General features: G+C 37.0%; 79 protein-coding genes. 9 read left to right on the top strand and 70 right to left on the bottom strand.

Annotated elements, in window-relative coordinates:
* Positions 1–121: 121 nt before the first annotated feature.
* The 37 genes from MKY00_RS29680 to MKY00_RS29500 form a co-directional block, all read right to left on the bottom strand.
* Positions 122–523 (bottom strand): hypothetical protein, encoded by a 402-nt coding sequence (locus tag MKY00_RS29680; RefSeq protein WP_153474204.1) that lies wholly within the window; start codon positions 521–523, stop codon positions 122–124.
* Between the two features lie 12 nt (positions 524–535).
* On the bottom strand, positions 536–1909 hold the full coding sequence (locus MKY00_RS29675; RefSeq protein WP_074585798.1) for an outer membrane protein assembly factor BamB family protein: 1374 nt from the start codon (positions 1907–1909) through the stop codon (positions 536–538).
* Positions 1906–3417 (bottom strand): hypothetical protein, encoded by a 1512-nt coding sequence (locus MKY00_RS29670; RefSeq protein WP_074585799.1) that lies wholly within the window; start codon positions 3415–3417, stop codon positions 1906–1908. Before MKY00_RS29670 ends, MKY00_RS29675 begins: the two co-directional genes overlap by 4 nt.
* 4 nt (positions 3418–3421) lie before the next feature.
* Complete coding sequence (locus MKY00_RS29665; RefSeq protein WP_074585800.1) at positions 3422–3994, bottom strand: putative phage tail protein; 573 nt, start codon at positions 3992–3994, stop codon at positions 3422–3424.
* Positions 3981–5126 carry a baseplate J/gp47 family protein gene (locus tag MKY00_RS29660; RefSeq protein ID WP_153474233.1) on the bottom strand — a complete coding sequence of 382 codons (1146 nt, stop codon included), beginning with the start codon at positions 5124–5126 and terminating at the stop codon, positions 3981–3983. The genes MKY00_RS29665 and MKY00_RS29660 overlap by 14 nt, the downstream gene beginning before the upstream one ends.
* Complete coding sequence (locus MKY00_RS29655; RefSeq protein WP_153474234.1) at positions 5123–5578, bottom strand: DUF2634 domain-containing protein; 456 nt, start codon at positions 5576–5578, stop codon at positions 5123–5125. The genes MKY00_RS29660 and MKY00_RS29655 overlap by 4 nt, the downstream gene beginning before the upstream one ends.
* Positions 5565–6011, bottom strand: coding sequence for a hypothetical protein (locus tag MKY00_RS29650; protein ID WP_153474235.1), 447 nt, complete (start codon positions 6009–6011; stop codon positions 5565–5567). Before MKY00_RS29650 ends, MKY00_RS29655 begins: the two co-directional genes overlap by 14 nt.
* An 8-nt stretch (positions 6012–6019) precedes the next feature.
* Positions 6020–7009 (bottom strand): XkdQ/YqbQ family protein, encoded by a 990-nt coding sequence (locus MKY00_RS29645; RefSeq protein ID WP_262726457.1) that lies wholly within the window; start codon positions 7007–7009, stop codon positions 6020–6022.
* Positions 7010–7020: 11 nt separating this feature from the next.
* Positions 7021–7668, bottom strand: a complete 648-nt coding sequence (locus MKY00_RS29640; protein ID WP_153474199.1) for an SH3 domain-containing protein — start codon at positions 7666–7668, stop codon at positions 7021–7023.
* Positions 7665–11375, bottom strand: coding sequence for a phage tail tape measure protein (locus tag MKY00_RS29635; protein ID WP_074585892.1), 3711 nt, complete (start codon positions 11373–11375; stop codon positions 7665–7667). Before MKY00_RS29635 ends, MKY00_RS29640 begins: the two co-directional genes overlap by 4 nt.
* Positions 11376–11390: 15 nt before the next feature.
* On the bottom strand, positions 11391–11555 hold the full coding sequence (locus tag MKY00_RS29630; protein WP_153474111.1) for a hypothetical protein: 165 nt from the start codon (positions 11553–11555) through the stop codon (positions 11391–11393).
* Between the two features lie 14 nt (positions 11556–11569).
* Positions 11570–12046, bottom strand: coding sequence for a phage tail assembly chaperone (locus tag MKY00_RS29625; protein WP_074585893.1), 477 nt, complete (start codon positions 12044–12046; stop codon positions 11570–11572).
* A 62-nt stretch (positions 12047–12108) separates the two neighbouring features.
* A complete protein-coding gene (locus MKY00_RS29620; RefSeq protein WP_074544195.1) occupies positions 12109–12555 on the bottom strand; it encodes a phage tail tube protein in 447 nt (148 codons plus the stop codon).
* A 15-nt stretch (positions 12556–12570) separates the two neighbouring features.
* Positions 12571–13962, bottom strand: a complete 1392-nt coding sequence (locus tag MKY00_RS29615) for a phage tail sheath subtilisin-like domain-containing protein (RefSeq protein ID WP_074585894.1) — start codon at positions 13960–13962, stop codon at positions 12571–12573.
* Positions 13963–13966: 4 nt separating this feature from the next.
* Positions 13967–14161: a hypothetical protein gene (locus MKY00_RS29610; protein ID WP_074544193.1), complete on the bottom strand. Its 195-nt coding sequence runs from the start codon at positions 14159–14161 to the stop codon at positions 13967–13969.
* Between the two features lie 5 nt (positions 14162–14166).
* Positions 14167–14625, bottom strand: coding sequence for a hypothetical protein (locus MKY00_RS29605; protein WP_074585895.1), 459 nt, complete (start codon positions 14623–14625; stop codon positions 14167–14169).
* Positions 14606–15082: an HK97 gp10 family phage protein gene (locus tag MKY00_RS29600; protein WP_074544191.1), complete on the bottom strand. Its 477-nt coding sequence runs from the start codon at positions 15080–15082 to the stop codon at positions 14606–14608. The genes MKY00_RS29605 and MKY00_RS29600 overlap by 20 nt, the downstream gene beginning before the upstream one ends.
* The gene (locus tag MKY00_RS29595) at positions 15079–15435 is read right to left on the bottom strand and encodes a hypothetical protein (RefSeq protein WP_074544190.1); all 357 of its coding nucleotides are present in this window, start codon (positions 15433–15435) and stop codon (positions 15079–15081) included. The genes MKY00_RS29600 and MKY00_RS29595 overlap by 4 nt, the downstream gene beginning before the upstream one ends.
* Positions 15432–15758: a hypothetical protein gene (locus MKY00_RS29590; protein ID WP_074585896.1), complete on the bottom strand. Its 327-nt coding sequence runs from the start codon at positions 15756–15758 to the stop codon at positions 15432–15434. Before MKY00_RS29590 ends, MKY00_RS29595 begins: the two co-directional genes overlap by 4 nt.
* Positions 15758–16753 carry a major capsid protein gene (locus tag MKY00_RS29585; protein WP_074544188.1) on the bottom strand — a complete coding sequence of 332 codons (996 nt, stop codon included), beginning with the start codon at positions 16751–16753 and terminating at the stop codon, positions 15758–15760. The genes MKY00_RS29590 and MKY00_RS29585 overlap by 1 nt, the downstream gene beginning before the upstream one ends.
* Before the next feature lie 15 nt (positions 16754–16768).
* Entirely contained in the window at positions 16769–17119 is a 351-nt protein-coding gene (locus MKY00_RS29580) for a hypothetical protein (RefSeq protein WP_074544187.1), read from the bottom strand.
* A gap of 13 nt (positions 17120–17132) precedes the next feature.
* Complete coding sequence (locus MKY00_RS29575) at positions 17133–17804, bottom strand: phage scaffolding protein (RefSeq protein WP_074585897.1); 672 nt, start codon at positions 17802–17804, stop codon at positions 17133–17135.
* Complete coding sequence (locus MKY00_RS29570; RefSeq protein WP_074544185.1) at positions 17804–18808, bottom strand: minor capsid protein; 1005 nt, start codon at positions 18806–18808, stop codon at positions 17804–17806. Before MKY00_RS29570 ends, MKY00_RS29575 begins: the two co-directional genes overlap by 1 nt.
* A complete protein-coding gene (locus MKY00_RS29565) occupies positions 18805–20385 on the bottom strand; it encodes a phage portal protein (protein WP_074585898.1) in 1581 nt (526 codons plus the stop codon). Before MKY00_RS29565 ends, MKY00_RS29570 begins: the two co-directional genes overlap by 4 nt.
* A gap of 10 nt (positions 20386–20395) precedes the next feature.
* Complete coding sequence (locus tag MKY00_RS29560) at positions 20396–21808, bottom strand: DEAD/DEAH box helicase family protein (protein ID WP_074585899.1); 1413 nt, start codon at positions 21806–21808, stop codon at positions 20396–20398.
* The gene (gene terS, locus MKY00_RS29555) at positions 21801–22664 is read right to left on the bottom strand and encodes a phage terminase small subunit (protein ID WP_341035570.1); all 864 of its coding nucleotides are present in this window, start codon (positions 22662–22664) and stop codon (positions 21801–21803) included. The genes MKY00_RS29560 and terS overlap by 8 nt, the downstream gene beginning before the upstream one ends.
* A 285-nt stretch (positions 22665–22949) precedes the next feature.
* The gene (locus MKY00_RS29550) at positions 22950–23222 is read right to left on the bottom strand and encodes a Thoeris anti-defense Tad2 family protein (RefSeq protein ID WP_000990090.1); all 273 of its coding nucleotides are present in this window, start codon (positions 23220–23222) and stop codon (positions 22950–22952) included.
* Between the two features lie 14 nt (positions 23223–23236).
* Positions 23237–23476: a hypothetical protein gene (locus tag MKY00_RS29545; protein ID WP_000525645.1), complete on the bottom strand. Its 240-nt coding sequence runs from the start codon at positions 23474–23476 to the stop codon at positions 23237–23239.
* 206 nt (positions 23477–23682) lie between these two features.
* Positions 23683–23874, bottom strand: a complete 192-nt coding sequence (locus tag MKY00_RS29540) for a hypothetical protein (protein ID WP_341035569.1) — start codon at positions 23872–23874, stop codon at positions 23683–23685.
* A 398-nt stretch (positions 23875–24272) separates the two neighbouring features.
* Positions 24273–24512, bottom strand: a complete 240-nt coding sequence (locus MKY00_RS29535) for a hypothetical protein (protein WP_074585885.1) — start codon at positions 24510–24512, stop codon at positions 24273–24275.
* A 933-nt stretch (positions 24513–25445) separates the two neighbouring features.
* Positions 25446–25817 (bottom strand): ArpU family phage packaging/lysis transcriptional regulator, encoded by a 372-nt coding sequence (locus MKY00_RS29530; protein ID WP_074585887.1) that lies wholly within the window; start codon positions 25815–25817, stop codon positions 25446–25448.
* 138 nt (positions 25818–25955) lie between these two features.
* The gene (locus tag MKY00_RS29525) at positions 25956–26585 is read right to left on the bottom strand and encodes a Holliday junction resolvase RecU (protein WP_074585888.1); all 630 of its coding nucleotides are present in this window, start codon (positions 26583–26585) and stop codon (positions 25956–25958) included.
* A gap of 38 nt (positions 26586–26623) precedes the next feature.
* Positions 26624–26842 (bottom strand): hypothetical protein, encoded by a 219-nt coding sequence (locus tag MKY00_RS29520; RefSeq protein ID WP_016718361.1) that lies wholly within the window; start codon positions 26840–26842, stop codon positions 26624–26626.
* 17 nt (positions 26843–26859) lie between these two features.
* Positions 26860–27108, bottom strand: coding sequence for a helix-turn-helix transcriptional regulator (locus MKY00_RS29515; protein WP_016718362.1), 249 nt, complete (start codon positions 27106–27108; stop codon positions 26860–26862).
* Positions 27109–27318: 210 nt separating this feature from the next.
* Complete coding sequence (locus MKY00_RS29510) at positions 27319–27630, bottom strand: hypothetical protein (RefSeq protein WP_061182770.1); 312 nt, start codon at positions 27628–27630, stop codon at positions 27319–27321.
* Between the two features lie 97 nt (positions 27631–27727).
* On the bottom strand, positions 27728–27991 hold the full coding sequence (locus MKY00_RS29505) for a hypothetical protein (RefSeq protein ID WP_016718364.1): 264 nt from the start codon (positions 27989–27991) through the stop codon (positions 27728–27730).
* A 33-nt stretch (positions 27992–28024) separates the two neighbouring features.
* Positions 28025–28780, bottom strand: a complete 756-nt coding sequence (locus MKY00_RS29500; RefSeq protein WP_016718365.1) for a DNA cytosine methyltransferase — start codon at positions 28778–28780, stop codon at positions 28025–28027.
* Positions 28781–28908: 128 nt separating this feature from the next.
* On the opposite strand from MKY00_RS29500, the gene MKY00_RS29495 reads away from it, so the two are divergent.
* Positions 28909–29376, top strand: a complete 468-nt coding sequence (locus MKY00_RS29495) for a hypothetical protein (RefSeq protein WP_060630990.1) — start codon at positions 28909–28911, stop codon at positions 29374–29376.
* Positions 29377–29448: 72 nt separating this feature from the next.
* On the opposite strand, the gene MKY00_RS29490 is transcribed toward MKY00_RS29495, so the two are convergent.
* The 23 genes from MKY00_RS29490 to MKY00_RS29380 form a co-directional block, all read right to left on the bottom strand.
* The gene (locus tag MKY00_RS29490; protein WP_001216585.1) at positions 29449–29670 is read right to left on the bottom strand and encodes a hypothetical protein; all 222 of its coding nucleotides are present in this window, start codon (positions 29668–29670) and stop codon (positions 29449–29451) included.
* Positions 29671–30178: 508 nt separating this feature from the next.
* A complete protein-coding gene (locus MKY00_RS29485) occupies positions 30179–30745 on the bottom strand; it encodes a hypothetical protein (protein WP_074585850.1) in 567 nt (188 codons plus the stop codon).
* Between the two features lie 37 nt (positions 30746–30782).
* Positions 30783–31025, bottom strand: coding sequence for a hypothetical protein (locus MKY00_RS29480; protein WP_229137026.1), 243 nt, complete (start codon positions 31023–31025; stop codon positions 30783–30785).
* 203 nt (positions 31026–31228) lie between these two features.
* Complete coding sequence (locus MKY00_RS29475) at positions 31229–31735, bottom strand: dUTP diphosphatase (protein WP_074585946.1); 507 nt, start codon at positions 31733–31735, stop codon at positions 31229–31231.
* 13 nt (positions 31736–31748) lie between these two features.
* Positions 31749–31916, bottom strand: coding sequence for a hypothetical protein (locus MKY00_RS29470; protein ID WP_167738248.1), 168 nt, complete (start codon positions 31914–31916; stop codon positions 31749–31751).
* Positions 31917–31926: 10 nt separating this feature from the next.
* Positions 31927–32166, bottom strand: coding sequence for a glutaredoxin family protein (locus MKY00_RS29465; RefSeq protein WP_074585945.1), 240 nt, complete (start codon positions 32164–32166; stop codon positions 31927–31929).
* Between the two features lie 66 nt (positions 32167–32232).
* Positions 32233–32427 carry a glyoxalase gene (locus tag MKY00_RS29460; protein ID WP_080495939.1) on the bottom strand — a complete coding sequence of 65 codons (195 nt, stop codon included), beginning with the start codon at positions 32425–32427 and terminating at the stop codon, positions 32233–32235.
* Positions 32411–32554, bottom strand: coding sequence for a Fur-regulated basic protein FbpA (locus tag MKY00_RS29455; protein ID WP_074585943.1), 144 nt, complete (start codon positions 32552–32554; stop codon positions 32411–32413). The genes MKY00_RS29460 and MKY00_RS29455 overlap by 17 nt, the downstream gene beginning before the upstream one ends.
* Positions 32555–32562: 8 nt before the next feature.
* Positions 32563–33276 carry a hypothetical protein gene (locus MKY00_RS29450; RefSeq protein WP_074585942.1) on the bottom strand — a complete coding sequence of 238 codons (714 nt, stop codon included), beginning with the start codon at positions 33274–33276 and terminating at the stop codon, positions 32563–32565.
* 11 nt (positions 33277–33287) lie between these two features.
* The gene (locus tag MKY00_RS29445) at positions 33288–33560 is read right to left on the bottom strand and encodes a hypothetical protein (protein WP_074585941.1); all 273 of its coding nucleotides are present in this window, start codon (positions 33558–33560) and stop codon (positions 33288–33290) included.
* Positions 33557–33802 carry a helix-turn-helix domain containing protein gene (locus MKY00_RS29440; protein ID WP_141114941.1) on the bottom strand — a complete coding sequence of 82 codons (246 nt, stop codon included), beginning with the start codon at positions 33800–33802 and terminating at the stop codon, positions 33557–33559. Before MKY00_RS29440 ends, MKY00_RS29445 begins: the two co-directional genes overlap by 4 nt.
* On the bottom strand, positions 33759–34022 hold the full coding sequence (locus MKY00_RS29435) for a hypothetical protein (protein ID WP_074585939.1): 264 nt from the start codon (positions 34020–34022) through the stop codon (positions 33759–33761). Before MKY00_RS29435 ends, MKY00_RS29440 begins: the two co-directional genes overlap by 44 nt.
* Before the next feature lie 15 nt (positions 34023–34037).
* Entirely contained in the window at positions 34038–34796 is a 759-nt protein-coding gene (locus MKY00_RS29430) for an ATP-binding protein (protein ID WP_080495938.1), read from the bottom strand.
* A complete protein-coding gene (locus MKY00_RS29425; protein WP_074585937.1) occupies positions 34780–35655 on the bottom strand; it encodes a phage replisome organizer N-terminal domain-containing protein in 876 nt (291 codons plus the stop codon). Before MKY00_RS29425 ends, MKY00_RS29430 begins: the two co-directional genes overlap by 17 nt.
* Positions 35656–35916, bottom strand: a complete 261-nt coding sequence (locus tag MKY00_RS29420; RefSeq protein ID WP_074585936.1) for a hypothetical protein — start codon at positions 35914–35916, stop codon at positions 35656–35658.
* A complete protein-coding gene (locus tag MKY00_RS29415) occupies positions 35916–36092 on the bottom strand; it encodes a hypothetical protein (protein WP_000884829.1) in 177 nt (58 codons plus the stop codon). Before MKY00_RS29415 ends, MKY00_RS29420 begins: the two co-directional genes overlap by 1 nt.
* 13 nt (positions 36093–36105) lie before the next feature.
* Positions 36106–36774, bottom strand: coding sequence for an ERF family protein (locus tag MKY00_RS29410; RefSeq protein ID WP_074585935.1), 669 nt, complete (start codon positions 36772–36774; stop codon positions 36106–36108).
* A gap of 15 nt (positions 36775–36789) precedes the next feature.
* Entirely contained in the window at positions 36790–37314 is a 525-nt protein-coding gene (locus MKY00_RS29405; protein WP_074585934.1) for an HNH endonuclease, read from the bottom strand.
* A 2-nt stretch (positions 37315–37316) separates the two neighbouring features.
* On the bottom strand, positions 37317–37799 hold the full coding sequence (locus tag MKY00_RS29400; protein ID WP_341035563.1) for a siphovirus Gp157 family protein: 483 nt from the start codon (positions 37797–37799) through the stop codon (positions 37317–37319).
* 2 nt (positions 37800–37801) lie between these two features.
* On the bottom strand, positions 37802–37966 hold the full coding sequence (locus tag MKY00_RS29395) for a hypothetical protein (protein ID WP_262731621.1): 165 nt from the start codon (positions 37964–37966) through the stop codon (positions 37802–37804).
* 12 nt (positions 37967–37978) lie between these two features.
* A complete protein-coding gene (locus MKY00_RS29390) occupies positions 37979–38128 on the bottom strand; it encodes a hypothetical protein (protein WP_262731623.1) in 150 nt (49 codons plus the stop codon).
* Between the two features lie 459 nt (positions 38129–38587).
* Complete coding sequence (locus MKY00_RS29385) at positions 38588–39361, bottom strand: phage antirepressor (RefSeq protein ID WP_153474126.1); 774 nt, start codon at positions 39359–39361, stop codon at positions 38588–38590.
* Positions 39336–39602: a helix-turn-helix domain-containing protein gene (locus MKY00_RS29380; protein WP_262731588.1), complete on the bottom strand. Its 267-nt coding sequence runs from the start codon at positions 39600–39602 to the stop codon at positions 39336–39338. Before MKY00_RS29380 ends, MKY00_RS29385 begins: the two co-directional genes overlap by 26 nt.
* Positions 39603–39829: 227 nt before the next feature.
* On the opposite strand from MKY00_RS29380, the gene MKY00_RS29375 reads away from it, so the two are divergent.
* Positions 39830–40174 carry a helix-turn-helix domain-containing protein gene (locus tag MKY00_RS29375; RefSeq protein ID WP_001052324.1) on the top strand — a complete coding sequence of 115 codons (345 nt, stop codon included), beginning with the start codon at positions 39830–39832 and terminating at the stop codon, positions 40172–40174.
* 309 nt (positions 40175–40483) lie between these two features.
* Here MKY00_RS29375 and MKY00_RS29370 read toward each other — a convergent pair whose 3' ends face one another.
* Both MKY00_RS29370 and MKY00_RS29365 read right to left on the bottom strand, forming a co-directional pair.
* Positions 40484–40636 carry a hypothetical protein gene (locus MKY00_RS29370; RefSeq protein WP_000770087.1) on the bottom strand — a complete coding sequence of 51 codons (153 nt, stop codon included), beginning with the start codon at positions 40634–40636 and terminating at the stop codon, positions 40484–40486.
* A 34-nt stretch (positions 40637–40670) separates the two neighbouring features.
* The gene (locus tag MKY00_RS29365; RefSeq protein ID WP_001191118.1) at positions 40671–41810 is read right to left on the bottom strand and encodes an AimR family lysis-lysogeny pheromone receptor; all 1140 of its coding nucleotides are present in this window, start codon (positions 41808–41810) and stop codon (positions 40671–40673) included.
* 505 nt (positions 41811–42315) lie between these two features.
* Here MKY00_RS29365 and MKY00_RS29360 point away from each other — a divergent pair.
* Entirely contained in the window at positions 42316–42660 is a 345-nt protein-coding gene (locus tag MKY00_RS29360) for a helix-turn-helix domain-containing protein (RefSeq protein WP_227572146.1), read from the top strand.
* 192 nt (positions 42661–42852) lie between these two features.
* The gene (locus MKY00_RS29355) at positions 42853–43443 is read left to right on the top strand and encodes a DUF4352 domain-containing protein (RefSeq protein WP_258109473.1); all 591 of its coding nucleotides are present in this window, start codon (positions 42853–42855) and stop codon (positions 43441–43443) included.
* Between the two features lie 171 nt (positions 43444–43614).
* Here the strand turns inward: MKY00_RS29355 and MKY00_RS29350 are convergent, their stop codons facing one another.
* Positions 43615–44286 carry a hypothetical protein gene (locus MKY00_RS29350; RefSeq protein WP_258109472.1) on the bottom strand — a complete coding sequence of 224 codons (672 nt, stop codon included), beginning with the start codon at positions 44284–44286 and terminating at the stop codon, positions 43615–43617.
* A 1707-nt stretch (positions 44287–45993) separates the two neighbouring features.
* On the opposite strand from MKY00_RS29350, the gene MKY00_RS29345 reads away from it, so the two are divergent.
* The 3 genes from MKY00_RS29345 to MKY00_RS29335 all read left to right on the top strand — a co-directional run bounded on the left by MKY00_RS29345 (position 45994) and on the right by MKY00_RS29335 (position 48279).
* Positions 45994–46824 (top strand): ParA family protein, encoded by an 831-nt coding sequence (locus MKY00_RS29345; protein ID WP_071726358.1) that lies wholly within the window; start codon positions 45994–45996, stop codon positions 46822–46824.
* Positions 46825–46838: 14 nt separating this feature from the next.
* The gene (locus MKY00_RS29340) at positions 46839–47240 is read left to right on the top strand and encodes a hypothetical protein (RefSeq protein WP_109631619.1); all 402 of its coding nucleotides are present in this window, start codon (positions 46839–46841) and stop codon (positions 47238–47240) included.
* Between the two features lie 76 nt (positions 47241–47316).
* Positions 47317–48279 (top strand): endonuclease NucS domain-containing protein, encoded by a 963-nt coding sequence (locus tag MKY00_RS29335; protein WP_163258443.1) that lies wholly within the window; start codon positions 47317–47319, stop codon positions 48277–48279.
* A gap of 101 nt (positions 48280–48380) precedes the next feature.
* Here MKY00_RS29335 and MKY00_RS29330 read toward each other — a convergent pair whose 3' ends face one another.
* From MKY00_RS29330 to MKY00_RS29315, 4 genes are all read right to left on the bottom strand, one after another.
* Positions 48381–48971 carry a DUF3967 domain-containing protein gene (locus MKY00_RS29330; RefSeq protein WP_341035556.1) on the bottom strand — a complete coding sequence of 197 codons (591 nt, stop codon included), beginning with the start codon at positions 48969–48971 and terminating at the stop codon, positions 48381–48383.
* A 462-nt stretch (positions 48972–49433) separates the two neighbouring features.
* Positions 49434–49922, bottom strand: a complete 489-nt coding sequence (locus tag MKY00_RS29325) for a hypothetical protein (RefSeq protein ID WP_074585953.1) — start codon at positions 49920–49922, stop codon at positions 49434–49436.
* Between the two features lie 19 nt (positions 49923–49941).
* Positions 49942–50487, bottom strand: a complete 546-nt coding sequence (locus MKY00_RS29320) for a replication-relaxation family protein (protein ID WP_239693948.1) — start codon at positions 50485–50487, stop codon at positions 49942–49944.
* A complete protein-coding gene (locus MKY00_RS29315; RefSeq protein WP_074585951.1) occupies positions 50459–51754 on the bottom strand; it encodes an FtsK/SpoIIIE domain-containing protein in 1296 nt (431 codons plus the stop codon). The genes MKY00_RS29320 and MKY00_RS29315 overlap by 29 nt, the downstream gene beginning before the upstream one ends.
* A 301-nt stretch (positions 51755–52055) precedes the next feature.
* On the opposite strand from MKY00_RS29315, the gene MKY00_RS29310 reads away from it, so the two are divergent.
* Both MKY00_RS29310 and MKY00_RS29305 read left to right on the top strand, forming a co-directional pair.
* Positions 52056–52289 carry a helix-turn-helix domain-containing protein gene (locus MKY00_RS29310; RefSeq protein WP_074585950.1) on the top strand — a complete coding sequence of 78 codons (234 nt, stop codon included), beginning with the start codon at positions 52056–52058 and terminating at the stop codon, positions 52287–52289.
* 268 nt (positions 52290–52557) lie between these two features.
* Positions 52558–52839 carry a YolD-like family protein gene (locus MKY00_RS29305; protein ID WP_258109491.1) on the top strand — a complete coding sequence of 94 codons (282 nt, stop codon included), beginning with the start codon at positions 52558–52560 and terminating at the stop codon, positions 52837–52839.
* A 42-nt stretch (positions 52840–52881) separates the two neighbouring features.
* Here the strand turns inward: MKY00_RS29305 and MKY00_RS29300 are convergent, their stop codons facing one another.
* Genes MKY00_RS29300 through MKY00_RS29290 form a run of 3 tightly spaced genes read right to left on the bottom strand, consistent with a single transcriptional unit; the run spans position 52882 to position 54381 of the window.
* Positions 52882–53946, bottom strand: a complete 1065-nt coding sequence (locus tag MKY00_RS29300) for an N-acetylmuramoyl-L-alanine amidase (protein ID WP_229147471.1) — start codon at positions 53944–53946, stop codon at positions 52882–52884.
* Positions 53946–54146 carry a hypothetical protein gene (locus MKY00_RS29295; RefSeq protein ID WP_080495928.1) on the bottom strand — a complete coding sequence of 67 codons (201 nt, stop codon included), beginning with the start codon at positions 54144–54146 and terminating at the stop codon, positions 53946–53948. The genes MKY00_RS29300 and MKY00_RS29295 overlap by 1 nt, the downstream gene beginning before the upstream one ends.
* A gap of 1 nt (position 54147) precedes the next feature.
* Positions 54148–54381, bottom strand: coding sequence for a hemolysin XhlA family protein (locus MKY00_RS29290; protein ID WP_071742253.1), 234 nt, complete (start codon positions 54379–54381; stop codon positions 54148–54150).
* Positions 54382–54463 lie beyond the last annotated feature (82 nt).

The raw sequence follows: 54463 nt of genomic DNA, 5'->3' as shown, positions 1-54463 counted from the left end.
AGGTATTTATCAATTCTTTCTTTGTAAGTCTTCATTTTTACGATAATAAATGTATACGTAAACACTTCATCAATCACTCGCTGTGCCATGTACTCAGCCATTCTACATCCGCTCCTTTTTATTAAATGCTTGCAATGATTAATTCATCCAAAGCCTTTTGCATCAACGCTTGTTGCTCATTTAACGCCTTCAATTCTTCCTTATCTGGGCTGTTAATAATAATTTCATCTAATGCTTGTTGCATTAATTCCTGTTGTTTTTTAAGTACTATTAATGCGTCTGCGTTGGAATCATCCGCTTGGATAACTTCCCACTCGTAATAAAAAGAATTCTCCTGCTTATTGTAGTAAACACGGCCAATTCGATTTCCTTCGATTTTATCGCTTGGTATTTCGCCATTATATAAAATCCAGCCTTGTTTTATAGCATCTTGTGCGTTTTTTGCGAATCCGTTTAATTCATCTAACGGCATTAGATGTCTACTTACAACTAGCCCTTTTTCGTTTGCAATAAATGCTTGCATCCATTTCACTCCTTACTCCCATAAAAACGGGAATGCTCCATACGGACTTTGATCTACAACTAATGTTTTTACAGAATCGACTGTAATTGGGTAAGTCCATACTACTTGTCCAGCTGATGAAATTTTCTTAACTGAATCCTTGAAAGCCGCAAATACATTTCCTGTTTTATCAACAGTAATATCTTTTATATCACCTGGTACAGACCAAGTAACTTTTAAATCTGGTCCCATCTTAACAAGCTGACTAGATAAACCCGCTCCATCGGTGTGAAGTGCATATAAATTTTTATATTGATCAAGAGTAGTGCGTAAAATCGCTACTACGTTGGTAGCGGCAGTAGCTACCTCTTTACCATTTGGATCTACTTTTTTATACGTAGCTTTATCATTACCAGCTGTATTCATAAATGTGTAAATATAGCCTTGGCTATCTATAGATAGATTGGGGGCTTTGTTTGACGCAAAAGAGTAATTCCAAATATCTTTTCCGCCAGGAGAAACCTTTTTAATTTGACTGTTGCCAGATGAATAACTAATATATACATTTCCGGTTACGTCTACAATGATATCCTCCAAGAAATCTGTTTGGTTAATTTCCCAAATTCTTTCACCATCAGGATTAAACCTCAGTAGTTGCCTAATATCGTTAAATGCATAAATGTATCCATCTTTATCTACTGCTAGCTTCTGAATACTTCTACTATAACTTTTAGACCATATTACTTGTCCTGTAGGGGATATCTTTTTAATTTCACCTATAGTGGCCGCTGCGTTCGGTGCTCCAGAAGCACTGTAAATATACCCATTTTTATCAACAACCACATCGTTAACAGCGCCGATATGGTTATTTACTGACCAAACCTCTTTCCCTGTATCGGGTGCAATCTTTTTAACCATTTTATCGGTTGTTCCAATATATACACTGAGCTCTAAATTGCTAAAGCTTCGCCAACTTGCGCCATCCCAATATTGACCGATTAACCATTCCCATTTTCCGTTTTTGTAAATACGAGAGGTACCAAGCAACGAGTAGACTTGCATAAATTTATTTTTTAAGACATTAATTTTGCTAGAATCCATTGAACTAATGAAATTCTCTCTTGAATACTCGATGTTAATTTCTTTTTTGTTAGAGAACACTTTAAGCGCTCGTTCTAACATGAATTTAATATCAATATCGTAAAGACTGATCCACAGCGTTCCTTCCACTTTCGGTGGCTCTAATCCATACTCTCGGAATACAGTTTTGGTTGCTGGCGTAGCAGACTTGATCCATACTGTACCTTTATCTTTTGTTGTTGGCTCGGTGTTTTGGACAAATACTTTTACTGCTCGTACCAATCCAAGGTTCGCCCCACCTATACCATGTTCCTCTAAAAAACTCATCGCGGCACCTCCTTTACAAAATCACCGTCTTCATCATATTTCAAATCGAATATTTTTGTTTTGTATGATACCCCATCTTTGTAATACGTAACGGTACGGACAAGGTAATTACCATCTGCATCAGGACTGGAAAGAACTGATCGTTTCCAAAGCTTTCCGTCCTCTTGTGTTTCCTCGTAGGTTGTAAAAATACCATTATCATCTTTACCGCTTCTAGATGGAATCTTTTCTTCTGCATCACTTGTTGTTAGGACTCGTTCACCTTTTACTTTTACCCCTTGCGTGTTTACTTCACCATCAGGATTTATCCATATAGCCTTTGCCCATTGCCAGTCATCTTTATTTGTAGTTCCTGATGGAATGAATTTCAATCCCTCTTGGTTCGTATTTATTAACCACCACTTTTTATCTTGTGGCCGGAACTGCATAGGATTAGGGTTATAGTAAGCGAAGTCTCCTGTTAGATTGTCCCCACCTTTAGCCACTAGATTATTTGCATTGACGATAAATTCCCCAGTTTTACGATTGAGAAACCACAGATATTTATCGCCTGGGGAGTTCCAAGCAAAAAAGTTCCCGTCACCATCTACAGCTAAAGCTGCCTGTGAAACACCTTCTTTTGTCTGGAACTGTAACTCTTGATTATTAAGGAATCTTAGCCAGCCATCCATCGTATCCCCTGATTTCTTCAAGAGATTGGTATTCTGCAGGATGTTAAACGATTTAGTAGTTGGATCGTAAATAGCGTAATCTATCCCATTCACTCCATCTGTAAAGTACGTCTTATTGTCCCCACCAGTAGTAATTGAATGGATATCTTTTACACCATCATTCCAAGCAATACCTCGGTCACGGTTGAACTTAAGAGGACCTGTCATGGTGTCGCCTGTTTTCTTTACAAGGTTAGTTTTAGAAGCTTTTAAATCAAAACCTCCATCTTTTGAGTAATGGAATATAAACTCTTTATTTGTACTGTCATATAAATTAACTGAAGGATTAGTTCCTGCATCAGAGTTAGTTAATGATACTGATAAGTTTGGACTTTTTAGGAATACACCTCTTTCTCCCTTAGCAGGTGCTACGATGTCTAAATTACCTGTCATGACATCTCCAGTTTTCTTCAGAAGATTAGTGCTAGAAAGTACATTGAAGGACTTTGAGACTGTATCGTATTCGAATGCTGTCAAGGCGTTTACATTATCATATAACCTTAGTTTATTCGCACTATTCATACCTAAATTAGTTTGAACAACATTATCTTTAGACCATTGGATGTCCCTTGCTGCTGTACCTGTTCTTTCAAGTTTTAAATCACCTGTCATGGTGTCACCTGATTTAGAAAGCTTTTTTGCTAAATTCTCATCGATTTCTTTTTTAGCTACATCAAAATCGCCCTGCAGCATTACTAATCTATCAATGTCTTCAAATATTTTATTCAACGCTACTCTATTTACATATTCATTACCATTCGGCAATGCGAATTTTAATCGATTTGTTAAGCTAGGCACATTCTCACACCTTTCTATACGTTTCTAATTGATCCCAAGTTAGTTTAAGAGCATCGAGTTGATCCCACGTATATTTATAACTTTCAAGTTCATCCCATGTTAGATATGTGAATACAAACTTCACATCCAAGTGAGCAGGAATGATTTCTCTTAGGGCCAACTGAATATCATCGATGTTAGGCGGAATACCGAATTTACTCGCAAATGTAATTGTGACAGTGTAATTCGGTATATCTTGCTTTACATCCACTTCACCATACTCAAATGATTCTGCTACTTTCTTAATCAGCATGAGCCTTGTGGAACCAGTGCTTCGCATTTTACTTTTTACAACCGACTTCCTTTGTTCTAACGGCTTTTTGCTATCAATCTGTATACCGAATTCAAATTCCCAATCACTAATGGACCAAGTAGCTGTATCGATATCAAACTGTAATCGTACATCTTCAAATTCCTGATTTTCTTCAATGGCAGTTCCTGCACTGATCTGCATAAGATTCACAAATAAATCCGAATCTCGGTACTCCTTCATGGAATCATTTAGAAACGCTTCTACTAATGCATCACGTTCCTTCATAGAAAATCACATCTCCAAGTACTGCAATTTGACCAGATTGAATGGTGACGTCTTTCTGCTCACCGTTCATTAATAGCCTATTTACTCGAATAAGCTGCATTACGTCTACTGCCACAGAACCTACTTTTAAATAACTAATTTGATAAGGTTCTTTTAATATGGATTGTTTACGTGCATTTTCGCGCCAATAAAGGCGGTTGGTAAATTTAAAGTATTCATTTATACCTTCAATCAGTTGTTGCTTTAATGCTTCTGCTTCTTGTTTTGAAGAAACATATACAGCTAAATTTACTTTTACTGGAATGGCTGCTACAACAGATACAGAAGCTCCAATTGGCGCCTGTCCCTCGCCCATTTCGTTAGAAGGGGCAATGTAATCTTGTACTCTCTTCACCAATTCTGGTGAGGCAGGAGTAAAGCTTGTATTGCATACCGATAGTTGTACAGTACCTTTCCCTTTCGCCACAGGAAAGACCAGCACGCCACCCACGTCAGGTATACTAAGTGACCAACGAATGTAATCACCGATATTCCCAGAGTTAGAAGATTCACGCAGCCATGTAAAATAGCGTGATCGTAAATCCTCATCACTTTCTTTTTCTTCTCCACCAGTGATTTTCTCTACATTCGTAACGTTAGCGACGCCAAATACAGCTTCGATTAGTTCAATTGTGTTTTCGGATGTGTTTCCGATTAAACCAGGAAGTACAGCTTCAATTTCAACAATTGTATTACCATTCGGGCCAATAACCGCATCTGCTAATTGCGTATATTCAATGATTTTATTATCCAAGTCATATCGAACCGCCACGTATACAGAGCCTTTCGCAAGCTTTGTGCCCTCATTACCTGAAACAGTAACCTTCCCCTTTGCTTTTTTGGCAGGATAGCGCTTCAAAGGAGTCCTTGATTCTACAACTGCATCCAAATCATCACCGGTTGCATATTGAGCGAATCTTGTGTGATACCATTTCTTAAATTCTTCACGCTGTTCCGAACGAACAATTGATAAAGGCTTTAAAACATCATAAATAAAGCCGCCTTCTCGTTTGTCCCATCGTTTATCTACTTGATTTAATGCACGATTAAAAATTTCTTGTTCCGTTTCATTCCACCACGCAGGAGCTGTCATACTTTCACTTCCCTTCTTACCGGAACGTCACCGTATATTGTGTAGACGGTATAGGAAGCTATATAAGTATCTTTTTCGCCTTTTGTAATCCCTATTTCACTTACATCTATAATTCTCTCGTCATAGATCAAGGAATCTCTTATCGCTTCTTTTACCCGTGAAATACGTCCCTTTTCACCAAGTTCACTATCTAGTAATACGTTACGTACCTCAGAGCCATAATCGTCTGTATAAACCCGATAGACACCTCTTGGGGCACGGTGTGTTTTTTCAATAAGGTTTGCTATTCCTCTTTGTCCATCATCTAGCACAACTGCCCCACTAGCATCCGTAAAAAATTCACCCTTTGAAAAATCAAAAAGAGGTGTCATATACCCGACAACCTCTTCACTCTCAAAATTATTAACTTCAGGTAGTTCCCATTCAATTCGCGGTAATTTAGGAAATTGCATACGTATTAATCACCACCCATAAAGAATTTGACGAAGGGAAGCGATTAGGAAGCAACATCACATTCGTTCCAGGACTAATATTCCATGGACAAAATGTTTGTGAAGCAGGGTAGCGCACTTTTTCATCAACTATCGATACAAATTCCGAACCAGTATAACGGCATAGCGATACCATTTCATTGAGTGGCTTTACTACAAATTGCCGATCCGTAGCACCTGCTCCAGATATACGTTGTATTAAAACTGTTTCTCCTCTAGAAAACTTCACATTTGGCATAATAAAAAATGCACTCGGTAAAGCTTTATCGGATCCGTGTATTTGGATTGTAACGTGCGGTTCGGCTGTGATGATTTTCCCTAAAGAAAAAGAATCCTCTGTTATATCTGGTCCGTGCATATGATGTAAAATACGTTCAATTCCTCGCTTTTCCACCTTCTCACCTACCCTTCATCGTTTTGTTGCGGTGGAACATACTCTTTATCTGGCAAAGCAGCTGAATGAGCAATGTCAGCACTAAAAATAACCCTATTTTTATAGATTTGATAAGCGGCTTTTTTTACATAGTACCCACCAAGTATTGTACTAGTTGGGTCTTCCAAATAAATAAAGTCACCGGACCATATCCGTGGCTCTTCTATGCTGTGTACATGTTCGATTTGCCGTGAAACTTCCGGTAAAGTCCTTGTTCTAAGTAAACTATTGGCATAACTAATTGCAGCTGCTTCCGTTTCACCACTGAAATCTTCCACTGTATACAGAGGACCGTATTTCCGAACTGATTCTTCATCTGATCTAAACACGAATATATTTTTTTCTCTGTTTACAACATTGATTCTGTTCTTAATTTCCTCGGTAGAAACAGTCTTTTCAACGTTTGTTAATCCTGAACCTAGTACCGGGATGAATTTTGCAGGTTTCCACTCAAATACCCGTAGTCCCTCAGGCTCAAAACGAATCCAATACTTCTTACCTGTTACCTTTTTGCTTTCATATAAAATAACAATCAGCATTTCAAATACACTTTGAGCACTATTACTATCTAAGTACATAAGCGGGAATATCGTATTAATTTCTACTAATTCTTTAATCGGATAGTTGTACTTGCTCAATATAGAACGTATCATTTGGCTTGCTGTACGATTTTGAAATATAAATTCATCGCTAGACTTAACTAAGTTAAACAGGTGATCGTACGCAGTAATATCAATATTACGACTCTTTGCATTTTTGTACGCTCTCACTACTCCAGCAAACCAAGTTGTTCCATTAACGATTATTTGTATCGGTTTCCCATCAATTTCATCTAATTCTTTTTTATAAATCAAAGTCATTTCCGCTTTTACTGGTCCCGACTGATAATCATCATCCAATTTGATAGGAGGAACAATAGCATCTGTTACTACCATGTTCCCAATAATAACTTCTAACATCATTCTTCCTCCTATCTAATATAATTTGCAGCAGCATAACCATGTAAACTGCCTGATTGAATGTATATCCATCCTGATTGGTTTTTCCTGTCTCTAGCGAATGTTACACTCGATCCCTGTTTTAACGTCCCAATAATTTTACCGCTTTGTGACGGTGCATCACGAACTGCTAACATGTGCGTGCCAGTCACTTTACCATCAGTTAATGCGTATTTATTTAAATCATTGGAAGGCGGTCTTTTAATGTTTCCTGCCCCATCTTTATATCCAAGTTTAATTTCACGATATTCTTTAAAGGTAATATTAAATTCGATATAACCAGGTGCATCTTTCCAGTATTCAAAGTTCTTCACTATCATTTCCCTCTTATAATTGATATCAGGAATGTTTAATAGTACGACTTCTCCCGATTTTTTTAGATCTGAAAGGAAACGACATGACGAAAGCGGATCTTGTCTCACTTCTTCGCCAGGTACTTTATTAAAAGAAAAGAAGGAGGTAAATGTAACCTCCTCCAGTTCCTTCCCATCAAAAAAAGGAACAACTCCTTGTCCCAATGTATTTACTTCTTCTATTTTGGCATCGCCACCTTTTGGCCCGACCCCTTTAGGAGTGTGGGGAAAGGTGTATTTTGCCCATTTTGTAAGGAGAAATATCACGACTCCATCACTCCTAAATTAACTTTTGTTTTTCCTGTAGATGCATCATCTAGTTTATCAGCAATATAATTTACAAGTTTATCAGCTAACTCTACGAAAGTACCGTCATCACCATGCATTGCTTTTGCTGTACTACCAGAAATATTAATATTAAATTCATTCTTAACACTAGTCGTTTGCGTTTGATTTCCACTTGTAGATGATCCAGAAGCTACTTTACTTGGAGTAGCAGGAGCAAATGGTACGCTAACATCTTTAGCTATTTCTACAGCTTTATCGCGTGTGTAATCCTTACGTGCTTCAATACCACCCTCTAAACCTTGCATAGTCCATATACCATATTGGTGGAAAAGCTTCGAGGGGCTATTTATACCAAGCAGTTTTTTTACCGGCCCAGGAACAACACTGTCTATTAAACTAGACACTTTATCTCCTAATCCTGCTGCTGCAGACTTAATACCATTCCAAAGACCTTCCATCATATTTTTTCCTATTTCTAGGAATTTTGCAGGTAACGATTTTACAGAATTCAAAATATCGTCCCAAGTGCGTTTAAAGAAATCTTTTATACTACCTAAAATTTCTTGCACCTTATTTTTCATGCCGCTGATCGCTTCTGTTACCCCTGTACGCACGCTATTCCACGTCGTAGTTGTAAATTCTTTCACCGTGGTCCAGATGTTTTTCACGATATTCCCAGCAGCTTCTAAACCTGTAGAAATGGCATTTCTCACTGCGGAAACCGCAGATGTAACTACTTGTCTTATCCCATTCCAACTCAGACGGAAAACATTCCAAATAACTTGTAAAACAGTAGTAATTACATTTCTGATAACTGAAAATCCAGTATCTATTACTGTACGGATTAAATTAACTGAACCTTTGACAACATTAACTGTTCCATTAAATGCAGCTTTAAATCCAGTCATCAAAGCTTTTCCGATTGCATTAACTGAAGTTGTGAAAATGTTTTTAGCGCCATTCCAAACTGCTGTAAGACCTGTCATGAATCCAGTTTTTATGGCAGCCCATCCACCAGTAAAGATTGCTTTCATAGCGGCAAAACCAGCTTTGAATACACCAAGTAACCGTCCGACGAATAGTAATTGCACACCATTCCAGATAGCCATAAGAGCATTAGTGAATAAGGATTTTACCCCTTCCCACAATCCTTTCCAGTTCCCAGTAAATAATGAAGCGAAAATTTTAATGATTGCTAGAATTACACCAACAACACCTTGGATAAATCCAGCTATATTTTGAAGTGTACCAACTACAATTATTTTCAATACTGTAAACACAACAGAAAGAACAGGTTGCATTGTTTTAAAAAGTGTTATTACTGATTTAATGATAGTTGATACAGCTGACATAATGCCAGGACCGCTACCTTTAAATGCAGAGGCTATTTGTGTTACAAGTGATTTCACAAATGAAACAATTCCTGAAAAGGCTTGTTTTACAGCGGAAACAGTGGATGTTATTTGCCCAACCATTTCAGGCGAAATGCCAGCCATCTTTAAGAAAGATGCGCCTTCCTTAGTTTGTTTCGATCCACCTTTAAGAATCATGAAAAGACCTTGTATAGCCATTTTTACGCTATTAATCACACTAATGGATTGCCTAATTGTAGAAGGGTCTAAACCAGCACTACTTAATAACGAGGTCGCTTTTCCTTCGTTACCACCAAGCAATGCCCCAAAGCCTTTAACGGTATTAATAACGGATGAAATAGCATTCTTCACACCAAAAATAACCCCGATTGCACCATCGGAAAATCCAAGTGTTTTTAGAAAACCACCCGCTTGTGTGTCATTTCCTGCCACTAAGGCTTTAATGCTGGAGATGGCCAATTTAATATTAGTGGAAACGCTCATCACGGTTTTAATTGTATCTGGGCCGAAACCTAGACCTCCTAAAATAGAAGCGCCTTTTCCTTCATTCCCAGAAAAAATAGCTTTGACTCCTGACCAAGTAGACACAAGGAATGACTTAACTTGATTCACCTTAACCATCAATGAATCAAATGCAGATTTCACACCAGAAATTGCACCATTCACGATATCTCGGAAAGTCGTACACTTATTATAAAGAACTACTATAGCTGCCCCGATGGCTACTACTGCAGTAACTACACCAAAAGCAATTCCAATAGTTGTTGCTAATGCACCTGCTGTTAATCCTAATGCACCTGCAATAAGTGTAAACCCTGATACAACACTTGGAACTAGCGCTAGTACAATACCAAATACACCGCCTAACGCAACGAAAATCCCAATAATTGCAGCGACAACAGCGATTGTTGTTTTTGTACCATCACTCAAACTATTAAACCAGCTTACAGCGGATTGCAAACCAGACACAACCATTTTTATCGCAGGCAATAACGCATTTCCTAACGATATAGCTGCACCTTCTAGACCAGACGTTAATTCTGTAATCTGCCCATTGAGGTTGTCAGTCATAGTTTTCGCCATTTTAGATGCAGCGCCATCAGCTTGCTCTAATGCTTTGGTATTCTTCTCTAATTTACCACTACCTTCAGCAAGTAATGCAGCCCAGTTTTTATATGCTTCTGCACCAAACAAGGTTGTTAATGTCGCTGATTTTTGCTGTGCTGTCATCTTACCCGTTTTTTCTTCTAAATCTTTTACAATTGATGGTAGTGGTTTGATATTACCCTGCGCATCAAAGAATGATAGATTTAATTTATCCATCACTTTTGACATTTCCTTCGTTGGTTTAGCAAGACGCCCAAGCGAGGTTGCGAATGCTTGGCCGGCAACAGACCCTTGTAAACCGCTGTTACCCATCGCCATAATTGCTGCTGCCGTTTCTTCCATACTAAAACCGACCGTATGAGCGGTACCAGCAGCATATTTCATCGCTTCACCCATTTGACTAACGTTTGTATTTGCGTTAGCGGCTGAAAAAGCCAATACATCCGCTGTATGACCAGCCCTATCAGCTGATAAACCGAACGAACTCATGATATTAGAAGAAATATCAGCGGCAGCTCCAAGATCAAGAGCTCCAGATGCAGCTAAATCCAACATACCAGGCATAGCTTTCATGATGTCTCCGGTTTTAAAACCCGCCATCGCTAGATATTGCATACCTTCTGCCGCTTCTGAAGCAGAATATTTAGTAGAGGCACCTAATTGCTTTGCTTGTTCAGTAAGCTGCCCTAATTCCCCTCTTGAGGCACCAGATATCGCTGCCACTTTACTCATGGCTTCTTCAAAATCAGCAGCCGTTTTTACACTTGCTCCAAGACCAGCAACTACAGCTCCGCCTGCTGCACCAGCAACTGCACCCGTAGTAAGTAATGACCCTTGCGCTCTTTCAAGTCCGTTCAGCATTTGAGCATTTCTTTCACTCACACCGCCAAAACGTTGTTGGAGCTGGCTCATTCCGTTACCTGCTTCTACTGCACTTTGACCGGTTCGCCGTACCGAATCACTGGTTTGGTTCGCTTGTTGATTAGTTTGTTGCATAGCAACATTAAATCTTTGCGTTTGTTGGGTTAATTGCGCAGTTCTCTGTGTTGTTTGTTGTAATGCTGCTGCCCCTGTGTTTTGTATACGCAGCGAACTATTTAACTGTCTTGCAGCTTGCGATGTCCGCTCCATTTGTTGTGTAATTCGCTTTAAAGGAGCGGACATAGCGTCCATTAAACTAATCTTACCAGTTACTTCTTTACCCATATTCCACCGCCTTTATCATTCTTGGGCCTCGGCAGCTGCATTATCTTGTGCTTCTTTATCCCGTTCGTCTTGAATTAAGCAAGAAGCAATTAAAAAGAGTTTTTTCTCATACTTCATGAGAAAAAACTCTTCAGGATCAATATGATGTTGTTGAAACAGCCTATGGGCCCAAGATGCCATCGGGTCGGTGCTTATTAGTTTTTTACGTCTTCAAGCTCACTTTCAAATGAACCTGAACCTAGTCCGGATAATTCGATAATGTATTGTGTAGCCGTAACAATACCGCCTAGAGATAACATTTTAGGGATAATTAACCATGGGCTTGGTACAGGAACACCAACTTTTTGGGCTAATTCAGGACTATCCCATCTAATATCAGTACGAGTTTCGTCCGTAGCTGTAGCGATTAATAACGCATTGTACTTTTGCTCATCTTGAACCTCTAAGATTTGACCATTAGGCTGTTTGACACGCTTAGTTGCAGCTTTGCGAATATTTTGCTCTTCTTCTGCTGTAATTGACTTAAATGGAATGGCTAATCTATTACCATTGATAGCTTGAATTTTTTCTTCTCCACGAACACGGTCTTCTACGTTTACTCCAAATAAATCTTCTAAACTAGCGAATTTTGATTTTTTAGTTTCCACTGCTTCTTTATTTAAATTAGTCATAATATAATCCTCCGTTTTTTTATTGTTAATAGAAAAGAGAGGGAATCCCCTCTCTTTATTGTTTATAGAAAGTCGTAATCATCAAAAGTGAACGGGAAATCTCGTTCAATTACATCTTTTGTTTTAAATGCAGCAATTGTTACCTCATCAAATGAAATGTTCTTAAGTGCTACCTTCGAATTGGCCGAACCTACCATTTCATCAGGATCATGCAGCTCTGAAATAAGTGTAAGTAGTGCATCTGGATCGTTTAAAATATCCTTTGTCATTTCCCATGTTTCTGCTGTTAAGTAGACCTTCATTTTCCCTGATCCACTTGCCCCCATAATTCTGTTACCTTCCATAAATGCATTCGCTCGTTCAATCTTCTTTTTATCGAACTTGATTTTCGCTTCGAATTCAGTCACTTCAAGTAATTGGCGTCCTTTTTGGTCAATAACACCGCCATATTTACCACGTACAGTCTTACGAGTATTTAAAGTTGGTAAACTATTATCGAATACTGACATACGCTCTCTCCTTTACTAAGCTACTTTATTTTTGTTGTACACTTTTTCAATCGCGTCGATTACAACGTATTCTGTAATGAAATAAGCTTCATCTTTATATACCACCTTACCGTTACTTTCAGTATGGCGAGGATCTTCATAACAATTAAATGTACCTGTTTCAATAACTTCATTTTCTGCTAACTTTTCAAGCAGTTCATCCTTAATCGCTTGTGCTGCTGCTAATCTACGAGCCTGTGTATTCGCTCGTGCCATGAAACGATTGAAAATCTTTTCTTCTGCTGTTGTAATATAATCAATAGCTTGTACTACTTTAACCTTTTGTAATGTACGAATAGCAGAGCGCTCATCAGCTTCTTTGGAAATACCAACTGCTTCATCGATATTTCTAATCGTCGTCATCGTATTAACTGCAGTGTTAAAACGAACTGTTTTTCCCTCTTGGAAGAATAATAAATTACCTTCTGCTAATCTACGTTTCGTTTCAGTTACAGATAATTTTTCTACTGAAGTGAAAGGTGTCTCTTTTTGCGTCATACTCTCATTCAGTGGGCAGGAAATTAGTGCTGCAGCTACATAAACGGCTACTTCTTCAGCTGTATATTGTCTGTCATACGTAGATGCTTTTTGAATATTGTTTGTTACTGCATAATAATCGATTTCTTTCGCGTCTTCTCCACCTGTGTAACCAGTAATAAGTCTTCCTGAGGAACGACTAGTCTGCACAAATTGGGTTAGCATTGTTTTAACAGCTTTGTCTTGTACGCCATCAAGACAAATTCCATTGAAGTCTTCTTCTTTTGCTAAGGCAAAGAAATTAGCGTAATCCTCTACCTTCACTGCTTCACCACTTACACCGCCAGCAAGAGGTACATTGTTAATATCTTCAATTGTTTTTGATCCATCTACCTTAGTAACTGTTATATACAAACTATCCTTCGTTTTCGTTACCAACTCGTCGATTGCGGAAAATGTAATTCTTTCAAGCTCCACGTTATTTTCAACAAGAATTAACTGTTTAGCGGATTCATCACCGATTTTAGGACGAATTGTTACTTTGAAATTATTCCCTCTTGTCCCTGTGTAAAGGGCTTCAATTTTGATCGCTTGCAAATCTAATGCTGCTTTCTTCGCATCCTTTGTAGCGAGACGTACTGTTTTTAATGTTTGAATAGGCGCTTTAAAAGCAAGATCTAATAGATGTGCCGTTTGGCCAATGAAATTCGCCTTCGCTTCTTCTGGAGAATCTAAATCCACTACAGTGTTCTCTATACCCCAATCCGCCTTGATTGGCATGATTAGGACACCACGTGCATTTTTATTAATCGCTTCTCTAACAATTAATTCTGTATAAGAGTAAAAACCTGACTCTACTTCATTACGCCCTTCTTTAAATGCTTTTGGCATCTTACTATTCCACCTCTTTCTTTAATAGTGCTTTTATCTTTTTTTCTGCAGTGGCTATGTCTATTTCTTGAATATCTTGTAACGCTGCAGTTGCTATATAATTTGGAACATTGAACAATTCACTAGCTTGTTCAACTATTTCAGCTACTGGATAAACAGGTGCTGATTTAACGTTTTCTACCTTTTCACTTCTGGCCATATCTATCACCTCACGTTAATACTATTGTGGACCTTACGTAACGGCTGAACCTCTTCATCTAAACTCAAAAATCTCTCACCTTTAACAGTGAAAGTCCATACATCAACATCAACTTGTTTCATTTCGAACTGTACATCCTCTAACCGACCCCCACAGGGAATATATTTATCGTCAACTAAAGGAATATCAAAACAACAAAGTAGCAACGCTTTTTGGATATTCGTTTCGAAAAGCATTGCTACAGATTCCGGCTGTTTCTCTTTATCTAAAAATAAGGTTCCATGAATCAACGGCCGATATTTGAAGAATCCAGATGAATCCTTAGTCGGCTTACCGACTGGTGATTTAAGATAAAAAAAAGGAGGATCTGATTCCTGCCTCCTTCTTGTTGTGTATCCTTTTATATCAGTTGTATCTTGAAGAAATTTCAATACCGCTTTTAAATCAGATGAAACCAAGTTCATTCATAACCTCTCCCACTCTGTCCTCAAGCCAGCGTAATGCTTCTGGCTCGAATTCATGCCAAGAGTCTTCTAACATATGAGCGCCTTCTACCCATTTACCTGCTTTTTTTGCAGCTTCTCGGCTCATTCCACTATTTCTTGTCCTGTGACCTGCTTCAACGTACTCAGCGTATTCTAAGTTCGAACCAACCACAATTTCAATGCCGTTTCCCATGCCAACCTTTAAACAGACGGCACCATCACCATCCACACCCGCTCCAGCAGATAAGAAAGAGTTTCTTAGTGCCCCTTGGTCAACTGGCGTTTTCTCAGCAACCATCGTCATAAGTTGAAGAGCTAATGCCTCTGCCCATACTTCAAGTAACTTAGGAAGTTCACGGTTTATTACGCTTATCATTTGCAACATCCACTGATCAAACCCATCTAAGGTAAAGCCACCTTCAAAATCTCCACTCATACCGTAACATCCCCCTTTAGGTCAATCTCAAAATGATGAATGCCTTCTCGGTCAAATACCGGATATGGTTGTGAAGCGATATAACGGCCTAAAAAATATTTTGTCTTCGGGTCGTATACATCAATTGTGTCTCCTGCTTTTACACCAGGGTAAAGCGTGTGAATGAAGACGACGTTGTCAATTTCGACTCTGCCTAGTACTTCATTCACTTTGCTTTGGTTTTTCTTAACGAGGGCGCAGGGAAGATCAGTAGCGACTTCTTTTAAGTCTTGCTTACTGTCGTACTCACTCTCATCAGAAGAAATACGAGAAACAGTCATTCGGTGAAATAGTATCGATTCATATCTACTCAAAAGAAAAACACCCCTGATTCGTTCCCTGTTTGCATGTATGGCTCAAGTAAATCCATTGCAAGGTCACGATAGGATGTACCTTTATCAGCGAATGTTTCTTTATAATCAGAACGCTCAATACTTTTCACCTGCTGCGGCTCTTTCTCGTCTTTCACAAGATAACAGACAGCAAGTTTGATATCATCAGGGACTTGCTCATCTATTTTTTTTACCTTTGAGCACACAAAAATAGAAGCTCGTAATAGTGCGGCTTCCAGATCATTCACGTTATTTAGTTCAGCAAATAAGCTTTTCGCTTCATCTGCTGTAATTAAGCTCTTCATCACACATCGATTTGCATTACGCCTGATGGATAGTTTAACTCAGGGAATGCAGCTTTACCGATTTCAACGAATTCATCACCTGTATTATCTTCTTCCCATGTTTTCACGTAAACGCCTGGTTGTCCTTTTTTCGCTTTCGTAGGACCTTCTACAGTAGAACCAAGCGACTTCTTACCATCAATACCTAAGAAGACAATACGATTTTCAGGTAAGTAACGTTCTGTCTTTCCATTTTCAAACGTGATTTCTAAATCATTCATTACAATCGGTGGGATTTTCCAGTTTTTTAGGTATACTGCTAATTCATCCGGTGTTACTACACCACCTGCAATTCCTTTAATTTGAGCGACAATCGCCTTAGACTGCAACATATCAAAGTAAGAAGTATAGGACATATGGAGTTCTTGTGGTAAACGTCCAGCATTCGCCTTTTTGAATTTCTCCATCATATCGATTAAATCCTTAACTGGATTAGAATTTTCATGGTCACTCCATTTTGTTGATACTTTCACTGCTTTTGGAACATTAAATGGTAGTTCAATTGTAAATCCATCAATATTGTAATCAATTTTACCTTTATACAAAATGGATGTACGTAGGTACTCTTCTGTTTCTTCAACACCCATTTTAAGATTGTCGATATGATCAAGGGCTTTATCAATTATTTGTTGACGCTCTTTATCATGACGAGGATTCATAATTGTTAATGCATCTCTTTCGTCAAAGCGGTATTTATGGTTCATTTTAGCAACTTCACCAAATACTCGTGCTAGTCCTTGTTTATCACGCAATGGAGCAGGAGTGCCAAATTCATTTAAGTTTGCTGCTACTACGTTATGTTTTTCGAAGATATCCATTCCGAAATCTAACGAGAAGATTTGCTTATCACGTGGTAAAAATTTCAGTGTTGTTGAGGTAAATGGAATTTCTAATGCTTCAACATAACCAATTAATGTTTCTCGTTTGAATTCATCTAATTGTAAAAATGTTCCCATTCAGTTTCACTCTCCTTATCGAATATCAAGCATTTTTGCTTTTGCTTTAAACTCTGCTGTAATTGCAGGGCATTTCGCTTCATTTACATAGCCGCCTACAAGCCCTACTCCTTGCACATCGTTCTCTCCAATACGGATATCACGTAACAATAGCGAGACTTGACCTGTAGCTTCTGCATCCGTTGTTTTATCAAAAGGACGCGTTTTCTTTGATGTTGCATCAAAGATTAATGATGTACCAGCAGGAATAACACCTGGTGTAAATGCAGTGTGATCTAATGTAACTGTAATCTTTTTAGCACCAACAATATCACGTAAAATTTCTTTTCCTGCTACAATCGTTTCACTTCGAGGATATAGATTCAATTTGCTTCACTCCTTAATTTTTTTGACTACGTCTCTTCGCTAATTCTGCACCTTTATCGTAGTCTGTTTTCGATGCAGGAGGATTTCCACCACCTGGTGCAGTACTTCCTGGTCTTTGTTGCCCACCACCTCCTTGACCACCTGGCGCTGCTTCCTCACTCATAAATAAGAATGGTTTATCTGTTTTCACTTGTTCTAGTACTTCTTTCATATTCGTAATCTCGCCACTATCTGGATCAGCTTGTAATAACGGCTTTACTGTAGCAAAAAGAATATCTGCATCATGTGGTTTATATGATGTAGCAGCTTTTACAAATGCAAGTTCTGTCTTCAAACTATTGTTTTCTGAAGTAAGAGTTTCGTTTGAAGTACGTAATGCTGCATCTGCTTCTTCTTTCGTTTTTGCAGCACCTAATCTATCTTGTAAATCTTTAAATGACTCCACACCCAATTTCTTATATAAATCCGCTTTTGCTTGCGTTTCTGCAGCTTTCTTAGCATCAGAAAGCTGCGTATCCAGTTGTTCCTGCGTATATGTCACAGGTGGATCATTCGGCGGATCTGTTGGTTGTGGGTCTTGTGGCGGATCAGCTGGCGGATCAGCTGGCGGATTTGGGTCCGAAAAGTATTGGAAGTTACCTAAACGTAATCTAAATGTCGGTTTTACTTTTTCATGTAATTTCACTATTCTTCACTCTCCTGTTTCTTCTCTTTTCTGTACTGCTTATGATAGTCAGCAGCAGTACTTACATTTTGCTCTTTTGCGTACTCTTCAAAGGTCTTCGCATCAGTACGATACGTTTTTCCTGTTTCAAGGTTCCTTGCTGCACGTTGACGATTTGAATTATCGAAGCCTTTAATGACAGATACAAATGTTCTACGGCAATTTGGATGGGCTATTTCTGCGATATTTTTCGATTCTGCGACTGTGAACTCTTGACCATCGATAGCACGACAAATTGGGCACGTTCGATTATCTAACGTTTCTAGTACTCTAACACCAGCGAGTAAGCTCATATTTAATTCGTCGCAGCGTTCATCAAAGTCATACATATATTCCTTCTTCGCTGCATTACTAGCTGATATAATTTCAGTTCTAACAAGTCTTTCACTCTTATATGCTTCTTGTCCAATTCTCTTCTGCAATTTAGCGGCAGTTTTACGAAAACCCTCACCACGTTGCATCGAATTAAGCAACGTCACTCGAAGTTCCTCTTGAAAGTTTTTTGTTTTACCCCATAAGTTATCAGAGAAATGACCATTTCCCCAGTCCTTATTTAAGAGCTTTTTTATTGCTCTTTGCGGAATAACTGGTGGCACAACAATATAACCTTCAATATGAGCGGCAGCTATATAAGAAGCAAATGCATAATCTACTTTCGCAACTGTTTTAATTGATGTAGATGTAGTCGCTATAGCTTCTTGACCAATTCGCTCTATGCTTCCTTCCATCTGCCTTAGGATTGCTTCTAAATCTTTCCCTCTTCTGATTTCGTCCCAATCCCATTTATCTTCTGGTGCTCCTAAGCTTGTACGTGTATATAAATAAGAAAGCTCTTTATTTATGTCTTGCAAAAACTCTGCATACACTTCAAGCAGTACGCGAATACGCTCATCTTTAAACTTAATTAGCTTCTTTTGTTGCTCTATTGCCATTTCCTGAAGCTTTTTCAGTTCTTCATGATTCATAGCTCATCATCCGTTTTATCGCTCTTCTGCATACGTTTATCACGGTTTGCGATGTGACCCTGTATGTTAGTTAAATCCACTTCTTGTTTCTCTGCTGCTTCTTTTTCTTTTCGTTTTAATTCCTCTTGTACATCTTCTACAAACGGAAGCAGCTGAAGCAGAGTGAACTCAGATAATTCCACATTACCGATCTTCATAATCATTTCTACAAGCTCTTTCACATTTTGTGGTTTATTGCGATGGATTTCCCACCAAATCCACTTATGATTATATAAATCGTTATTCTCATTACGTGGATTCAACGTTTCTTTTAACGCTTCTGCCGGATTATCATTGCCACCATCTATTAATTTCTGTGCATTTAGCATTAAAGTGATAATCATGAACTTACGTCTGATATATCGCAGCAGATATATTTCCTTCTCATTCACTTGCAAATCAAGTGGAGCGTATAACTGCTCAATTGCTACACCTGATAAATCGCCAAGTGCTTCCTGCTTATATATTTTAGGTAGTTGAGAAGTTTCAAAGATTGAATCAATGATAGTTTTCGCTTGCCATTCAATCGGTTCGTTCTTCATATCAGCAATTAAATACTTAACATCTACATTTACTCCTGGTTTCCCTTTAATACCGATACCTCTGCTTTTTCTCATTTCTAACATTTTATCTTTGTCAGGATATTCTCCTATGAATGCTAGATATGGATCGCAGAACACATCTAATCGATTTGAATTATCCGATACTAAACGTGCTAATTCTTCAAGTTGCGAAATGACATCATCAGATAAATTACTTGGGCCATACTGAATCTTTCCACCCCGTGGTTTAGCGAATTCTCCATTTTGAAAATACGCAGCGGGTACAACAGGTATAGAATGAATTACTGGATTTGTAGTGTAACGTTTATCCATTACAAATGAACCATTCTCATGCACTAAATAAGTAACTGTTGCCGCATCATATACTTCTACATACTCAACTTCCTCATCTCCTACTCTATCCTTATAACGATGAATAGCAGCAAGCATATCACCCTTATAATCGAATACAGGGAAGCATTCATTTATTGGATATGATTTGTATTTAATCTCACCAAACTCATCAAAATAAAAAAGGACTGTCGCAGCACCTGCAATCAATCCACGTTTCGTATTCAAATAATCAACTGCATGGTCCTCATTCTCTTCTAATACATGCTTTAATTGTTCCCTAAATTCTTCAACTACTTCTTTATTTACTCCCTTATCAATTACAGTATCAGGAACATCATAACTTACTGGTTTACCTAACATATATGAAGCTGGCATACCGCAAATAAGCTTCGAGTAATTGACTACAATTCGATGGTTCGGATCGTCATCGCGCTTCTTAGGACGCTTTAATATTTCAAAATCACCATCAAATATATTTTGTCTTTTTTCAATATCTAATAATATCTTGTCGTGCTCTTTTAAAATATCATTCAAAGGTTCCCACTTATCTTTCATTAACAGTTCTGTATAACTCTCTTTCACATTCACACCTCCTTTTTGTTTAAAAAGGGTGCGGAACCACTCTTTTAAGCGTTCAAACATAGCGCACCTCCTAGAATACACGTTCAAATGATTCAAATGCTGGCTCAACATTTGCAAATGCCAGTATAACTGCATCAGCACGGTCAGGTGATTGCAAGCCGCGTTTCTTCATATCTTCTTTTTTCTCAAGAGCAATCTTGCCTCTCGATGAAATCCGATACTTACGAGTTGTTAATTGTGAAATAAGCTTTTCATCATCAGGAATACTAAGTTTAGGCGCTTCATTTCTCATGTAACCTGAGAAGTTTTCTTCTAATAGCTCTCGCATATTCGCCCATAATTCTGCACTCAGATTTTCGTAACTTATATCACTTGCAGAAGAGCCATTGTGAATTGGTATAACTTTGATATGACTCAACCCCTCGTCATAAACAACCTCGTCTAAACGGTCTACTACACCGCCACCAACACCATCAGCATCGACTTTAATGTGTATTTCTCTTATAAATGGATATTGCTTCATATATTCTCTTGCTGCTTTTAATACCTCACCAGCAGTTTGCGTTGTACCTTGCTTACTGAACCTTTTTAATTCAGTCGCTACCATACCAATACGTGGTACGATTACTGATTCATCATCACCAAAACGAGCAACGTCCACTCCTAAATGAAGTATTCGTTCTCTCTTATCAATTTGAATAGGTGTAGCAGCTGCTTGCTCTGCATATTCAAGTGGAATAAAAGCATCAGCTTCTGCTTTCGGAAATTCTCCTAATACACGAACACGATACACATCACTATCCTCGTTATACTTACGTTTTAACATTTCAATATTGTCTTTACTTGTACGAGGTGAGTCCATACTGGATACTTTATGAGCTTTGTACATATCGCGGTCTTTATTATGGGAATCATAAAAAACCCCACTTGTTCGAGTCGGGTTTCCACATAAAAGTAATTTATTTTCTTCACCTGATAACGTACCAAGAATCGCTTCCATGATTGGATCAGCAATACCAGAAGCTTCATCACATACAAATAACATGTAATCTTCATGGAAACCTTGCATATTCTCAGGTTTGGTCGCTGTTCTTGCAGTAGCAAACCAACGTTCTTCACTACCAATCATGTAAACTCTTGTTTTTGTCCACTTGAGCAGGTTCTTTACTTCGCTACGTTCTAACCATTTAGCAATTTCAGCCCATAATACAGTAAATAACTGTTCCTTTGTAGGAGCAGTACAAATAACTTTAGGGTTAGGTCTGCAACATAAGAACCAAAGTACTGTTACCGACTCAAGCCCTGTTTTTCCTACTCCTTGACCAGAACGTACTGTTACCTTTGGACTCTGTGCCAAATCCATAAGTACTTTCTTTTGCCATTCATCAGGATAGAAACCAAGCATATCTTCAGCAAACGCTACTGGGTCATCCCAATAAACATCGATTATTTCCATAAACTCGTTAAATGAAGTATTACTCATACTTTTCAGCTTCCTTCATTTTACGTCTACGTTCCGCTATCTTCATAAGTGATTCTTTCCAATCCTCTGTGTTTTGGCCAGTATCACTATCAATCTTAATAGCAGCAATTTCTTTCTTAAGTTTTTCAATACGCAGTTGCTGTTCTTCTGTTTTAGCTAGCTTATCGCATTTTTCAATAAGGTTGACCAATGTTGTCATCGCTCTGGATTGAGCATTCATAAAGGTAGCATGACGATCCCACGCGAATTGAAATTCGCATTCTTCCTCAGTGGGTACTGTTGTTATGGCTTTATTATCATCTTGGAAAACTTCACTTCTTATTTTTTTTAATTCCTTTATCATTTCTTCTTTTGATTCAACGAACATAATCCGTTGCGCCCTAATAATGGCTGTATATTGAATCGTTATATTTTCCAATAACATATCGATCGGGTCTTTCTCCATTATCTCAGCAGCCAAGTCAGCAACCTCGTCAGGGAAGTGTTTACGGAAGAATCCGTGTGTTACAGCATTGTCATTCCTTTTTGGTGGACCATGCCCTACTGCATTTTTATTCCCATACTTAGGGTTACGATTCCCTGGATTACCAACCGCATTTTGATTTCCTTTTAAAGCAGCCGATAACTTTTGCGAAGTACTACGTTTCTTCTTTGCAGTACTACAATCATTTTCTTTTGCAGTACTACAATCAGAGCCATCCAATTTAGCTACCCATTTATCTCTAGATTTCCAAGAAGAAATTGTTTTTTCTGGTTCTTGGAGAATCTCAGCAATCTTTCGATTTTTAATTTCTCCATTGTGCTCCTTGAAAATCTCAAATGCTTTATCTCTGTTCGGGCTTCTAGATTTTGCCACGACCACCACCTCATTTTAATCAAAGAATCTTATTTTAAAAAATTCATAACGAAAACTAATTTATGCAGGGAAATGTATAATATACACAGAATAACTGCCGATAACTTGCATTATGTAAATAAGACGGATGGGAAATACCTTGATATCAGTGTTTTTGTGATTTCCTATGAATAAGAGGTATTCATAATTTTATACATTGGCTTAAAAACGCCATTTTCAGCACCTAAACACCGTTATTTCCTGCATAAACTTCACCTTATTAACTATCTATATTTTCGTTCGGTTTTATTCTACAATCATCCAGTCGTCCGCTAACATATCAGATTGGTACGCTTGAGCAGGAGCAACACCGCCCATATCTTTTAAAACCGCAAAAATAGTTGGACCTAAATAAAATGATGTCTTGTATCCTTCGTCCTTTGTTTCATTAAGATATGGTTTATTTGATAAAAACCAATAACCACCCCAAATAGCACGAGTTACTTTCTTGCCTTTCTTTAATGCATTTATCGCATCACCAAAACTTAACTCTTTTTCAATTACACGCTCATACATCATTATTATTTCCTCCTCTATTTTCGTTCGTTGTGTTCGTTTGTTTTGTAAATATGATCTCCTACAGCAATAACTAACTTCTCAAATATCTCTATCTCACTATCAGTCAATTGTTTTAATAAACCATCAAAAGAGTTCATTCCGTATTTACCAACTGAGTAAGCAGCCGTTTTAATCATAACCCCAACAAATTCACTTGCATCATATTCTTCACCGTTTTTATAAGCAGTGTATCTTTGTAGTTCATTCATCCCCATATAATCCATCCTACTCCCAATCCAATCAAGAACACTCCTAAGGTGCGAAAAGCTAACCAGAATAATGCTTCAAGAACCGCTTCACCTAACCCGTACATTCCTCTCACCCCTTATCCCTAAATGCAACACGTTTGCGCTTATCTTTCCTTAACAACAAATAAGACACTAAACCGATCACGGCAGTGCCTACGATAATTGCTATTGGTTTAATCATTGTCATCCGCAATTAGATGCTCTAGCCCTTTTACCGCCTTATCATCAACATACATAGGTATCCTCTTTAGAATTTCTAGTATGTCTTGAACAGATTGAATCTTATCTGGGTCAATTTTACGACGTTTTATCGATTTTAACTTTATTGTATTATTTGGCGTAGTTCTCCACATCGACTCATCCATCATTCATCCTCCTAACCCAATGTCCATTTTGTTCAATCTCACGTTTAATGTGTAATTTCTATATAACAAAGAAAAAAGCACCCGTTATGGATGCACTTTTCTTAATCTATAATCTTTACTGTTTTTCCGTCTTCTTGTAGGGGTACCGCCAGCATTTCGGAAAAAAACCACGTTAAGAATTTTTCGGTTAATGTTCCCCTGATTTAAGGACAATACAAGGGGAGAAAGAAACATCTATGCTGAAAAGTGTAACGTATACTTTTGGAAAAGGTTTATGGCAATCATTTTGGTAATTACTTTTGGTAAAAGACTACCTCTTTGCTATCAAGAACCTTAACCAAGATTGAATAAATTACAAAAATTATGGTTTTTGGTAACTAAAGTTTTCCTTAACGCTGTTAAAAGTACTCGTTTTTATGTTGAAATTTGCTTAACGTGGTTTTTTTCCGTTTTGCGGTCTGTACCCCTTGTAAAACTAATTGCTTATTACATTTAACAGAAACTTCTCCAGCTTCAATACGATACTCAATTATAGTTCCGTCATTGTACTCACTTACACTAACTATAGTTTTAGCTGTACGCTCTAATATTTCGTTTTTTACTAACTCTCTACCTTCTAACGCGATTTCCATTTCCATATTATCCCCTCCTCTCCTATTCTATCTATTCGACAGAAAAGAAGAATATCCTACAAAACAAAAAGCCCCATTACTCCTACTAATAACCCAAGTGGAACTTGAGCCTTCGAAGTAATCAGGCTTTTTCAAGGGGATGGGAGAAACATTCACGAAAGGGGAATTTCGCAATCATTTCAAGGTCAAGATTACTCTCAACCTTCTCCAAGCCACCGCATCAACTGTTTTGGCTACACGCCCTGTGTTCGGTGACCTGGAGAAGACTAAGAATCTTCTCGTTTTAAGTCCGTGGACTCGAGAGCTAGGGACTCTCTTATAAAGGTTTTTTAATTTATATCCAGAGGGCATATGTTTATTCCGGCCCCCTGTTTGAACCAATATACAAGGAGGACAGTAGACTGTCTATATTGGCTCAAACAAAGAGCGGAAGCTCCTTGCATAGCGAAAATTCGTGAGTAATCGCTATATGTCCTGTTCAAATTGATGAAGAAGCCTATTTTAATATTTGTTTTCTTTCCATAAACGCGATGTTCATTTAATCATAAATAAACCACCCCATTCCATTTCCAGAAACAAATAACAGAGAGTAATAGACTTATATTCACTATCAACCCAGAGGACGCATTCTGGGTTGAATACTAAATATAATAGAAACAGCATGACGAATGCGAGTTATCTCACACTCGCCACACTGGAATATGTCTTCATTTGTTTTAATTGGTCTTTTCGTCTTTTGCGGATTCTTACCGCCTTGCCCGCCCTACTATGCGGTATACGTTACCGTGACATTCTCGCATAAGAACGTTTCACTGATAGGTGTACTAATCCTCTTCGATATGCGGTTGTCAAAGGGCTTGTACATATAATTTATAATTTTTGTCATTTTATTTAGTCCCCCAAAAAGTTCGCATTTTGACCGCGTTTTGTTCGCTATTTTTAGATGATTCCAAGTGCTGTAGCAATCAATTTAACCGCACTCTGCTTCTTCTCATAGAAATATGTCTTCTTGAGTAGTAGATCATGATAAACATCTGAATCTTTTACTCTCTCGTTAGTTAAAAACTTACGCTCAACGATTTTACGCTCATCCTCATCTAACAAATTATTAAGTGCTTTTTCTACCTGCTGGACCTTCCATTTACTCGTATTTCTTGAATCACGCAACTCAGGGAATAAACTAATTCCTTCCTGCTCCACGTCATTACTGAATCTCATCTTGAGCGCTCTGTATTCCTTTAATACACTTACTACTTCCTTTTGTACCTTCTTATCATCGATATCCGGTAATAATGTTAATTGTTTCTCCATGAAGGAATCCCCCTATTTCTGAATTTGTCTTTTTACATTCACATCAGGTACGTGAAATTTTACTATCTCTTTGTTGAATAAGGGAAACATGCATAGCGAGTAGCCCCCACCATCCACTCTGCATGGTTCCGTTATCCATTAAGCCTTTAATAATTTGCGTTTCTTGTTGGCCATCTTCTCTTTCGCTGCTTCAATGTTATTCGCTACTTTCTTATGGTCCTGATCAAATTGAATCATTCCATCAAACATAGATGGTGCTATAGCTTCATCAACGTATTGCAAGTAATCAACTGACGCTCGTTCCGTCTGTTCTACTAGGTACCCATAAATATCGAAGTCTGCTCTTGGTATAGACTTCTTGCCCTTCGGTTGATGAGACATCCTTACATAAGATTGAATGACCGATAGTGGTACAACGAATATTGACTTGTCCTTGCTAAATTCAATAAGGAAGAAACAAATCGCTCCCATCTTCTCTGCTTTCTCCAGATAATCTAATTGATGCTGTGCGATGTTCTTTAAATCAAATCGTCCAGGATTCTCTGTAGATTTGGCTTCGAAGGCTATAGCTCGTCCTTTATACACACCGTCATAGTCTACTGTACTTTTAGCTTCATAGAATCCATTTAGCACACGGCCACCTTTACTTTTCAACACCTTCACAGGAGTCGGACGCTTGTTTATAAGCGCCACTCCACCTCTTTGATACATTTCATTCGCTAGATTGATAAGCATTTCAAATGCCATCCCACGGTTTTCTAGTCCCATTGTTATTCCTCGCTTTCTATTCAAAGGATTATTTTGTTCTAAATTTTCCGCCCTCGTTTTTCTCGAAGTAATTGGTAATTACGTATAATGACGCCCTTAACGTTATTTCTTTCCTCTATATCATTGGCGATTGCAAATATCATATTTCTGTTCATTTTCTTAGTGATCGTTATTGTAGCGCTACTCTCATACTCACTTTTGTCTTTTTCATCATAAAAAGTGTAATTAATAAAATACTCACAATATCTTGCTCTCATTTCCCTCTACCTCCTTTTTAGTATCGAAAAGAAATATAACTCGGATCTACCACACTAGTTACAAATGATTTGCTATAAAAATACTTTGATTTAACATGAAATGTTCTGCATAGTACTTGTATTTGATTAAACGATGGGATAATTCTTGACCGCTCTATCTCAATCAACTTATTAATATCAACCTCTAACAATTCAGCAACTTGTCCTTGAGTCATTCCGAATAAATGCCGAAGTTCCGTTAACTTCTCACCGTTAAAATTACTCACAATATTTCGGTCCCTTCTGAATAAAACTCAATATTTCGTTAACACTATAGGTGAGGAATTTTTACATACCCGTTAATTCCTCCCTTTTTTTAAGGGTTGGGCAGTTAGTTTCCGCTAGCTGTCCTTTATTCATTTGAATAATTAGCATAACTTTGTGCATACTATCTATAAGCTGCTTTCTTAACAGTGTTGGCAGCCCGGAATCTTTTGTCAAAAGGAGTAGTTAGCTTTTGCTAGCTGCTCTTTTATTTTTTTTACAACATCTTTTGGGCAAGCACGTAAAATGTATGGCAATTCTCCTGTTTTAGATAAACCAAAGTCCCCTAATCTCGATACCATTACCACGGTATATTCTTCTCCTTTATAGAAAACTTTTTCACCTTTTAAAATACCGTTATAACCAACTATCCTGTTGTATCCATACATTGTTACACCTTTTAATTTCTTATCAAGTTCAATCATTGCAATTGTCTTAATACCATCATTATTCTCTTCTGCTTCATGCCACTTTATATCTTCCAATCTTTATTCCCCCTTGAATAAAGCCCAAAATCTTGGCCATACTATAAATAACACTTAATGATTGAACTTTCTTCTTAACGTTTCTTTCGTAGAGCAGTTAGCCTTTGCTAGCTGCTCTTTTATATTCCTGTAATTCCTTCTCGAGTCTTTCAATATGTTCATCCCTTATTTGAACATCATCTTTTAAAAACTCAATTTCCTCTTTAAGTTTCATCCGTTCGTTAAACAATTGGCGATATTCGTGTATAGATGAATCACGACTTGCTCTAAGAAGCCCAATTTCTTTATTCCTCTGTTTAAGCTGCTTTACAGCATGATCGAAATCAGCTTTTAATAATTGATACTTTGTAGAGCCTTTCATCCTAGCACCTCATTTCTCTACAAAATGAAATTTTTATAATAAACCTTCAATCTTGGCTATCGCTTCAAATATCGGATAGATCTGTTGTGGCACCACCGCATTACCCAGAAACCTCAATCTATCTTCGTCCAATCTTGTGGCAGTCCCATCATCCATTCCACAAATTGAGGGTTGATTTTCTTCCCAATATGTTCTGGAAAGTGTTCCCCTATTGACCCCGGCAATGTTTTCCCGTGGCTGCCGTTTGCTTCTGAAGGGCACAACTCTCGGATCGGCTTGTAATTTTGACTTGTCGTTGGAGTGGCCAACAATAAATGTCCGGTATCTTTGATGTGGCGCCCCGACACTGACAGCCGGTAATACGAACGTCCTTGTCGAGTAGTTTTCTTCTTCCAAGTCGGAGAGCACGGTGTCCAAGCCCATTGTGACGTGTCCAGCAACATTTTCTCCAACAAACCAAGTGGGTCCGAGTTCTCTGATGAGTCGGAAGACTTCTGGCCATAACCATCTTTCGTCTTCTGCACCTTTTCTCTTTCCGGCCATGCTTTCTCCCTGACAGGGATATCCTGCTGAAATAACTCCAATTGAATCAACGTCAACACCTCCATCTAGTAATGATTGTTTCGTAAGTTTATATAAATCCGGGAAAATAGGAATGTTAGGATAGTTCTTTCTAAGTACTTTCTGATTGAACTCTTCTATTTCGCAAAAGGCTGCTGTATCAATCCCAGCCCAATCCGCTGCCATGCTTATTCCTGCAATTCCCGAACATAGATCTAACATTTTCATACCCTATTCCCCTTTGTTTTAAAATAGCGTTTTTGTTTAAATCCACCTTTTTTTAACTATGGCTTTACTAATAATTTCATGCTAAAATCCACTAGGGTGTTTATTTTTATATTATTTTTGGAGGCTTTATGAACAATCAAAACAACAATGAAACAAACAACATCAGTAGACTATTAGCTCTTTTTCTAATAGTATCACCACTATTAATACCTATCGTGCTCCCTACAGCCATAATTGTAGGAATGAAACAATGGATGCCTAATGACGTTGAATACCCAAGTATAATGTCACTATTGATCTTATGTATTGGATTTTTCATAGTTGGGATCATCTTCTCATTTGTATTACGCGTATTTAAATTATCTGAAGAAAAGCTAAAAGAATTAGGTTTCTTAGGATTTACAATTTCAATTGTTAGTACCTTCCTGACAATGTATGTCGGATATTTTTGGCTAGCAAAATTTAATTTCACAGCAGTGCAATTATCACCACATGCTGTATTAATCTTTGCGATTTTATCTACTATTCTTTTAGAAGTAATCTTTAAAGTGATTGATAAATTTGATACACCTGATGCAGAAGAAACACTTAAATAGATATTAAAATGATCATCTTAGAGTACATATCAACATGTGCTCTTTTTTCTTTTAATCAAATAACGATTTTGTTTAATTTCTAACTTTTATCACATTAGTTTTAAATGCTTCACCCTTACGGTTAAAGGATACAATATTCATACCATGATAATCTCTGTGCCACCGGAAAGTTGGATCTAATCTATTATTAAACTCTCCATCAAACTTTCGTATCGTTGAAATTTTGATATTCTTCATTCCCATAAAATTTTCTTCACCTATTTTTGTCATTTGTCTATTTCTTGTATGTCTCATCCGTTCCATTCCCCTCCATATCTTTTATCACTAAATGTAAATATTAAGTTGTAAATTTAATTTACTTAGTGCTATAATTCGAGAGATCGATAGTTACATTCACTGATCAACCTCATGTAATTTTAATAAAAGTTCTCGAGATTCAGCCCCTAACAGCGCACCGTTAGGGGCTGAATTCTTTCCAAATAAAGATTTTATTGTACAACTACACATACCTAAACAACATGCATACATTATGGTGTGTATTCATTCAATATAAGTTTTGGTAAGAGAGTTCTTTGGCAAGAGCTCTCTATTTTTAAAATAAGAATTTTGTTTTAATACTCTACGCAATCCTCACACCAATACAAAATTTTGTTTTTATAACTCCAATCATTTATGCCTCGGATCTGGTTTATATTTAATTTCTTGTCACATAAGTAACAAGTTTTAACTTTTGTTTTTCTCCATCTTTGTTTCTTCATCGCCGCTCCTCTTTTCTTATTCGAATAACTATTTTATTAAGAAATTAACCCTCTTTTTTCACCATACTTTCTACGAAATAAACAGGGTTTACACTTGTTGCATCGAACAATTCTCCATCTATTAAAACTGCATTTTTATCCTTGTAGTACTTAATTACTATCAATAACAATTTGTCATTATCTAATGGTGTTACAATATCACCATTTTTAAACTCGTCCAGATCACGACCGCCTTTTGAGAACATCCTACGACGCTTTTCCTGCACAATTTCCTCTGCAGTAGCTTTTCTCAATCCGTCGTCCCAATATGCCGCTAACCCCTCTCGCATATTATCTGTACTAACATATCTACCGTCTTTTTTAGTAACCTTCCCAATCAATACATCCTCTTCATGGCATACCCAATCATCAATTTCAAATTCATTGATAACATCCCACGCTTCAGTTACAGCAGCTACCTCAACAGGATTTCCACCCATGTATCGCAATCTAGGAAATACAATTACGATTTCTTTTCCATCTGACTGACGTTTAAACTTGTCGCCATCCTTAAAACGCCCTTTCTCCATACCTACCAGGATTTCTCCTCTTGATAATTCCTTTATTTTCATCTTTCATTCTCCCTTTCTATTCAAATAACGCTTTTGTTCAATCTTCTATCAAGCTATTAACTAAGTCACACAATTTTTTTACTTCTTTCTTTAGAGCCCGTTTTTCATTATCCAGTTTCTCAATTTCATCTTGATAAAAATAATACGGTTGATTACCACACCAAATTTTGTATTCATCATTTTCAGAATCATAATTTACTGACAAGCATGATGGTGGCTCTAACGAACGTACAACTTTTATCATTTCATCCCACGTCTTTGCTGTTGTATACATTGACATTTCCGTTCCTCCATTTCTAATAAAATTCAAATTTGGTCTTTATCAAAAACTTCAATATCATGTAAAACCTGCGTAAAGATTACATTGATTCATCCTATCTACCCAATAAACGTTATATAATGAACTTGCAAATACCCGATTTGCACAATACTTGCTTTCCATACGACTTATGCTTGAGTGCTAGGAGAAATCCTAGCCTTTTTTTAATATCCGCTCGCTAACCGATCATAGTTAACTTGGTTCTTATCAAAGTACGACTTTTCCATATCTCCAAACGTCATTCCCATTCTTAAACCTATTTTTATTAATGCTGCTAATGATAAGCAATAACCGTCCAATTTATTAAGGTTTGATTTGTAAATGAGATCGAATAGATCGTGAAAACTATGAGAATCTACAAATTGCAACTCATTATGAATATTGTTAATATCAATTACGTTTTTTGTTAATTCACTATGCCCGTACTTATTACCTAAACTGGCTATAAAGTGCATGCAATCCGCCCACTCATCATACTGACGTGCCTTATCATCCTTCTTGTTTTTCTTCCAGTACTTGAAGAATCCAATCTCATTACTTAGTTCACCCAACTCCGTGTATAAAGCCTGCGTTACGTCTCCAGTTAAGTTTTTCCCTTCTAACCCATGAACCTCAACAACCTTACAATCTAGCTTGTCCTGCGCTTCAAAAATCTTTTGTATATTTAACACTTATATCCGCTCCTTATAAGTAACTTTTCAATTTCTCTTTCTGTTTCTTCAACACTTCCAAAGAAAGTTGTGTTTTCCGCTTCTCGCTATTCAATCCAACCAAGTGATATTCCATTTTGCGAATCTCATCCTCTACTACTTCGAGTTCGTTTTGCACCTGCACAGCAGTTTCTTTCTTCACGCGATCCCTCCTACAGTCCTAATGCGTTCATGAGCTTTCCTTCATCAAAACCATAAATGAAATTACCGTTTTCGAATTCAAAAGTAGGAGCTGTTTGTATTCCTAAAATTTCTTGGTGTGCTTTACCTTCAGGTGTCTCTAAATTAATTTCTGTAATCTCAACTTCTACGGGACAAGATGCAAATAACATCTTAGCTCTCATGCAATTAGGGCAATTATTTTTCGTAAACATAGTGATCTTAGTTGCCATTCTCTTCATTCTCCTTCGCCTCTGCTAATAATTGAGTTACTTCAAACGTGCCGTGCTCTGTATATTTCATTGTGTTTCCTCCTTATGATCAGATAATAAATCTTCTAATGCGATTGCCGTTCCTTCAAATGCGTGCCACTGCCCGTTATAATATCCTGCTAACCCTAAATCTCCACTATCAAAAGCCTTGTCGGATTCCTTTCTACTATCTACTGCCGATTCATGCAATCCTCTTATAAGCTCTTCAATCGCTTCTCTCATTCTCTCCATCTCCTTTTAGTAGCCCCGCCAGTTCCTCGCAACTCCCCTCAAAGAGATCACGCCCATCGGGTAGCTTGTATATGTGATTATCGATTAATTTATTGATTAAAACGTCTTGCCTGTCCATGTTGCCTCCTAGCTGATTTGTTTCTTTTTCGTACTTCCACGTTTGTCCTTCGGCTTTGTTGCTGCTAAGTATGGGTGCATTCCTCTTTCAACTCTTTTATAGAAGCAAATATCATTTATTCCGTTTTCTCTAGCTATTTCTATATATGCTGTATGCCCCTTAGGTTTCATGGCTGCATCGCGTGGTGACATTCCCTCTCTAATTCTTCTGTAAAAAGTTGAAGCGCTTATCCCGTTTTGGCCAGCAATCACTAGCATTCGTGCATTATTATCTTTCTTATTTCTCTTTTTAACTGGATCAGTTATAGCTCGTTCAATACTCCAGTCATACGAATCCACCCTCTGATTCACGTTTTTTCTAGAAATTCCGTTTTTCTCTGCTTTTTTATAATCTTCTTCTGTAAGAGAATTAGCCTTTGTTTTCCTTACTCTCCCTGTTCTTTTAGGAGGTATAGTTGCCGCTTCTTCAGGTGTCCATTCGCGAACTGTCTTTTTGGTCATCCTTGCATGAAATGTTCGGTAAGAAATACCGTTTTTTTCTGCAATTTCGATGTACTTCTGATATTTTTTTAAAAACTTCCCATTCTGCAATGGTTCTGTAATTGCTTGTTCTACCGTCTTTCCTCTATAATGAATCCGCTGGTATACCGTCTCTTTGCTAATTCCGTTTTTGGCAGCTATTTCATATTCTTCTTCAGTTGGTACTGGCATATAAACCTTCATTCTTATTCCTCCTAATCCAATGCCATTATTTCTTTTCTCGTACGTTCCGAATGTTTTATTTCAATCTTCTGAATACCTTTACCATGTTCTTTCACTGCCGCGCCCCATGCTTCGCTCTCTGTTTTAACATCGAACCAATCTATCTTTTGTCTTTCATCCTGATCGTAGAAATGAACCTCATATGTCGGTGTTATAACGGTTGGATTCGCAAGGAATCGCTCGGCTGTGCTTGTTGCTGTATAATCAAAACTCCCCACAACATCCTCCAGTGTTAGCTGTTTCATGCCCCTAACCCCATTGGACGAGATTTAATCATATTTTTATCTGCCTGATCCATAATCAAAGCGGCGATTTCTAGCTGATGTCTCCCTAGCTCTTTTGCGATTTCAAGGATTCCTTTGTCTTCCTTCCACATTTCTTGCAATCGAATTACTTCGCTTTCATCAAATACCAGGTCCAACTCTTCTAAAGCGATATATAAGTTACGACGCGATTTCTTCATGTACTTTCTCTGTTGCAACGCCATCGTATAATTTTCCTTTTCTAAATCCGTTCCAAGTCTTGGCATCCCATTTCCCCTCCATTTGTAATTGATGAATTTCTTTTAGCTCCGCCATAACAGCATGACGCTTTCTATCTACTTCCTCAGGTGTTTGATTCGCCGCTTCGCAAATGCATGGTCCAAACTGATACATACCCGTTCCAATGTCGTTCTGAATTACTCCCGTTCCGTTACATGCACACATTTCAATTTCCCCCTTTTAAAATGGCAATGCCTTTCTTCTGTAATCCTTTGTTTCTTTGAAAGTGATCGTTCTAAAATTATTGAGAATCCGTGATACAATCCGTTCATCGTATGCCTCATCTAAACGCTTCCCTGTGAGGTTTGTCGTGAAGATAGTAGATTTACCTTGCCTACCATCGAAAACATCGAATAGCACCCTATTAATGAAGTTTGTCGCTTTTGTATTCGCATCTAACGCACCTAACTCCGCTCCCAAATCATCGACTATTAATACTTCCGCTCTTACTAAGCTTCTTATAATTGCATCTTCAGTTAATGTAGAATCTTTACTGAATGTACTTTTAATCTTCCGTAGCAATTCACCAACTGTGACGAAAACTACTGACTTCCCCGCTCCTGCAAGCTGATCCGCTATAGCGTAGGCAAGATGTGTTTTCCCTGCTCCGCAATTCCCGGCCATAATCGTGTTAAAAATCTTTCCGTTGAGATAATCCGTTGCGATGACCTTTGCAAGTTCAAGGTTCTTCGCTCCTTCCTCACTAGTAGGTTGGTAATTATCAAAGTTAGCTTTCTTAATGTTGCTATCGGCAATCATGCTTTGTTGATGGAACATGAATTTCTTTTCGTTTGCTTTACCTGCATCGTATTTCGCTTGTTCCTGCTGCTGAAGCTTCTTACTTTCGTTTTCAAGGAAGCATCGAGGGCAAACAACTTGTCCACCGAACTTCATCTTATTCATGCCATGTGTATCACACACATCAGAATCCATAGTCATATTCACCTTTTTGGCTATATCGGTTGGTATTGCTGCCGCCGCTCTCTGCATTGTTCTTCGCTCCCTTTTTAGAATTCATTTGAATAGTTAGTTGGTCGAACTTCTCACGTAGCTTTTTAGGAGATAAAATGTTACCTTGCCAGAATGGATCAGCTTGGCACCAATCAATAACATCCTTAATCTCTTGTAATTCACGATTATCCTTTTCACGCATCAATCTAAAATCGTTTGCCCATGAATCAAAGTTAGGCTCTTTTTGTTTAGGGTTGTTACCCTTAATTTTTTCAAACAAATACTTAGCCCCGTTGGTGTCGCAAGTTTCAAACTTGTGACGAGAAGGTTTTTCTTTCTTCTTTTTATCTTTTTCTTTATCTATATCTAATTCTTTATCTTCTTCTATATCTGTATCGTCACGTGACGTCACGCGAACGTCACTTTCTTCACTTTTGTTTTCTAGTGCTAATTGCTGTTGTTTCTTGCGTTCGCGGTACTTTCTGTTTCGTTCTGCATTCAATTGTTTTACCCGTTCTAATCCATCAATGTTCTGATGCTTCTCCCAATTTGAGATGCAAATGTACTGATCGTCTGTGATATCAATCATTCCAAACTGTTTGAACGTTTGTAGTGCAAGCCTTACTGTTGCTATCGGTCTATTAAAAAGTGTTGAGAGCATTTCTTCTGTGAAAGGAATGTTTTCGCTCAAGAAAATGTAACCATTAGCATTTGTTCTGCCCGCTTGAGACAACAATTTAATCCAAATGATTAGTAGTGTGTCTGCATCTGGTAAGCTTTCAATCAATCGAATCTTTTCATCTTCAAACATGCTAGTAGAGAGTTTTATCCATTTAACATCTGCCATTTAGTTCACCTTCTTCATCACAAACAAATACTCAACTGTATCTGTGTACCCGTTAAATTTATATCCACCGTTTCCAAAGTTACGGCTCATATCATAATCAAAACTTTTCCTTTGCTTATAAATCTTTTGATATGGTTTTACATGTTCATACCCATCTTGTTCTAATTCCCTAACACGTTTAAGTAATTTAGTAAGGTTGTAACCTCTTACCGGAATTGGTTTGCTTGTATCTCGATTATGCTTATTCCATTGAAAACTCATCACATCACGTCCCTTTCGCATACCGCTATGTCGCCTTGAATTTTGATTATTTTATATCCTGGGTAGCGATCGGGAGTAATGTACTCAATCGCCTTTGCCTTTGCTTCTTTTTCATTCCGTGCGCCCTTCCACACCCACGCCGGAAGGACGACTTTTGATTGGCTTTTATCTAACATAGGTTTTCACTCCTTATCCCGCTTGGCTATATTGTGTTTCCCAACCAGATAGTACTTGTATCGCTTTAGATGCTAACTGTGAGCTTAAATCACTTAAATTTTCAGCATTGATATTACCTTTTAAAGTATCTTCAACTGTTTGTTTATCTGTTTGTGTTAATGTCGCTACATGCGCTATTTTTGCATGTATCATTTTCATTTGTTTCTCGGATGCTTTACCGTTACCACTTCCTTGTGGTTTGCTTGGATTGTGTCCGTTGTTACCTTTAGGTTTAGGCTTGTCCTTTCCATAAGTAGCACCGTTACCATCATCATCTTCACCTGTGTTTAAGCTAAGGAATGCTGCTAGTGAATATCGTCTTGCGTATGTTATGCAACTTCCTACTGCTTGCGGATCGTTCTTTACTGGTTTCATTGTTAGTTCGTCCGATTCAAGCCACTCACCACTCTCATGTAAGAGAAGTGTTTTTAACGTTACGTTTTGACCGTCTCCGCTTGGTATTTGCATAATACTTAATCCGTGTTTAGAAAGGATTGGTCTAATTTCATCTATAATCGTGTCTAGCGTTGCGTAATTGTTTTTAAAGAAAGGATTATCTGCATCCTTAGCGATTTTGTTAACTTCTGAATTGAATTTCACTAATGCTTTAGCTAGTTCGGTGATCGTTTCACTTTTATTCATTTTTCATTCCTCCTGTCATTCCACATGATCCCAAAGCTTTCTGTTAATAATTTTCCAAACCGTATCCTTATTAAGATTGAATATTTTTGAAATTTTAATTTGGCTTAATCCACTCTTATGCATTTCTCTCATTTTTTTAACATCAGATTCATTCACTTTACTCATCCCGTTTTTCATCCCTTTAGAATCTCCACGCAATTTGTTTTTTACCGCGTGCTGCGTATTCTCTTTCGGAGTGGTCCATTCTAAATTGCAAACACGATTGTCTGTTTTTATGCCGTTTATATGATTAACTTGCGATTTGTTATCAGGATTAGGAATGAACGTTTCTGCAACTAGCCTGTGAACATGTACTCTTTTTTTCACCTTGTTTTTGATTAACCCAACAGATGGATACCCTTTTAAATCAGATTGTTTCATTTGTTTTCTTTGCAATTTAAGATCGTAGCCATTGATTGTTTTCGTAATTCGTTCTTTCCTAAAAACAATTCCGTCATCTGTTATTTCATAAAGACCTTCATACCCTTTAACGTCTCTCATGGTTAACGAATCCTAATTCCTTCAGATTGCTTCAACGTAATTCCGTCCCATTTCATCCCATCTTTAACCGCTGCAAGTAATGACTTCTTATCAACTTTCGCTGGCTGAGGAATCATGTACTCCGGTGGTACAACTGCATCTTCTGCTATATCCAAGCTCGCTGGATTCTTCTGAATTCCTACAGTCACGATTGTGCCTTTGATACGCTTTACTTCTAATAAAGTCATTTGCTGGTACAAGTAATCTTTTAAGCTCTTACAATTGTTTTCTACCGCTATCCTACGTTCTGCTAAACGCTTTTCTTCTAACTTAATAGCTTCTGTATCTGCTTCAAGGTTTTTAATTAGTAACGCGATGTTTTGCGCTTTATCTTGAATACTTTCCTCAATCGCTTGTAATGTATCTTCCAATGCTGATGGATCTATTCCATCTTCAATCATCATTTGTAGTTCGTTATAGTTATTTGTTAATTCATAAAGTCTCATAGTTATTTAACCTCCGAGATTTCTATCTTGTTTCCGCATTCGTTACATAAAATTTCATCCGGAGAGTGATAATACGTTATCAAATCCATGTCCGAACCATCGCAATTATCACATTTTATTATTTTCACTAACTCTTCTTTAGTAATGTTTCTGATTAAAATATCCATTTTCATATCCTCCTAGAACGGCATTGAGCCATGTGGTTTATTTGTTAAAACCGTGATTACATAGTCAAGATCCAACTTCTTCACGATGTCTTTTTCTTTTTCAGACATTTGTTTTAAAGTTTCAATTGCACGTTCTTTTTGCTTGTCTAAAACATCTTTCATTTCCACATTCCTCCTTATTTACTTAGAAGAAACGACTGTGATATAATAGTGGTAGAAAATATTGCGTCGTTTCATGAACCAGTCGATTAGGGGTAATCGGCTGGTTTTATTTTGTTTTGATGCTGTGCGCATCATCATGACCAGAAGCGAGGTGGAGGGGAAAGGGTGTCCGCTCCTGATCATGATGACAAGCGCAACGCTTGTCCTATTTAGCTAGGGTAATAAACTCCTTATGCATTTCCCAAATCCTATATGCACTTCTATGTAACCCTTTTTCTTTTAAATCACGTATCATTTTGATAATGTTCGCTTTCTCTTCTTTGTCCCGCTGCTGTCTATCCATCACTTTTCATCCTTCATAAACCTTTTGTCTATCCAATCCATCAGATGAATAAATCCTGCGACTAAAATGACAATTACCAGAATCATTAAGTGTGAGAATGTGCTTTCTTCCATCATTTAGATCGCTTCCTTTCCGAGAAACTTATTAATGAAGTAAAGCTGACCTTTCCCTGTAACTTTTGTAGTGAATGATGTTACGAACTCACCTTGGCTATTTGTTCTTACATATTCTTGTGATTCAAATAACTCTAAATCCATTGAATACTGAGTTGGTGTGTTGTAAAGACTACCTTTCTTCTTGCAAAGATATCCGTTTTCTCTGAACCATTCGAAGAGTCTGTTTTGACCTGTGTCGATTCCTTTTTGTCTCATTAAGTTTGCTAACTGTTTGACGGTTATTAGGTTTGTTGATACTTGCACCGCTTCAGCAAATGTTACAAGCGGTTGTTGTTGTAAGATTGTTCGTTCCGCTTCAACTCGCTTTGCTTTCTCTTCTTTTAAGTTTGTAAGAAGACCAATCATAAAGTCTGGATTAGTTACCGCTTGTTCCAAGACTTGATCTGTCATGTATGCTCCGTGTTTTCTAATAGAAGGAAGTACCTCACTTGTTACCCACTTTTTGAATTTCTTTGCGCTTGGCAACTTACTTGAAAGGATTAAAGTGTATAACCCAGATTCGTTAATTACTTTCTGGTTTCTATTTTGTCTGCCGTCCCAAATTGGGAGGTCAGCTTTTTCATCTTCATCCACATGCATTTGAATAGCTTTCGATGTGTTGTTGTATCCTAAAACCTCCGCTACATCTTTAGCTACAAACCAAACATCTTCACTTTGTGTTACTGTTCGAACTTGTCCGAACTCTTCATTATTGAAAACTTGTAATTGATTCATTTTCTTTTTCCTCCGTTTCGTTAGTTGTCATTCCGACAACATTTTGAGCAAAAAAAAGTTCATTTATTGATACTCCAAGCGCATTTGCTAAAGTTGGTATCTTTTCAGCATCCAATCTTCTCTTGCCATTTTCTATAAAAGAAATAGCTGAAGCGTGGCTAAAATCAAGCTTCTTAGCTAGTTTTTCTTGTGTTATATTCTTTTGCTTGCGAATATCTCGAACTCTGCTTCCGAAAGTCATATTCGCTTCACCTCCTGTCGTTGTCGTTTTGACAACTTCTTGATTTCATTATAGGTTGTCATTTCGTAAATGTAAACCCCATTTTGTCATTTTGTTAAAAATATTTTTACAGATAGTGAAAAGTTGTCAAAAAGTATATATACTGTAATTAAAGAACAATGCTTTGCAATGCAAAACATTGCAAACTACACAATGGGATCTTATTTATAAAGGGGAATAATAAAATTATGAACTTAAACGAAAGATTGAAAGCGTGTCGCGAAAAGAAAGGTTACACACAGACTTTCATCTCAGAAAAATTAGACGTGAACAAAGCCACTTTATCTAGTTACGAATCAGGAAGACGTAAACCTGACTACGAGACATTAACTAAACTAGCAGACATATACGAGGTTTCAGTTGATTACTTATTAGGAAGATCAATACATCAAAAATTAACAGTAAAAGAAACAGAAGAGATCAGTAAAGAGACTAACGAATGGATGAAACTAATCAACCAACTATCAGAGGACAACAAAGAGTTATTTAAATCAACAATTCAAAGCTTTATATCTAAAAATAAAACTCCGTGAGACTAATAATTGTCTACGGAGTTTTATTTTACTTTTTTTCTGTATTTGATAATTCTAGTAGCATTTCACGTAGATGATCAATGTTTACCCCTTCTGTCTTCTCCATTAATAATAATTCAGATACTAAATTCTCCATAATACGTTGTCCCCCTCGAAATGTTTATGTATCAGCTTTTATAAGACTGTTTTGGAAAGCATTTGACCACATGGTCGATTCGCTTCCATTCCCCTTAAATTAGAAATGACACTATCAACAATTGATAGTGTCATTTCCTTTATCTATTAAATTCCCGTTGTGTTGCGACAGAATCAGCCGCCTGTCCCACCGGGATCAGCTTCCATATATAGTACAGGTTGTTCTGATTTAGCAACCTGTTGTGTTTCTTCTGTTTTTACTGCTGTAAAAGAAAAACAAGCTACAGCGGCAATCGCTAAAATCGATTTAATGACCTTTAATTTCAATCATTTCACCACCTTTATGTATGCCTTCATTATATCATTTCAAAGCCATTTTAGGTAGGGAAATATAGAAAAAATCACCTGTTTTTTCAAAATCTGCTATGGCCTCTTCAAAGAATGTTTTATCTCCTGTAGCAAGACCTTTGTAGTATTTTTGGAAAGGAGAAAGACTGCCATATTTCTTTTCTAACCCCTCTAAAATAATAATCGCCTCTTTCTCTCTGCCTATTTTTGCGTATAAATGTGCTTTTTCAGCTAAACTCGACGGGTTTATTTTATCAAGATTCTTTTCATGAACTATATTAAGAAAATCAAGCGTGTTTTTTATAAACCCTTTACGATTAAGAAGTTTTTTATTTGTAATGATTGGAAGAGTGGCGAAAGATTGTTCTAAAAAATAATGTGCCTTTTCATAATCCATCATATGCGTTTCGGCCAATGTACAATAAGCTAATGATTTCATACAATCATAAGGATTAGTTTCATCATTTATAATTTCGAAACATAATTTCCTCGCAGTCTCTAAATCATTTCCTCTTTGTGCACTCATTGACTCCATTTCTTTTATTCGTAATGAATATGATTTTCTAATGGTATCTTTACTAACATCATCAATCATTGGTTTCAATTGATTTGTATATTGTGAAACCATTCGATAGTCGCCAAAATTTAGTTGAGCATATATAAACGCAAACCCTGATAATATTTTAGCTTCGTTGTTAGATGTTTTAAAAGAATTCCTCATCTTGTCCGTCTCCACAAAAAAGTCATTATTAGATATCCTTCCAGACAGTCGCAGAGCAAGTAAATCATAAATAGATGCTATTTTCTTATTTATTCTTGCGTTTTTCGTAGTTTTATCTGAGTTTATTATTTTAGCGGTCAATTGTTTTTGTAATCCGTATTCGCCATACATATTCAAAACTTCCATGGCTACCCGTTCATTAACTGGCGTTAATTGTTCGAACATTTTTTTGACGCATTCTCTTCTATAGTTGATGTTATTCGGTTTATGCAACCTCAATGATTCTACAAAGTGCATAAAGTCAAATTCACTAGTCGCTTTAAAATAACTGTTCACAGTTGTGTGACTAACATCGAATCGTTTAGCTAATTTACGATTCGTGTACCCGTTACTCTTTAAATCCTCATGCATGTTACTTAATAAACTCTGCATTATTTGTCCTCCTCGTGGACAAAAAGACACGTAAACCCCATTTTCTTACATAAAAGGAAAACGTGTCACTCTCACTCTAAGTTGTGTTATAATATGTATGTACAAGATCCGCGACAATGTTCCCTAGTGTGGTTAGGGGGCAGTGTAAGAGTGTTGGTAGCACTACTTACACCGTGGGTCTTTTTTCACGTCCGTTTATTTTATTTGTTTTCATAATATCACATTTTTGGCAAATTTCAGTCATGCAGTTATCTGATAATTATTGAGAAAGTTGTAAAACCGTTATATATCAACGTTTATCAGCTGCAACGAAAATAAAATATGCAAATATGCATGGAACGTTCGAAGACCTCACATGCATATTTTACCACTAAACATTCAAAATGAGAACACTAGTTCTTATTTTTATTTCCACAAACAGAAACTTTAACTACCATTTTATCATTAAAGGTAGTTAAACACCCATAAATAGTAGTATAGTTGTTTAGTATTTATACTTTAAACTATGAGACACTTTGGACAGATTCTAAAAAAACTAAGGAAGTCACGTGGCTTAACTCAAGAGCAACTTTCCCACAAGTTAAACTTGAGCAGGAGCCAAATCAAAAACTGGGAAACTGATCGATACCAACCAGATATAGATACTTTGGTTATTATCGCCTCCTTTTTCAATGTATCGGTAGACGCGCTTATTGGCTTCAAGAGTGATTTTGAAGATGAACCACTACAAGAACTATTATCCAATGTTCAAACAACGTATACGACGTTAAATGAACATCAGAGAGAACGTTTTTGTAAGCAAGTCTCCGTATTAATCGATATGCTTGAGGATAATCAAGATATATTCTGATTCAAATTCATTGTAGAAGAAATGTTTTCCAAAGAAAAGAGGTAAAATTTTACATAATTTTACCAATCCTACCAATGAGGGCTGCGGCTCTCTTTTTTTATTTTCATTCGACAAAATATGACAATATTATAATGGATTATTTGCTATGATAAGCTCGGAAATCTTACATTTTATCATTGGAGGAACTACATAATGGGGAAAATTTTTAAGTTTGGGTGTTTAGGAATCATCGCTTTAATCGTACTTGGTGCTGTTGGAGCGGCATTAGGCGGAGGAGACGAAAAAGAAGAAAAAGCTTCTTCTGATCCGAAACAAGAAACACAAGCACCAACTACTAAGGAAGAGCCTAAAAAAGAAGCTAAGAAAGAAGAACCTAAAAAGGAACTTTCTAAAGAAGGCGAGTCTTCTAAAGTTAAAATTGCCGTTGGATCAGTTGAATCAATCGATTCAGTAGGTGGAGAATACTTAAAAGAAAAAGCACAAGGCGTGTTTAAAGTAGTTGAAGTTACTATTACAAACAATCAAAAAGATGCTATCACTGTTGATGCTAACAGTTTCAAATTAGTTGATAATAAAGATCGTGAATTTACGTACTCTACACAAGCTCAAACTGCTTTTGATGTAGGTAACGGCGGTAAATCTGATTTCTTCTTAAAACAACTTAACCCTGGTTTATCTCAAACAGGTAAAATCATCTTTGACGTTCCTGCTGACGCACAAGGCTTAGTATTAAAAGCTCGTGGCGGTATGATGGGTAAAGAGATTAAGTTAAAAGTGGAATAGTTGAAGGCACTCGAAAGAGTGCTTTTATTTTTTCTCAATCTTCTAACATTCTATAATGTGATATAATGATATTGGATGAGAATCCAACACTCATATTATTAAAATTAAAGTGGTTATCAAGTCGGAGGAAGGCACCTTAGGGTGTCTTTTCTTTATAAATTAAAAGCCCACCTATTTCTGTAGGCGGGTCTCTTCAAATTCATCAGCATCATGAAAGCCTAAATCAAACGAATACAACATTTCTAACGTTTCTGAAGCTCCAATGTATTTCAAAATACTCTCTATATCCTTATACGATTGAAAATATAACGTTTTTGCTTTTGGTATTTTACTATCAGTCTGTAATTTCTTCTTTTTAATCCCTAATTCCTCGAACATAAACTCATTTAAATGCTCCAGGATATCTGTAGATCCATGAATGCGTAAACGAGGTCTAATATATACTTTATTTTTAGGTTTTTTCTCTTTTATTGTTCCAAGATCATGCCTCATTAGAATATAAGTCTTCACAAATATTTCTTTATTAAATTCGCCGTTAGGAAAAGGTCTGGATTTTTCTTTAATTGGATTCCAACCTAGTTCCTTAATTTTCAATACAAAAGCATGATCACTTCTAAAAATACAGTACCATTCTGTATACCCTTTTTCCTTACGATATCTTGATCTGGTTTTCACACCAAAGAAACTAGAAAATCTCATAACAATATCTTTAGATTTATGTGTAAAGTAAAAATAGCCTAATTTATCATAACCGTTTCGCCACACCATACCTAAAGCCTCTGAAAAAGTATCTGTTTTAATAAAATCATCTATCCAATTTTTTTCTATAAGATTATTAGCCATAAAATATTCCCCTTAAATTTTATCCTTCTAATCAATTGTAAAATAAAACATTATTTATATAAACAAACAATTAATATATAAAATTTCACGTACTATATCCGTTGTGTAAAACCAAATTCAGCAATAAGGCCTATTCTACTATCCGTCCCCTTATCCTCTAACCAAGTAAGTAGTAAATTCCTTATTTATTCCACTATCTTAGTAAGTAGTTCCCCCCAGGTCTTAAACAATCTCATGTTTTTCATATTTTCTTCACAATTAAGCTTGACTGAAGGTTTTGAGAGTTTTTATCATGTGGGAACGATTATGGAACACGGCTGGAAGGCAGATTTATCCCCTACTTTGAAAGATCACAAAAAAGTAATCAATCAAAATAGATGGATAAGCGTCTTGTTTTCGCCATGCGGTCACTTATAAGGTATCCGTATGTATAGACCCTGTTCACTCAGCGATTTTCATCGCATACATCCTTTTTCTATGGCTTGTCCTTGTAATATCGTCCCTACACGACAAACTGAATGTACTCCCTAGCACCGTAATGCTAACGATAACCACCCGAACCTTTCAGAGATTAATCCCTGGGCAAGTTCTCGCCCTCCCTCACCAGAAGAACAGGATTCCAATGAGGGGTGCTGTTTTTGTAGGCGCATACTCTGTACCCCCTGCACGACCAACAGCTAGCCACGCACGTAACACGTTCCTCCTATATGTATAGCAGCACGGAATTACGGCTTATCAGTTTTTATTTACGTGGTTTCAGGCAATTCCACGCGAACCAAAACAAAAAGGCATCTCCAATTCCTAAATGGCCTGTAGATCCACAAGACTTCTAGGTTTAGAGATGCCCGTTATATATCTTTTGGACTATAAAATAATCAAAACTAGTATTTACTAGTTGATATTTATCCAAACAATGATAAAATGGGTATATCAAAGAAGCCTCGTGAAAAGGCATAGTTGTTTAAGGTTAGTGGTGGTACACTACTTAAACGTTAACACTGTCGGTTAAAACAGTTTTTTCTAGTCAAGTGGTGGTACACTTGCTAGAGCAAGTCATTCCCGCTAATGGTTGGCGCCAATAGCATATGGGAGTGGCTTTTTGTTTTGTGTTCATATTCAATTGTTTTTAATTTATCTCGTCGATCTTCATGATCTTCGTTTATGTAAAATATCAAATTATGTTTTGTTTTGTAGAATGTTGCTTGTTGTTTATTACGTTACAACAAGCTTTTTTGTTTGTAAATACAGAAATAACAACTTAAAACTACGCATGAGTAGAAATGTATACCTACGAAAAAGTGTAAAAGTATACTTTTCTACCACACTTTTAAATTTAGTATACCGTCGCTAACTTACGCATAAGTAGAAATGTATACTTATAACCCCATCTTTAACATTCATTCCTTCTTAAAAATTGCAATTAACCCTTTATTAACAGTATGTAGAGAATTCACCTCAAAACTACGATAAAGTAGAAAAGTATACTTTTACACTTTCAAAATCACTCATTCTATAAACTACGTATAAGTAGAAAAGTAGAAAAGTATACCAAAAAATCTTACGCTTTAGTATACTTTTCTACTCTTTCGATAAATTTGTTAAAAAAATATAAACTTTTCTTCGGTATACTGTTGCGAATATTGTATGTAGATGTTACATTTTACTCAAAGGTATACTTATTCGGAGTTTTATGGAGGAATGTCGAAAATGACTAGACAAGCAACTACATACGTAATCGGTAACTTTAAAGGTGGAGTTGGAAAAACAAAAACAGCTACAATGTTAGCTTATGAAGCTGCTACTGTATTTAATGAGAAATGTCTATTAGTAGACATGGACCCTCAGGGTAATGCGACAAGAGTACTTGCTAAAACAGGGGATATTGAACAAATAGACAAGTCTATTACTGATGGATTTCTAAATCAAAATTTAGAGAATGAGATTATTCCAGTTATCGAGAATTTAGATATTGTTCCATCTAATACTTCATTTAGAAAACTTTCAAAAATCCTCTTCGATATGTTCCCAGAGGATGAACTTGCACAAATTACATATTTAAAGAAGTTACTAGAACCATTAAAAGATAAATACGATCGTATCTACATTGATGTACCACCAACAATCAGTGACTACTCAGATAACGCTATGATAGCAGCTGATTATTGTATCATCGTTCTACAAACACAAGAGTTATCTTTAGAAGGCGCTCAAACATACATCGCTTATATGCAGTTCTTAGCAGAAACATATGATGCAGACCTACAAGTTTTAGGTATTATTCCAATGATGTTACACCAAGGAAAACGAGTAGATAATAAAGTATTACAACAAGCTCAGGAAATGTATGGTGGAAACGTTCTAGATACAATCGTGAGATATCAAGAACGCCTAAAAGTATATGATATCGAGGGGATTCATAAAAACGTTAACGTTAGCGGTAATATTGATATGTGGGATGAAAAAGCACATCAGCTATTCATCGATGTTCTGAGCGAACTTAATGAACATGAAAACTATTTCGCTACTATTAACGCTTAAGGAGGAAGTTCATAATGTCTAAAGCACCATTTCAACCTATAGTCACAAAACCTGGAAACACTTTGAATGACAAAGGTGTACAGATAAAAGGAACTAACGATTTTGGCCGTAATAGTGAGCACGTTAAAAAACAAGTTATTAAGCCTATTATCAATAAAGGAAAAGTAACAGCTCCTGAGAAGCCTGATCAACGTTTAGTTCCATCTAAAACAGCTAAAATTTCACCAGCTGTTCTATTAAAGTTAAATACACTTAAGCCGTTTATTAAAGAACAAGAAAGCATGGATAAGGCATCGATTAACAGTATTATCGATATGCTTCTTGAAAGTTATGTAAATACTAAACTAACAACTCGACAATCGGAAGGTTATAAAGGGATGTACAAGCACCTTTATGAGATGTTGGAAAAAAAATAAACAACAAATACAATTTTCCTAGTCTACAGAATGATTCTTAGCATTTTCAATCCTAATTTTAATGGAGATGAATTTCATGGGAGTAATTACGAAAAATGGCGATAATGTAATAGATTTCGATTTATTTAAAGAAAAGTATGGTTGTATAAAAGTCGAATTTAAACAGGAAGAAGGCGAAAGGTACTACTTATATGCTTTTCGTAACGATTTAACTGAGTGGGATTTTGAAAACGGTGAATTAATTTTAGTTACCCACAATGAAGATAAAGTTAAAGAGATTGCCTCAAAAGTGCTAACTTTATATGTAGGTGAGGTATTTTGTAAAGAATGCTTTAGAAAAAAAGATGTTGCTAGGTTATCTAACAAAAACACAAGTTATTGGTGCCATTATTTTTGGGAGAAAACTCCACATCATACTAAAAAATTACTACAAAATGAAATTTTATATTCAATACCTGATATAAATTGGCCAATGGTAAAAAACATAACCACTGATAAATCATACGTACTCTTTGGAGTTTGTTCGGATTCTTGTATGACTCGTGAAGAATACGATAATAATGTAGAATTTCAAAAAAAGAAGAAGTTAATGGACGATATTTGGGAAGAGTTAATCACTGAAGAAGTACTGACGAATGGCCCTGAGGTTTTATTAGAAGAATTATTATGCGATCATATTGAGGTTATTGAAGAAGGTATGTCTTTTGTTGAAAGGCAGTACAAAGTAGAAAATGGAATTATCGATATCATTGCAAAAGATAAGAACGGAACTAAATGTATCATTGAATTAAAAGTTGTAGCGGATGATAAAAGTTTAGCATGGCAATCAGCATATTATCCATCTTGTTTTGATGAAGATGTCCGTATGATTACAATTGCTCCTAATTATTCAGACAGAATATATAACGCCCTTAAAAATATTAGCAATGTTGAAATGAAAGTTTTTTGCAAAGATAAAAATGGAAAGTTTAAAATTAAAAACTTTGAAGTTAAAGAGCCTGTCGTAGAGATAGAGGATGCAGTACAACGTATTGTGTAATTAGTTAAGCCCTACATATGTAGGGCTTTTCGCATTCTTACTCATAAGTAGAAAAGTAGAAAAGTATACTTTTCTACTTTTTCGTAGTTTGTTAAAAAACCTCACCAAAACTTCCACCACGGCTTTTTCTTCTCTTTCGCTGCAGCAACCTCATCTCGAAACTCCTGCATCATTCTCTTCGTTTCTTGCATCTCACGCAATGTCTTCATAAGCGTCTCATCCCGTGCTTCCAATCGTTTTTCCACTCGTTCATTATGCGCTTCTACACTCGCCTTGATTTCCTCGTTACTTTGCTTCGCCTGCTCACTTAATCGTTTCTCCATCGCTAACATACTCTGATTCATTTCTTGCGCCATAACGCTGTACTGTTCCTGTAATTGCTGTTTAATATGGAATGGCACTAAGTCCGTTTCCTCAGATTCCTCTTTAATTAGATCCGGATTAACCTTTTCTATTTGCTGCGCAATCATCTTCGCTGCCTTCTCTAGCGTCATACCGTCATGCTTACTAAGCTCAATTAGCTTCTCAATCACCATAATGTCACTGTCTGTGTACTGGCGTCTGCCACGATTATTCTTCTTCACTGCGAATCCTTCTCGCGACAATACTTCCATGTACTTTCTAAGGGTGCTATCACTTATTCCTAGCCTTTTATACACTTCACTAGCAGAATAAACAATTTCGTCCGTCATAACGTCACAACACCTCCTAGTGACAATATTCCATGATGGTTAGGGAATTCCTGCAAAGAAAAAAGCCCAGTTTAGGGCTTTTAATTCTATATCTCGTATTTGATTCATAACATGTATATTGCCTGTTACCCCTGTAACTCTTCCCAACTTCGACCGTACAATTGGGTGTGCTGTTTAGTTAAGGAAGAGTTACTTCTTCATCAAACATAAAAACATTCTTTTCTGATTTGTGGGGCATAACTCAAGTAATCTCATAATATTTTCAGCGTCATCCACGCTATTTGCATTGATAATATTATTTCTCCACATCCATCGTTTGCTGTCTCGTTTACTGTGATAAACCGCTCCGCTGTTATCATTAATCCATATTTGATTATTACATCCTAAGACATCCGCACGCATCCAATGTTTTTTATTAATTATTTTAATCCTCCCCTTGTATTAAGCGATATGGAGTTGCAATTAAATTGCTTTTGCTATTTCAACAAGTAATCTCATGAACAGCGGAATCATTTGAACAACTATATAGCCAATCCCTGCACGACTTATTAACGAGAAGCCTCGTTCCTGGCTACCAACCATAATGAACAGCCCGCCGCATAACGCTACAACGGATGCAATTGGATAGGATACTGCTTTAATTAAGAAAATAACCGGTTCAAACGCATTTACAATACGATTGTATAATTGGCCATCTATATAATTCTTTATTGTCCCGTCATTGGACTGCACATCTTTAAATACTTCATTCACATCTGGATTATTTCCATCCGCAAATACGTGAGGAATATCTATAATATTGCTGAATATAATAGCACTACCGATCACAATACTTATTCGCGCCGCCACGGGTGCGTATTTTTTTGCTTTCTTTTTGAACAAGCTCCACTTTTTCTTTGCTCCATAGTTACCATCCATAAAATCCTTGATGCTCATTGTCTCTGTTGCCATATGGACCATCTCCCTATTTTTAATGGAAATCAGTAACTGTAAATATGTTGCAATCCAATCCCTCGCAAAGCTTCTCTAGCTGTTTTCTGCGGTATTCCGTCGTGGTGTACCAAATAAATTTAGGCGCCTTCTCAAATACGTTGCATTCAATTAACTTGCGATATTTCTGCATCTTGATACGGTTCGCACTCATCTTTTGCTCGTGATCCACCTCCACGATGTGATAACGGCCATTATCCGTAAATAGTGCATCTGCAATTATGGAAACGATACCTTTCACGTTCATTTTAACTTCCTGCTTCCACGTTTTCGGGCATTCATAAGCGATGTAGATGTCATTTCGCATGATGTAGTGGCGGAATTGATTCGAACGCTTAAGTATTTTCTTACTTCCGATACGTTCACGCCCTTCTTTATTGAGATAGTACACCTTCTCCCCATCTCTAAAGCTAGACACATATTCTTCAAGAGTTTTCATAACACGAGAAGCATTCCTGTCACCACCAAGATCATGAAGTACCTGGATTTGTTTCCTACTAAGAAAGCCGAGTTTCTTCAAGCTCAAGAGTATACTTTCCGTTCTCGCTTCCTTCATGGCTAGTTTTTGCATCTTCATGCTCCTTCCTCGCTCTTATGTTGATATGTGGCTTTATGATGTTATCAATCTGCTTATTATCGATATAGACAGTCTGTAAGACCTTCTTCTCGTTCGTTTGGTATATAGCCCTTCCTTTTATGTTAGGAAGACTCTCTGCGCCGCCCTCGTCTAGTACGGCACGGCTCCCTGCTTCAGTTTGTAATCTAAAGCAAACGCGAGCACCAATGTTTTGTCGTAATTGCGATGGTAAGGCTTCGTTTGTCGGGTACTGTGTCGCATATACCAAGCGGAATCCCGCTGCCCTGCCGCGACGACCTATATCTACAATGATGTCCTTGCACTCCTGATATGGCGCTATGTCGGCTGCTTCATCGACAATTACAAAGTATCGCACTGGATCCCCGGCTTCTTTTATATCTTCGTATCCTTTTCCTAGTAAGTATTCGTTTCTAGCATTCAGTTTATCTTGCAATCCCCTTAGAGTCTCTAGGGCTTCTTCCGGATTCTTCGCAATTGATTCGACTTGATTTAGGAATCGGTATCGGTTGAAAGAGAGACCACCCTTCAAATCGATAAGGAATAGCCTTGTATTTTCTGATTGGTTGCGTACCAGGGCTGTAATAATGAGTTTTAGTACATTTGATTTCCCCATATCCGTCATGCCGGCTGAGATCATATGAGATAACTGATCAAAGTCGTGTTTTACCAAACCATCTCGTGTATAACCAATAGGTACCTCCCAACCTCTACATTCCTTCATCATGTCTTCTTCAAATTTAACGAAATCAGGAATCCCCTTTTCGTAAACTCGTATTTTTAACAACCCATCGTAAGACAGCTCAATTTCCTTTCTGACGAGTTTTTTCTTGTTTATGATGTTTTGTATTTGTTTTAAGATATCTTTTCGCAGTCGAAGAGATTTGAAGTCTGCTAGCTTAAAATCGTAAACTTTGCTCTTATGATTTAATCCATCCTCTAAATGCTGCATCTTTTGTTCAAAATCGGAGAAGCTAAGACCAAGCGGAATCCTATACGCATATTCAACTCCCCAATCATTTCTCGTTTTGCGAAGCAGTTGTATAGTCCTAGTCTCTTTTCCTTCTTTTACTTTTAATCCGCAGTTCGCGCAAATCCTTTGAATCTTGGAGGCATCGTTAGTTGCTCCTTTTTGATGCATTTTCGCAAAAAGAATTACACTACCAACAGCAGCAGAACTTAATAACTCGAATATCAAAGCGTGACACCACCTATCTAGATGTATTCTGCAAGAATAGTCCCTGAAGATTAGAAGAGATAAAAACAACTATGAATCATTGAAAATACTAATTTCTTCATGTCTGTAGCAGTATTCTGTAACCGAATTTTATTTGGAATAGGTGAAACGAAGTTTTAAAAGGCTATTAATTCGGAACTGAGAATCGTAATTTGTTTGGTATGGTAAAGGGTATTGCGTACTGTTTGTTTGATATGCATCTTTTTTTGCACTCGTATAAAAAAGTTAACTCTTGTACATGCTGTTTACTGAGGTGACAGTAATGTTTGATTGGCTAAAGTTAGGGAAAACAAATAGAAGTAAATTTGGAAAATGGTTAGATCGTCAAGGGATTTCCCAAGCCGAATTAGGTGAGAAATCTAAGCTGAGCAGAGCAACTATTTCAAAATTGTGTAATGACCATGCATATAGACCGAAATTTTCAACTGTAGTTCAAATCACAAAAGGGTTAAAAAAGTTAGGAAAAAACATAAATGAAAATGAATTTTGGATGTAGCTTCGTAAAAGAAAACGGGGCTATTTTCACGCTTTTAAAAGAACGTATGTTCGTGTATAATAATCATAAATTACCTACACGAATCGGGGGATCATCATGGAAAATCAGAATCGGGGTGCACCAAAGATTAAAGGACGCGCATGATTTTAACAATAGTATAATATATGAGTAGAGATAACGTATACAACGATAGGTAGTTCTCTTTTTTTGTCTCTTTGTAGAAGCTATAATAATAGTAAAAAAGAGATAGTATTTATAGTATAGATAGATTGAACAGTTCGCAGGGATTAGAGAGATAATGGGTGAGTTGAACAAAGTACCTAAACCAATTCTTACCCAAGATACAAAAGAGCGGATTGAACGTGCTTTAATTGATTCTGCACAGAGGCAGGAAGACATCCTTATTTCGTTTTATCGGGATGGATTTATTAGCAATATGTACATAACTGTTATACGAATTGATTTACATACTAATACAGTACATTGCACAGATGCGTTTAATTTACATACGGAATTTAAATTTGATGAAATTGTTGATGTCACTGAATAAAAAAAGAGGGATTCCCCACATTTGGGGAATCCCTCTTTTACCCTATTTCACATACACGTAGGCTTCACTTGCAGTAATATAGTACGTTTTACCTTTACTATTGTGCACTTTATATTGTGAGGATCCATTTACGTTTATTTTTGCGTCAATTGTAAAACCTAAACCTGCATCTACAGAACCAGCAACATCTTTATCCTGCCAAGATGGAGCATCATAGAATCGTAGGTTATTAACTTTAGAAACGACACGCTTCCCTACAATAGAAGAATCCACTGTGCTTTTCTTACTGAATTTCACATAAGATGGATCATTTTTAATCCACTGTTCACCACCAAGGTTTAACCAGCCATCCTTTTCAGCCCATACAACATAAGCTTCTGGTTTGTTTAATTGACGAACTTTAGAATAGCTTGTACCAGGTCCTTTACGTAAGTTCACATTGTAACCTTCAATATAAGCAATACCATCTGTTACAGCTGTTGGAACTTCTGCTGGTTTAGATGGCTTCTCTGGCACGGAAACTTCCACGTTAGAGTTATTGTATGCTCGTTGCACATCAGCGCGGAATTGAGCTTCTGAAACACCATGAGACTTTAAGTAATCAAGTGGGTCTTCATGATCTGTACCACCAAGATATTTCGTCACATCGTAGTGAGTCCACAATCCTTTTTCTACTGATATTCCGCGGTCACGTAAGATTTTAGCTAATAACTTAACGTATTTATCATAGCTGCGTTTAAATTTCTCATAATCTCTTGTTTCGCATAATTCTACGTGAACAAATCGTTTATTCGCTCCTGGTCCTGCACCATAAGCAATGTATTTCGTGTCAGCAATTTGGATTGTTTCGTTCCAATCAACTGCGTAATGTACAAATGCTGAGCGCCATGTACGAGATTCGTATTTTTGAATATTAATAGCCGGAGCCTCTGGAGTTGCTGTACTATGTGCCACAACGCCTTCATATGCACCTACGCCATAGCGGTATGACTGCTTTGGTAAATCAGGAATAATAAGCGTTCTATCAGCAAAAGCTCCTGTAGCAAAACTTAACAGGAGCAATAGAGTCATAAATACAGAGGAAGCCAGTTTAAAAGTTTTTTTCATTAAGCATCTTCTCCTTTTTCTTCGTGATCAGTCCAAATACCAAGTGATACGCCTACTGCAAATAAATAGGGGAGCAATTCTTCAATAAAGTTCTTTGCTTCAGGCATTCCAAATTTAGTAAATAAAAATCCAATCAATGAAAAAACCGCAACCCATGTTTTCCAGTTGCGGAATCGTTTTTTGATATTCTCTTTTGACATATTACATGCCGCCCTTCATTAGTAATCCCAGTAACCCAGCTACAATTGCCCCTATAATAATTCGCAGAATCCAAGTGGTATTGGCGCTGATTTTATCAAGAAGCTTATTTATATTTACAATGTCCTTCTCATTGACTGTAGTACGTGTTTCTAGATTGCGAATATCACGCTGCATATCTTTCTGGTCTAATTTAATTTGTTGGATCTCTTGCTTTAACTCTTGAATTTCTTGCATTAGTTCAGCTCCTTTTTTTCAAAATAAAAAAGCCCACTATTGTGCGCTATCCGTAATTAAATCTGCTCTTCCATTGTCAGTC

It is taken from the genome of Bacillus sp. FSL R9-9834 (assembly GCF_038006905.1).
Lineage (GTDB): Bacteria > Bacillota > Bacilli > Bacillales > Bacillaceae_G > Bacillus_A > Bacillus_A pacificus.
This window is presented reverse-complemented; position numbering and strand designations above follow the sequence as displayed.

Excerpts from the sequence above, each read along its gene's own strand:
- MKY00_RS29350 (WP_258109472.1), bottom strand. The coding sequence starts at position 44,286 with ATGGCTAATAATCTTATAGAAAAAAATTGGATAGATGATTTTATTAAA.
- MKY00_RS29390 (WP_262731623.1), bottom strand. The coding sequence starts at position 38,128 with ATGAAAGATGTTTTAGACAAGCAAAAAGAACGTGCAATTGAAACTTTA.
- MKY00_RS29600 (WP_074544191.1), bottom strand. The coding sequence starts at position 15,082 with ATGAGTGGAGATTTTGAAGGTGGCTTTACCTTAGATGGGTTTGATCAG.
- MKY00_RS29490 (WP_001216585.1), bottom strand. The coding sequence starts at position 29,670 with ATGAGACATACAAGAAATAGACAAATGACAAAAATAGGTGAAGAAAAT.
- MKY00_RS29635 (WP_074585892.1), bottom strand. The coding sequence starts at position 11,375 with ATGGGTAAAGAAGTAACTGGTAAGATTAGTTTAATGGACGCTATGTCC.
- MKY00_RS29500 (WP_016718365.1), bottom strand. The coding sequence starts at position 28,780 with ATGAAAATGTTAGATCTATGTTCGGGAATTGCAGGAATAAGCATGGCA.
- MKY00_RS29445 (WP_074585941.1), bottom strand. The coding sequence starts at position 33,560 with ATGAAACAGCTAACACTGGAGGATGTTGTGGGGAGTTTTGATTATACA.
- MKY00_RS29380 (WP_262731588.1), bottom strand. The coding sequence starts at position 39,602 with ATGACTTTCGGAAGCAGAGTTCGAGATATTCGCAAGCAAAAGAATATA.
- MKY00_RS29310 (WP_074585950.1), top strand. The coding sequence starts at position 52,056 with ATGTTTGATTGGCTAAAGTTAGGGAAAACAAATAGAAGTAAATTTGGA.
- MKY00_RS29660 (WP_153474233.1), bottom strand. The coding sequence starts at position 5,126 with ATGACAGCTCCTGCGTGGTGGAATGAAACGGAACAAGAAATTTTTAAT.
- MKY00_RS29615 (WP_074585894.1), bottom strand. The coding sequence starts at position 13,962 with ATGCCAAAAGCATTTAAAGAAGGGCGTAATGAAGTAGAGTCAGGTTTT.
- MKY00_RS29300 (WP_229147471.1), bottom strand. The coding sequence starts at position 53,946 with ATGAAAAAAACTTTTAAACTGGCTTCCTCTGTATTTATGACTCTATTG.
- MKY00_RS29545 (WP_000525645.1), bottom strand. The coding sequence starts at position 23,476 with ATGGGGATGAATGAACTACAAAGATACACTGCTTATAAAAACGGTGAA.
- MKY00_RS29550 (WP_000990090.1), bottom strand. The coding sequence starts at position 23,222 with ATGATGTATGAGCGTGTAATTGAAAAAGAGTTAAGTTTTGGTGATGCG.
- MKY00_RS29355 (WP_258109473.1), top strand. The coding sequence starts at position 42,853 with ATGGGGAAAATTTTTAAGTTTGGGTGTTTAGGAATCATCGCTTTAATC.
- MKY00_RS29630 (WP_153474111.1), bottom strand. The coding sequence starts at position 11,555 with ATGGCATCTTGGGCCCATAGGCTGTTTCAACAACATCATATTGATCCT.
- MKY00_RS29485 (WP_074585850.1), bottom strand. The coding sequence starts at position 30,745 with ATGAAAATAAAGGAATTATCAAGAGGAGAAATCCTGGTAGGTATGGAG.
- MKY00_RS29520 (WP_016718361.1), bottom strand. The coding sequence starts at position 26,842 with ATGAGAGCAAGATATTGTGAGTATTTTATTAATTACACTTTTTATGAT.
- MKY00_RS29290 (WP_071742253.1), bottom strand. The coding sequence starts at position 54,381 with ATGCAAGAAATTCAAGAGTTAAAGCAAGAGATCCAACAAATTAAATTA.
- MKY00_RS29430 (WP_080495938.1), bottom strand. The coding sequence starts at position 34,796 with ATGACTATGGATTCTGATGTGTGTGATACACATGGCATGAATAAGATG.
- MKY00_RS29665 (WP_074585800.1), bottom strand. The coding sequence starts at position 3,994 with ATGAAGGAACGTGATGCATTAGTAGAAGCGTTTCTAAATGATTCCATG.
- MKY00_RS29680 (WP_153474204.1), bottom strand. The coding sequence starts at position 523 with ATGCAAGCATTTATTGCAAACGAAAAAGGGCTAGTTGTAAGTAGACAT.
- MKY00_RS29645 (WP_262726457.1), bottom strand. The coding sequence starts at position 7,009 with ATGTTAGAAGTTATTATTGGGAACATGGTAGTAACAGATGCTATTGTT.
- MKY00_RS29415 (WP_000884829.1), bottom strand. The coding sequence starts at position 36,092 with ATGTTAGATAAAAGCCAATCAAAAGTCGTCCTTCCGGCGTGGGTGTGG.
- MKY00_RS29335 (WP_163258443.1), top strand. The coding sequence starts at position 47,317 with ATGGGAGTAATTACGAAAAATGGCGATAATGTAATAGATTTCGATTTA.
- MKY00_RS29410 (WP_074585935.1), bottom strand. The coding sequence starts at position 36,774 with ATGAATAAAAGTGAAACGATCACCGAACTAGCTAAAGCATTAGTGAAA.
- MKY00_RS29675 (WP_074585798.1), bottom strand. The coding sequence starts at position 1,909 with ATGAGTTTTTTAGAGGAACATGGTATAGGTGGGGCGAACCTTGGATTG.
- MKY00_RS29325 (WP_074585953.1), bottom strand. The coding sequence starts at position 49,922 with ATGGCAACAGAGACAATGAGCATCAAGGATTTTATGGATGGTAACTAT.
- MKY00_RS29625 (WP_074585893.1), bottom strand. The coding sequence starts at position 12,046 with ATGACTAATTTAAATAAAGAAGCAGTGGAAACTAAAAAATCAAAATTC.
- MKY00_RS29295 (WP_080495928.1), bottom strand. The coding sequence starts at position 54,146 with ATGTCAAAAGAGAATATCAAAAAACGATTCCGCAACTGGAAAACATGG.
- MKY00_RS29530 (WP_074585887.1), bottom strand. The coding sequence starts at position 25,817 with ATGGAGAAACAATTAACATTATTACCGGATATCGATGATAAGAAGGTA.
- MKY00_RS29365 (WP_001191118.1), bottom strand. The coding sequence starts at position 41,810 with ATGCAGAGTTTATTAAGTAACATGCATGAGGATTTAAAGAGTAACGGG.
- MKY00_RS29460 (WP_080495939.1), bottom strand. The coding sequence starts at position 32,427 with ATGAGAGAAGCGATTGAAGAGCTTATAAGAGGATTGCATGAATCGGCA.
- MKY00_RS29495 (WP_060630990.1), top strand. The coding sequence starts at position 28,909 with ATGAACAATCAAAACAACAATGAAACAAACAACATCAGTAGACTATTA.
- MKY00_RS29400 (WP_341035563.1), bottom strand. The coding sequence starts at position 37,799 with ATGAGACTTTATGAATTAACAAATAACTATAACGAACTACAAATGATG.
- MKY00_RS29505 (WP_016718364.1), bottom strand. The coding sequence starts at position 27,991 with ATGAAAGGCTCTACAAAGTATCAATTATTAAAAGCTGATTTCGATCAT.
- MKY00_RS29620 (WP_074544195.1), bottom strand. The coding sequence starts at position 12,555 with ATGTCAGTATTCGATAATAGTTTACCAACTTTAAATACTCGTAAGACT.
- MKY00_RS29535 (WP_074585885.1), bottom strand. The coding sequence starts at position 24,512 with ATGGAAATGGAAATCGCGTTAGAAGGTAGAGAGTTAGTAAAAAACGAA.
- MKY00_RS29480 (WP_229137026.1), bottom strand. The coding sequence starts at position 31,025 with ATGTCAATGTATACAACAGCAAAGACGTGGGATGAAATGATAAAAGTT.
- MKY00_RS29610 (WP_074544193.1), bottom strand. The coding sequence starts at position 14,161 with ATGGCCAGAAGTGAAAAGGTAGAAAACGTTAAATCAGCACCTGTTTAT.
- MKY00_RS29585 (WP_074544188.1), bottom strand. The coding sequence starts at position 16,753 with ATGGGAACATTTTTACAATTAGATGAATTCAAACGAGAAACATTAATT.
- MKY00_RS29450 (WP_074585942.1), bottom strand. The coding sequence starts at position 33,276 with ATGAAGGTTTATATGCCAGTACCAACTGAAGAAGAATATGAAATAGCT.
- MKY00_RS29465 (WP_074585945.1), bottom strand. The coding sequence starts at position 32,166 with ATGGCAACTAAGATCACTATGTTTACGAAAAATAATTGCCCTAATTGC.
- MKY00_RS29375 (WP_001052324.1), top strand. The coding sequence starts at position 39,830 with ATGAACTTAAACGAAAGATTGAAAGCGTGTCGCGAAAAGAAAGGTTAC.
- MKY00_RS29570 (WP_074544185.1), bottom strand. The coding sequence starts at position 18,808 with ATGAATCATGAAGAACTGAAAAAGCTTCAGGAAATGGCAATAGAGCAA.
- MKY00_RS29655 (WP_153474234.1), bottom strand. The coding sequence starts at position 5,578 with ATGCAATTTCCTAAATTACCGCGAATTGAATGGGAACTACCTGAAGTT.
- MKY00_RS29565 (WP_074585898.1), bottom strand. The coding sequence starts at position 20,385 with ATGTTTGAACGCTTAAAAGAGTGGTTCCGCACCCTTTTTAAACAAAAA.
- MKY00_RS29560 (WP_074585899.1), bottom strand. The coding sequence starts at position 21,808 with ATGAGTAATACTTCATTTAACGAGTTTATGGAAATAATCGATGTTTAT.
- MKY00_RS29420 (WP_074585936.1), bottom strand. The coding sequence starts at position 35,916 with ATGAGTTTTCAATGGAATAAGCATAATCGAGATACAAGCAAACCAATT.
- MKY00_RS29385 (WP_153474126.1), bottom strand. The coding sequence starts at position 39,361 with ATGAATCAATTACAAGTTTTCAATAATGAAGAGTTCGGACAAGTTCGA.
- MKY00_RS29440 (WP_141114941.1), bottom strand. The coding sequence starts at position 33,802 with ATGGCGTTGCAACAGAGAAAGTACATGAAGAAATCGCGTCGTAACTTA.
- MKY00_RS29425 (WP_074585937.1), bottom strand. The coding sequence starts at position 35,655 with ATGGCAGATGTTAAATGGATAAAACTCTCTACTAGCATGTTTGAAGAT.
- MKY00_RS29540 (WP_341035569.1), bottom strand. The coding sequence starts at position 23,874 with ATGGATGAGTCGATGTGGAGAACTACGCCAAATAATACAATAAAGTTA.
- MKY00_RS29590 (WP_074585896.1), bottom strand. The coding sequence starts at position 15,758 with ATGAAGAGCTTAATTACAGCAGATGAAGCGAAAAGCTTATTTGCTGAA.
- MKY00_RS29345 (WP_071726358.1), top strand. The coding sequence starts at position 45,994 with ATGACTAGACAAGCAACTACATACGTAATCGGTAACTTTAAAGGTGGA.
- MKY00_RS29330 (WP_341035556.1), bottom strand. The coding sequence starts at position 48,971 with ATGACGGACGAAATTGTTTATTCTGCTAGTGAAGTGTATAAAAGGCTA.
- MKY00_RS29405 (WP_074585934.1), bottom strand. The coding sequence starts at position 37,314 with ATGAGAGACGTTAAAGGGTATGAAGGTCTTTATGAAATAACAGATGAC.
- MKY00_RS29455 (WP_074585943.1), bottom strand. The coding sequence starts at position 32,554 with ATGGACAGGCAAGACGTTTTAATCAATAAATTAATCGATAATCACATA.
- MKY00_RS29435 (WP_074585939.1), bottom strand. The coding sequence starts at position 34,022 with ATGTGTGCATGTAACGGAACGGGAGTAATTCAGAACGACATTGGAACG.
- MKY00_RS29360 (WP_227572146.1), top strand. The coding sequence starts at position 42,316 with ATGAGACACTTTGGACAGATTCTAAAAAAACTAAGGAAGTCACGTGGC.
- MKY00_RS29525 (WP_074585888.1), bottom strand. The coding sequence starts at position 26,585 with ATGGGACTAGAAAACCGTGGGATGGCATTTGAAATGCTTATCAATCTA.
- MKY00_RS29605 (WP_074585895.1), bottom strand. The coding sequence starts at position 14,625 with ATGAACTTGGTTTCATCTGATTTAAAAGCGGTATTGAAATTTCTTCAA.
- MKY00_RS29340 (WP_109631619.1), top strand. The coding sequence starts at position 46,839 with ATGTCTAAAGCACCATTTCAACCTATAGTCACAAAACCTGGAAACACT.
- MKY00_RS29395 (WP_262731621.1), bottom strand. The coding sequence starts at position 37,966 with ATGGATATTTTAATCAGAAACATTACTAAAGAAGAGTTAGTGAAAATA.